We start from the raw sequence: 57,671 nt of genomic DNA, 5'->3' as shown, positions 1-57,671 counted from the left end.
GATCTTGAGTGGCAGCCGTACTTTGAAGCGCTGGCCTACGGCGGTAACTTCCATACGGTGGGCGCGGTGCTGAAACCACTGCCGGTGCCGGCGTTCACGCTGATCGGCGGCGATCGCAGCATTTCCGGCTCCGCCACCGGTACGCCGTACGAACTGCGCAAGCTGATGAAGTTTGCCGGTCGTGCGCAGGTGGCTCCGACCACCGAGCTGTTCCCGATGTCAAAAATCAATGAAGCGTTACAGCATGTGCGTGACGGTAAAGCCCGTTATCGCGTGGTGTTAAAAGCGGATTTTTAAAGGGTAAAACGCCCGGCGGCGCGTAGCTTGCCGGGCCTACGTATTTAGACCTTCTTCAGAGCAGCAAAGACTTCTGCCACCGCGACCGCGCCCGGATCGGTCACGCCTTCCAGATTCTCTCGGTTGACGTAAGACGATCGCCCCGCCCCCGCTTTTTGCATCGACGCAGTGGCTTCTGCGCCCTTTTTCGCCGCACTGATGGCCGCCGACAGATCCCGATCGCGCAGCGCTTCCAGCGCCGGTTGCAGCGCATCAATCAGCGTACGATCGCCCAGATCGGCACCGCCATAATGCTTCATCTGCTTAAGCCCCTTTAACAGCGCCTCCGCCAGCGGCTGACCATCGTTAGTCGCCTGTCCTGCCGCAGTGAAAAAGATCGACATCAGCACGCCGCTGGAGCCGCCCATCACCGTCGCCAGGCGTTCGCCCACCAGTTGCATCAGTTGCCCGGTGTTATCGAGCGGCAGCTTGCCGTTCGCCAGCAGTTGCGCCACGTCACGCGCGCCTTCGGCAAAGGTTGAACCGGTATCGCCGTCGCCGACTTTGGCATCCAGCGCGTTCAGGCGGTTCTCAAGGCCAATCAGCGTGTCGGTGATGGCCTGTACCAGCGCCTTCACCTGCGGGTTCTCGGACGGGTGGATCTCCAGGTTTTCGTGAATAGCGTGGTGGCTGACGGTGCGCATCGGCGCGAAGACAACCGGCTTTTGCCAGCCGACGGTTTCAACATCGGCGCACAGCGCTTTTTCAAAGGTGTCGTTCAGGCGCAGCAGCGACAGCGAGAAGCCTTTCATATCCAGCGAGCTGACCAGCGGCGCAGGGCCAATCAGATAGGCAATCTGATCTTTTAACGCCGAGTGCGCCAGCTCTTTGGTGAGCAGCGCCATTTCCAGCGCGGAGACGCCGCCGAGGTTGTTGATCAGCACCGCCACGCGGTCGTTGCCCGCCTTCTCTTTTAACGGGCCGACCAGGGTGTCGATCAGCGTTTTGCTGTTGTGCGTGTCGACGGTAGTGGCACCGGGTTCGCCGTGAATGCCCAGCCCAAGCTCCACCTGACCGCGCTGAATGCGGTTCTCTTCTTCGCCGTCGCTGCCCGGCAGGTTGCAGGTTTCCATCGCAAGACCAAGGCTCCAGACGTTGTCACTGGCCTGCTGCGCCAGGTCGCGCACTTCGCTGAGAGATTGGCCCTGTTCGGCGGCGAAACCGGCTACTTTATGCACCAGCGCCGTCCCGGCGATGCCGCGCGGCTGTTTGTTGTCCGGCAAAGCGATGTCGTCGGCGACGATCACCATCTCGACTTTCAGGCCGTAGCGCTTGGCTTTTTCTGCCGCAAGGCCGAAGTTCAGGCGGTCGCCGGTGTAGTTTTTGACGATCAGCAGACAGCCGCGATCGCCGGTGACCGCCACGATGGCGTTCAGCACCGCGTCCACGCTTGGCGAGGCAAACACATCGCCGCAGACCGCCGCGGTCAGCATACCTTTGCCGACAAAGCCCGCGTGCGCCGGTTCATGGCCGGATCCGCCGCCGGAGATCACCGCCACGCGGCTTTTGCTCCAGTCGCTGCGGGCGACTACGCGGATAGCGGGATCAATATCAAGGCGGACGAGATTGGCATGCGGGGCGGAAATGACGAGGCCTTCGATGGCGTCGTTGACCAGCTGTTTGCGGTCATTAAAGAAAAATCTGGACATAACTACCTGATATTTTTGTTAACCGTATGCAAAGCATAGTCGGCGTAGCAGAAGACGTCCCAAAGTACAGAATTATCGGGGGGATGCCCCTCTCCGGTACAGAGAGGGGGAAGCGGATCAGGAACGCCGCAGCATCAACCACAGGCTGATGGCGAAGAACGATGCGCTAGGCAGCAGTGCGCCGATAAGCGGCGGTATGCCGTAAACCAGCGTCAGCGGGCCGAAGATCTGATCCAGCACGTAAAACACGAAGCCGAAGCTGATACCCGTCACTACGCGCACGCCCATCGGCACGCTGCGCAGCGGACCGAAGATAAATGACAGCGCCATCAGCATCATGACCGCCACCGACAGCGGCTGGAAGATCTTGCTCCACATGTTCAGCTCATAGCGCCCGGAATCCTGGCCGCTGGACTTGAGGTATTTCACGTAATCGCGCAGACCGCTGATCGACAGTGCATCCGGATCCAGTGCCACCACGCCCAGTTTGTCCGGCGTCAGGTTGGTTTTCCAGGAACTGCTGACGGTCTGCGAGCCGGTCACCTGTTTCGGATTGGTGAGGTTCGATTCGTCCACCTGCGATAAACGCCAGACTTTCGCTTTCGCATCGAAGGTCGCAGAAGCCGCGTAACGTACGGACTGCAAGCGGCGCTGATCGTTAAAGCCGTAGATGCTGACGCCGCGCAGGGAAGCATCGCCGGTCACGCGCTCAATATAAACAAAGTTATTGCCGTCTTTCGCCCACAGTCCCTGCTGCGTGGAAAGCAGGGAGCCGCCATACAGCTGCTGCGCGCGATAGTTACGCGCCATCTGCTCGCCCTGCGGCGCCACCCATTCGCCCATCGCCATGGTCAGCAGCACCAGCGGGATAGCGGTTTTCATCACCGACAGCGCGACCTGCATACGGGTAAAGCCGGACGCCTGCATCACCACCAGTTCGCTGCGCTGCGCCAGCATCCCCAGTCCCAACAGCGCGCCCAGCAGTGCCGCCATCGGGAAGAAGATTTGAATGTCTTTCGGGACGCTCAGCAGGGTATACATCCCAGCGCCCAGCGCATCGTAACTGCCTTGCCCGGCGCGTTTTAGCTGATCGACAAATTTGATGATGGCGGAGAGCGACACCAGCATGAACAGCGTCATCATGATGGTGGTGAAAATGGTTTTACCGATATAGCGGTCAAGTACACGGAATGCCTGCATTATACCGCTCCTTTACCCGTGAAACGGGCGCGCAGACGGCGCATCGGCACCGTGTCCCAAAGATTCAGACCTATCGCCAGCGCCAGATACAGCAGGTTGACGACCCACATCCAGATCAACGGATCGATTTTCCCTTTCGCCGCGTTCGATTTCAGCGAGGTTTGCAGCAGGAAGAACACCAGATACAGCAGCATCGCCGGCAGCATCGAGAGTACGCGACCCTGACGCGGGTTGACTACCGACAGCGGTACGACCATCAGCGCCATCATAAAGCACGCAAAAATGAGCGTTAAGCGCCAGTGCAGTTCGGCGTTGGCTCGATTGTTATCGGTGTTGAGCAGCGTGCTCATGCCCATTTGTTCGGTATCGTCTGGATCAAGCGCCACGGTCTGATGACCGATAATCGCCTGATAGTCCTGGAAATCGGTAATGCGGAAGTCGCGCAGCAGCGCGGTCCCTTCGAAGCGCGTACCTTTGGAGAGCGTGACAACCTGCGAGCCATCCTTTTTCTGCGACAGTTCGCCGGAATCCGCGACCACCACTGACGGGCGAGCGTTGCCTTTCGGACGGATCTGCGCGAGGAAGACGTCGTTAAAACGGCTGCCGTCCACGCTTTCAATAAACAGTACCGAGCTGCCGTCGGTGGCTTGCTGGAACTGGCCCTGTGCCAGCGCTGCCAGCCCAGGATTCGCTTTGGCTTCCGCCAGTACCTCATCCTGGTGACGCGCCGACCACGGCCCGGCCCACATAACGTTCACTGCCGCCACGATGCCGGTAAACAGCGCGAGGATCATGGCGGCTTTCACCAGCACGGCCTTGCTCAGGCCGCAGGCATGCATCACCGTGATTTCGCTGTCGGTGTAGAGTTTACCCAACGTCATTAACAGCCCGAGGAACAGGCTGAGCGGCAGGATCAGCTGCGCCATTTCAGGCACGCCCAATCCCAGTAAAGAGAGCACCAGGTTTGTCGGGATCTCACCGTCCACCGCCGCGCCGAGGATCCTGACCAGCTTCTGACAGAAGAAAATCAGAAGCAGGATGAATAGGATCGCCAACTGGCTTTTGAGCGTCTCCCGCACCAAATATCTTATGATTATCACTTTAAATACGCCCGTAAAAACCCGTTTTTTGCAGGAAAATCGCTTGTTTCATGGCTTAAACGTCATTTATTCTCTTGAGTCGTTGAAATCATCGCTAAGATAACAAAACTAAGCGGATTCGCGGTTTAGAATAAGTTCTGACGTGTTGAGCCGTAATAACGTTAAGATTAACACGAAGTCACCGCAACAGCGGACATGAGTTACTAAAGCTTGCAATTCTATCCGTAGCCATGGCTGTTGTCTTTAAGATTCAGGAGCGTAGTGCATGGAGTTCAGTGTAAAAAGCGGTAGCCCGGAGAAACAGCGGAGTGCCTGCATCGTGGTTGGCGTATTTGAACCTCGCCGACTTTCTCCCATCGCCGAACAACTCGATAAAATTAGCGATGGCTATATCAGCGCGCTGCTGCGTCGCGGCGAACTGGAAGGCAAACCGGGACAAACGTTATTGCTTCACCACGTTCCAAATGTGCTTTCCGAACGTATTTTGCTGATTGGCTGTGGCAAAGAGCGTGAACTGGATGAGCGTCAGTATAAGCAGGTTATTCAGAAAACGATAAATACCCTGAATGATACCGGCTCTATGGAGGCCGTGTGCTTCCTGACTGAACTGCACGTCAAAGGCCGTAACACTTACTGGAAAGTCCGCCAGGCGGTGGAAACCGCCAAAGAGACGCTGTACAGCTTCGATCAGCTGAAAACCACGAAAAGCGAGCCGCGTCGTCCACTGCGTAAAATGGTCTTCAACGTACCGACCCGCCGTGAGCTGACCAGCGGCGAGCGCGCCATTCAGCACGGTCTGGCGATTGCCGCCGGTATTAAAGCGGCGAAAGATCTCGGCAATATGCCGCCCAATATCTGTAATGCGGGCTATCTGGCTTCTCAGGCGCGCCAGCTGGCGGATTCGTTCAGTAAAAACGTCGTCACCCGCGTGATTGGCGAGCAGCAGATGCGCGAGCTGGGCATGCACTCTTATCTGGCGGTCGGCCAGGGGTCGCAGAATGAATCCCTGATGTCGGTTATCGAATACAAAGGCAGCAGCGATGAAGACGCGCGGCCGATTGTGCTGGTGGGTAAAGGCCTGACTTTCGACTCCGGCGGTATCTCCATCAAGCCTGCCGAAGGCATGGACGAGATGAAGTACGACATGTGCGGCGCAGCAGCGGTGTACGGTGTAATGCGGATGGTCGCGGAACTTCAACTGCCGATTAACGTGGTCGGCGTGCTGGCGGGCTGTGAAAACATGCCGGGTGGACGGGCCTATCGTCCGGGGGATGTACTGACCACCATGTCAGGTCAGACGGTGGAAGTGCTGAATACCGACGCCGAAGGCCGTCTGGTGCTGTGCGATGTGCTGACCTACGTGGAACGTTTTGATCCGGAAGCGGTGATCGACGTGGCGACCCTCACCGGTGCCTGCGTGATCGCGCTGGGCCACCACATCACCGGGTTGATGTCGAACCACAATCCGCTGGCGCACGAACTGATCGGCGCGTCCGAACAGGCGGGCGACCGCGCGTGGCGTCTGCCGCTGGCCGATGAGTTCCAGGAACAGCTGGAATCCAATTTTGCCGATATGGCGAACATTGGCGGCCGTCCTGGCGGGGCGATCACCGCGGGCTGCTTCCTGGCGCGCTTTACCCGTAAATATAACTGGGCGCACCTCGACATCGCCGGTACCGCATGGCGTTCCGGGAAAGCCAAAGGCGCAACCGGTCGTCCGGTGGCGCTGCTGTCGCAGTTCCTGCTCAATCGTGCGGGTTTTAACGGCGACGAGTGATGTAAAGTGCCGGGTGGCGGCTTCGCCTTACCCGGCCTACACGCCACTCAACCGTAGGCCGGGTAGGCAAAGCGCCACCCGGCTTTGCATTTAAATCCACGACAAGAAGCCCCATATCATGAAAAACGCGACGTTCTACCTTCTGGACAATGACGACACCGTAGATGGCCTCAGCGCCGTTGAGCAACTGGTGTGTGAAATTGCCGCGGAACGTTGGCGCAACGGCAAGCGCGTGCTGATCGCCTGTGAAGATGAACAACAGGCGATCCGTCTTGACGAGGCCCTGTGGGCGCGTCCGGCGGAAAGCTTTGTGCCGCATAATCTGGCGGGGGAAGGACCACGGGGCGGCGCGCCGGTGGAAATCGCCTGGCCGCAGAAACGCAACAGCAGCCCGCGCGATCTGTTAATCGCTTTACGCGTTAACTTTGCAGATTTTGCCACCGCTTTCACAGAAGTGGTAGACTTCGTCCCCTACGAAGAAACTTTGAAACAACTGGCCCGCGAGCGCTATAAAGCCTATCGCCTGGCTGGTTTTAACCTGAATACGGCAACCTGGAAATAATGGAAAAGACATATAACCCGCAAGATATTGAACAGCCGCTTTACGAGCACTGGGAGCAGCAGGGCTATTTCAAACCAAATGGCGATGAAAGCCAGGAAAGCTTCTGCATCATGATCCCGCCGCCGAACGTCACCGGCAGTTTGCATATGGGTCACGCCTTCCAGCAAACCATCATGGACACCATGATCCGCTACCAGCGTATGCAGGGGAAAAACACCCTGTGGCAGGTCGGTACCGACCACGCCGGTATCGCCACGCAAATGGTGGTGGAGCGCAAAATTGCCGCCGAAGAAGGTAAAACCCGCCACGATTATGGCCGCGATGCCTTTATCGAAAAAATCTGGCAGTGGAAAGCAGAATCCGGCGGCACCATCACCCGCCAGATGCGCCGCCTCGGTAACTCCGTGGACTGGGAGCGCGAGCGCTTCACCATGGACGAAGGCCTTTCCAATGCCGTGAAAGAAGTCTTTGTGCGCCTGTATAAAGAAGATCTGATTTACCGTGGCAAGCGCCTGGTGAACTGGGATCCGAAGCTGCGCACCGCTATCTCCGATCTGGAAGTGGAAAACCGCGAGTCGAAAGGCTCGATGTGGCATATCCGCTATCCGCTGGCTGACGGCGCGAAAACCGCCGACGGTAAAGATTATCTGGTGGTCGCCACTACCCGCCCGGAAACCCTGCTGGGCGATACCGGCGTGGCGGTGAATCCGGAAGATCCGCGTTATAAAGATCTGATCGGCAAATTCGTGATGCTGCCGCTGGTGGATCGTCGTATTCCGATCGTTGGCGATGAGCACGCCGACATGACCAAAGGCACCGGCTGCGTGAAAATCACCCCGGCGCATGACTTTAACGACTACGAAGTGGGTCGTCGTCACCAGCTGCCGATGATCAACATCCTGACCTTTGACGGCGACATTCGTGACGTGGCCGAAGTGTACGACACCAAAGGCAATGAATCCGACGTTTACTCAGGCGCTATCCCGGCGCAGTTCCAGAATCTGGAGCGTTTTGCCGCCCGTAAAGCAGTAGTGGCGGCCATTGATGCCCTCGGCCTGCTGGAAGAGATCAAACCCCACGACCTGACCGTGCCTTACGGCGATCGTGGCGGCGTGGTGATCGAGCCGATGCTGACCGACCAGTGGTATGTCCGTGCAGACGTGCTGGCAAAACCGGCGGTAGAAGCGGTAGAAAACGGCGACATCCAGTTTGTACCGAAGCAGTACGAAAACATGTACTTCTCCTGGATGCGTGACATTCAGGACTGGTGTATCTCCCGTCAGCTGTGGTGGGGTCACCGTATTCCGGCATGGTACGACAACGATGGCAACGTCTACGTTGGCCGCACGGAAGAAGAAGTACGCAGCGAAAACAATCTGTCTGCCGACATCGCCCTGCGCCAGGACGAAGACGTGCTCGACACCTGGTTCTCCTCCGCGCTGTGGACCTTCTCCACCCTCGGCTGGCCGGAAAACACTGACGCGCTGCGCCAGTTCCACCCGACCTCGGTGATGGTGTCCGGCTTTGACATTATCTTCTTCTGGATCGCGCGCATGATCATGATGACCATGCACTTCATCAAAGATGAAAACGGCAAGCCGCAGGTACCGTTTAAAACCGTCTACATGACCGGTCTTATCCGTGATGACGAAGGCCAGAAGATGTCCAAATCCAAGGGCAACGTCATTGACCCGCTGGATATGGTGGACGGCATCTCCCTGCCGGATCTGCTGGAAAAACGCACCGGCAACATGATGCAGCCGCAGCTGGCGGAGAAAATCGCCAAGCGTACCGAGAAACAGTTCCCGGACGGCATCGAACCGCATGGCACCGACGCCCTGCGCTTCACCCTGGCGGCACTGGCCTCTACCGGTCGTGACATCAACTGGGACATGAAGCGTCTGGAAGGTTACCGTAACTTCTGTAACAAACTGTGGAACGCCAGCCGCTTTGTGCTGATGAACACCGAAGATCAGGATTGCGGCTTCAACGGCGGCGAACTGACGCTGTCGCTGGCAGATCGCTGGATCCTGGCCGAGTTCAACCGCACGGTGAAAGCCTACCGTGAAGCGCTGGACAGCTACCGCTTTGATATTGCCGCGGGCATTCTGTACGAGTTCACCTGGAACCAGTTCTGCGACTGGTATCTGGAGCTGACCAAGCCGGTAATGAACGGCGGTTCTGAAGCGGAACTGCGCGGCACCCGTAATACGCTGGTGACGGTGCTGGAAGGTCTGCTGCGTCTGGCGCACCCGATTATTCCGTTCATCACCGAAACCATCTGGCAGCGCGTGAAAGTGCTGAAAGGCATCACCGCTCTTTCTCCTCAAAACGAAAGCATCATGCTGCAACCGTTCCCGCAGTTTGATGCGGCACTGGCAGACGAGGCGGCGCTGGCAGATACCGAGTGGCTGAAACAGGCGATCGTCGCGGTGCGTAATATTCGCGCTGAGATGAACCTCTCCCCTGCCAAACCGCTGGCATTACTGCTGCGTGGTTGCAGCGAGGCGGTGATCCGTCGCGTGACGGAAAACCGTAGCTTCCTGCAAACGCTGGCGCGTCTGGAAAGCATCACCGTGCTGCCTGCCGACGATAAAGGGCCGGTATCGGTTACCAAAATCGTTGACGGTGCCGAGCTGCTGATCCCGATGGCCGGTCTGGTGGACAAAGCCGCGGAGCTTGAGCGTCTGGCGAAAGAAGTGGCGAAGATCGAGCAGGAAATCGCGAAAATCGAAAGCAAACTGGGTAACGAAGGTTTTGTGGCGCGCGCGCCGGAAGCCGTGGTCGCCAAAGAGCGTGAGCGTCTGGACGGATTTGCCCAGGCCAAAGCGAAGCTGATTGAGCAGCAGGGCGTGATTAGCGCGCTGTAAGCTTTTATCGCCAATAAAAAACCGGGCATCTGACAATGCCCGGTTTTTTTATGCGTTTTAATGCGTTTTATTGCGCGGCGTTGCGGATGGTTTCCAGCCGCTCCTGCATCGCCGGATGCGTGCTGAGCCAGTCCGGGAGCGCCCGCTTCTCGTCATCCTTGCCCTGCTCGCCCAGCGCGGTGAAGATTTGCAGCATCGCGCTTAATGGTCGTCCCTGGCGTTGCATCTCCTCCAGCGCGAAACGGTCGGCCTCGCGCTCCATGCGGCGTGAAAAGCGCATCTCGTTCACCAACACCGCCGACTGTAACAGGGTATCGCCGATCCCGCTGACGTCGCCCATCACCCACATCAGGGTGATGGAGATCAGCGATGAGCGCACCACCATCTGCATCGAATGTCGGTAACGGTAATGGCCGATCTCATGCAGCATTACGGCGGCCAGCGCATCGTCGCTTTTCGCCAGTCGCACCAGCTGGTCGCTGAGCATCATGGTGCCGTCCGGCAGCATCAGCGCATTCGCCCCGAGCGGGAAATGCATGATGCGCAGGCGCAGGCCGGTCTGCCCGCGCATATCCGCAGGGATCACCGCCCGGAACAGCGTCTGCAACTGCTGCTGACGCGCCGTACTCAGTTTGCTCTCCGTCAGCCCCTGCTCTTCCAGATAAGTCGCGCTGTAGCGGCCAAGCTGCTGCTCGATACTGACCGGCAACTGGCTGGCAATCACGCCGCTCAGCCACGGCAACAGCACCCAGACGTAAAACACGCCCACCAGCACGGTGGCGAACAGCATCGCCACCACGCCACGTTTGTGCTGCTCTAACCGGTGGACCAGCCCCGGACGCCGGTGACGGAAATACCACTGGCGAAAGGTTTTATCGTCACCGGGCGCAAAGCGGCCACCGTCGGCAAAGGTGAGGGACAACGGAATATGTCCCAGCGCCTCTGACACCGTCAGCGCCGCCAGCGGATACGTTTCGTCGCCGCTGTCCCGATGCAGCGTCACCGCCCCGTCATGCAACGTCAGACGGGCCGCCTCACGGGCAGCCCGACCGGGATACTGATAAAAGCCGCTAAGATCAGAGGCCGACATTGATATCCAGAGCCTGCACCAGTTCTTCCGTCACGGCCGCAGGCGCTTTCTCGCCATGGGCGTGCACGGTCAGCTGATCCAGATCGCCTTCCACTTCCAGCGTTTGCAGCACGTAGCGCGCATGACGCACATGGGCAAATGGCGACGCAATGCCTAAAGAGAAGATGACGATCAGCGCATTGGTGAACAGCAGGCCGAGGTAAGAGGTGAATTTCATGCTGGAGTGCAGACGCAGTGCGCCGCCGTTCAGCGTGGTCTGCTTCGCTACGTAATTACGGTGCGCGACAATCAGCCAGGCCGCCGCCATCATGCCGCCTGCCAGCGCCACCACATAAGCCAGAATAATCAGGCCAATATTGCTGAGCACCATCATGGCGATCGCATCTTCAGTGCCGCCGTATAAGCTTGCCTGCATGATGGAGTAAAACATTTTGGCGAAAATCAGTCCGAGAATAATCAGCACCGGCACCACAAAGAGCGCGGCTTTAAACGCCATTTTGACAAAGGCGTCTTTATTCATGTCGCCTTTGAACGCGGCATCGCCAAAGAACATATTATTCACGTAGAGGTCGTAGGTCAGCGCGGAATTAACGCCCTGGATGAGGATCGCGCCCGGTACAAAAATCACCACCATCAGCAGAATACCCAGCATCGGGTTGGTGAAGAAATTCAACAGCGATACGACAACAATCAGCGCCGCGAAAGCCAGCAACGGAAAGCCGAGGAATACCCAGTAGGCGCGACCGACACGGCAAAGGTAGTTAAAACGCACACCACGGTAGCTGGACATAATGGCATTGAAGCGCCAGCTGCGGATAATAATCCACGGCAGCAGCGCAATGAACGCCAGCATGATCACCATTCCCAGCACTTCACTGGCCAGGAAACAGAGGTAGAAAATAACGATGCCCACGAAGGCAATGATACGGCCAATCAGAATTTGCATCGGGCGGGCATGGTAATCAAAACGATCGCCAGCCAGTTCGGTATTACCGTAGAAATAACGGTAGGTTCTGACTTTTGCCCACGCCGAATATATGCCAAGGGTAATAACAGACAGGAAGATATTCACCAGCCATATTGCAAAATAGTTGCCGCCATCTCCGTGAAACTTGATTTGATGACGCTGAGTTTTTGTTAAGGAATCCATACTTTTTCGTCCTGAAATGAATGATTAAAACCCTTATTAAAAGGGGGAATTAACGTCACGCAGCACAATGTCCTGCGCCGTACTTCATTGCCGTATATCGGCAATAAAATGGAAAAATGTTAAGGCTGGCTTTTATTTTTCATCTCGCAAGGTCTGTTTTATAGTGGGGCCTGTCCACAGACTTTTACTGTCCCACGTTTCCAGGTTATCCCATGCAGAATAATGCACACAGTATGACAGGCGAATTACGGCTTCGCCCTCTCCAGGAAAAAGATAATCCGGCCATTGCCCGCGTGATCCGCGAGGTGTCGGCTGAATTCGGACTGACGGCGGATAAGGGCTACACCGTTGCCGATCCAAATCTGGATGTCTTATTTCAGCTCTACAGCCAGCCCCGCCACGCTTACTGGGTCGTCGAGCAGGACGGCCAGGTGGTAGGCGGCGGTGGCGTCGCGCCGCTGAGCTGTAGCGATCCGGACATTTGCGAACTGCAAAAAATGTATTTCCTGCCGGGCATTCGCGGTAAAGGACTGGCGCGCCAGCTCGCCCTCGCCGCCCTCGATTTCGCCCGTGAGCAGGACTTTACCCGCTGCTATCTCGAAACCACCGCCTTTCTTAAAGACGCCATTGCGCTGTATGAGCGCCTGGGTTTTACGCACATCGACACGCCGCTGGGCTGCACCGGCCACGTGGACTGCGAAGTGCGCATGCTTAAGTCTTTGTAAATGCTGGTCATCTGGCCCTCCCCTGCGGGAGGGCTTATCGACGTGGCGTTACTGCACCGTCATAAAGCGCACAATACCCGCGGCTTTATCGGCCGGTAAGGCCAGCACGTTGCTCCACAATTCTTCTACCATATCGCAGGTCAGTTTCTCTTTGCCGACACCCTTCTGCGGCTCCGACAGGATGGCTACATCAGCGCCATATTTCTGCATCAGCTTTTCGGCAACCGGCTGGAGATCCTGCTGGGCGCGTTTCTGCTCCTGCGGCGTCGGGGTGTGTTTGCCCGCCCCGTAAGCCGAACGCATCATCTCGGCATCCACCGTGGCGCGGTACGTCAGCATCTCTTTCGGCAGGATACGCATCGGGTTGATGCCGCCTTTTACGGTCGGGAACAGGAAACGATAACAGTCATCATCACTGACTTTCTGGATCGCCGCGGTCTGCTCCATATTCACTTTCATATAGCGCACCACCTGATCGTCAGGCGCGGATTGCAGACGCGAGATCTGGATTTGCAAAATTTCTGGCTGGATGACGTCGATGATTTGTTGTTCCGTTTTTCCCGCTTTCTGCATCGTCAGTGCGCGAGTGCGCAGCGTTGACCAGTACGCCGGCTCCTGCTCTTTCAGCACCATAAAGGAGGGGAATTGCGCCATCGCGGCGTCAAATTGCTGCTCATCGGTAAGTCCGCTATGCGTAGGGCGGGCGCCGATAAAAAAACCGACGACAGTGGCAACAACCACAACGACAAGCGGTATGACGATCCGTGACAGTTTCATCCTGACTCTCTGCAAAGGTTGTTAAACGGTTATTGTGAAAAAAAGGAGGCATATGTTACGCAACATCGGATTTCAGCGCACCTGCCAGAAATGGTGCATTAATGGGAGTTTTTGTGGTTGTTTTTTTGGAGTGAGGGGGAATGGCTGTGCGGCAGCGGGCGCCGCCGCACGTCTTACTTAGTGGCGAACACCGTCGTCGTCTTCATCCACCAGATCTTCATCTTCATCGTCGTCGCCCTCTTCGCCGTTTGGATCCTCGTAGTAGGTTCCCCAGCCGTCGTATTCAACGTCGAATTTTTCTGCCAGCGTCATCAGCTGCTCAACCTGCGCATCAATCAGCTCTGACTTGAGCGCGGATTCGCTCAGGATGTCACAGCAGATCACCACTTCGCCTTCTTCCACTTCCAGCTCTTCCGGCTCGGTCACTTCATAACCCAGTTTGAACGCTTCCACCGCCACTTTTTCCAGCGTTTCAAAATCGTCGGCGGAAAGGTGATGCTCAATGGTGTACAGCGCGTCAGGATCGCTGCCATCTTCCAGCAGTTCTTCAATAATCAAACGCGTTTCTTCGCGTTGCTCTTCCAGTTGCTCCGGGTTTGCCATGGCTCGTTCCTCTTAATGTGCGGCAGATACTCTTATTTTCACACACCACTGACAATGCCTCCACTCCTGACCGAAAAGATTTGTTAAACAGGGTTGCAAATGAATATTTACACATATAAAGTGAATTTTAATTCAATAAGTGGCCTGCGCCATGTGAGGGAAACATGTCTGCATTATTCCGGAAGCACTTTCTTAAACTGCTCGATTTTACACCCGCTGAAATCCACGCCCTGCTGAAACTCGCCGCGCAACTAAAAGACGACAAGAAAAAAGGCAAAGAAGTACAGAAGCTTACTGGCAAAAACATCGCGCTCATCTTCGAAAAAGACTCAACCCGCACACGATGCTCTTTCGAAGTTGCCGCATTTGACCAGGGCGCGCGCGTCACTTATCTCGGTCCTGCCGGTAGTCAGATTGGGCATAAAGAATCAATTAAGGATACCGCCCGCGTGCTGGGACGCATGTACGATGGCATTCAGTACCGTGGTTACGGACAGGAAGTCGTTGAAACGCTGGCAGAATATGCCGGGGTGCCGGTATGGAATGGCCTGACTAATGAGTTTCATCCGACGCAGTTGCTGGCGGATCTGCTCACCATGCAGGAGCATCTGCCGGGTAAAGCATTCAATGAGATGACGCTGGTGTATGCCGGTGATGCGCGTAACAACATGGGCAACTCAATGCTGGAAGCCGCCGCGCTGGTTGGTCTGGATCTGCGTCTTGTCGCCCCTAAAGCCTGCTGGCCGGACGCGAGCCTGGTGGCAGAGTGCACGGCGCTGGCGGTGAAGAACGGCGGTAATATCACGCTGACGGAAGAGGTCGCCGCTGGTGTGAAAGGCGCTGACTTTGTTTATACCGACGTCTGGGTGTCGATGGGCGAAGCCAAAGAGAAGTGGGCGGAGCGCATCGCGTTACTGCGTGGCTATCAGGTGAACCGCCAGATGCTGGCGCTGACCGGCAACCCGCAGGTGAAATTCCTGCACTGCCTGCCCGCGTTTCACGACGATCAAACCACGCTCGGCAAGCAGATGGCCGAAACCTATGGCCTGCACGGCGGCATGGAAGTGACCGACGAGGTGTTTGAATCGACCAACAGCGTGGTGTTTGACCAGGCGGAGAACCGCATGCACACCATTAAAGCGGTGATGGTGGCGACGCTGGCGGAGTGATGTGCTCTCCGGTACCGCCCGGCGGCGCAAGCTTGCCGGGCCTACAACGGTGTCCCCATCACAACGATCCGTAGGCCGGGTAAGGCACAGCCACCCGGCAAAACAGTGAACCATCCGAACCGTAGGCCGGGTAAGGCGCAGCCACCACCCGGCAAAACAGTGCACCATCCGATCCGTAGGCCGGGTAAGGCGCAGCCACCACCCGGCAAAACAGTGCACCATCCGAACCGTAGGCCGGGTAAGGCGCAGCCACCACCCGGCAAAACAGTGCACCATCCGATCCGTAGGCCGGGTAAGGCGCAGCCGCCACCCGGCAAAAAAGAGAAATCCACCCGGCAAAATCACGCCACCAGCAGTTTCACCACCACTTTGCGCACCGGCGCGGCCTCACCCACGGCGCACAACGGTTTGTGCACTTCGCCCGGATAAAACACCACAAAATCCCCTTCGCTCAGCACCACCGTTTTTTCCTGCTCGCCTGCCGGTAAAAACGCGATGTCTTTGTCTGCCAGCCAGTCGGTGTCCGGCGTGCCGTGCGCCAGGGTGCTGAACGTCATCCCCTCCTGCCCTTTCAGCACGATCTGAATATCCAGATAACGCGCGTGATACTCGGCACGGCGCTCGGCAAACGGCTGCGTCATATCCTCAGACACCAGGTAAAACAGGCGCGAGCCATCAATGTCATGCTTCCCGATCGAGGTCGCGTCCGTGACGTGTTGTTTAACGTAGTCGATAGCCTGCGCCAGTTCTTCCGGCAGCCAGGACTGAAGATTGTGGATATTGCCAACGATCATGATGAACCTCTCACATAAAACAATGTTTCAATTTTTATGTGTTATACGAAAAATTCTTTTACTGCACCACCTCTAAATGGAAAAGATTTGCGATGACGCATGTTTATCCGACATCCTGTTATCAGCCTGTTAACGCCCCGCCTCAGAGTATGCAAATAAACTGCATAACCTGTTGCACCGCCATTGGGCATCTTCCCGTAATCCACTGAATACTATGAAATTATCAAAAAAACCATTACCCGCTCACACTTTAGCGTACGGCATATTCAGGCAGATTATTTCATAGTTATTTATTAATTTTACTTAACGCCAGGATAATTTATTAGCAGACGTGCATAACCATGCGATAAAATTATTTTTATGCATATTTTTCAATAAGATAAATAAAACCATCATAATTAAAAACCCTACATAATATTAACATCTTAAAATAATGAATCCAATTAATGCGTAGCAATGCACCCCTTAAATAAAAGCAATTAAGTATTCTCTGATGCTCGTCATGCAATAAGAATTAAACCTTCGTACTGCCGGTTTCACGTGAGCACTATCACATTATTAATAGCGACAGCGATTAGTATGACTCCCGAATTCAACTGAACACGAAGGGTTATGAGAATAGTCTTTTCATAACGCTGGCCCCTTTATTTCTAAAAAAGTGCAAGGAATAAATATGGAAAAGCATTATGTCGGTTCTGAAATTGGCCAATTGCGTAGCGTGATGTTACATCGCCCCAATCTTAGCCTGAAAAGACTGACGCCATCGAACTGCCAGGAGTTGTTATTTGACGACGTGTTATCGGTTGAGCGTGCGGGTGAAGAGCACGATATTTTTGCCAGTACGCTGCGCGATCAGGGCGTGGACGTTTTACTGCTTACCGACCTGCTCACCCAGACGCTGGACGTGCCGGATGCCAAGGGCTGGCTGCTGCAAACCCAGGTGTCGGATTACCGCCTCGGACCGGCCTTTGCCGCCGATGTGCGCGGCTGGCTGGCGGATATGCCGCATCGCGAACTGGCGCGTCGTTTAAGCGGCGGTTTGACCTACGGAGAAATTCCGGCGTTTATCAAAAATATGGTAGTGGATACCCATTCGGCGAATGATTTTATTATGAAGCCGCTGCCTAACCATTTATTTACCCGCGATACCTCCTGCTGGATCTATAACGGCGTCTCTATAAACCCGATGGCCAAACCGGCGCGTCAGCGTGAAACCAATAATCTGCGTGCGATATATCGCTGGCATCCCAAATTTGCCGACGGCGATTTTATTAAATATTTCGGCGATGAAAACATTAATTATGACCACGCCACTATCGAAGGCGGCGACGTATTAGTGATTGGTCGCGGCGCGGTATTAATCGGCTTGTCAGAACGCACTACGCCGCAGGGGGTGGAATTCCTCGCCAGCGCCCTGTTTAAACATCGCCAGGCCGAGCGGGTGATCGCCGTCGAGCTGCCGAAGCACCGTTCCTGTATGCACCTTGATACCGTCATGACCCATATCGACGTCGATACCTTCTCCGTCTACCCGGAAGTGGTGCGCAAAGATGCCCAGTGCTGGACGCTGACGCCGGACGGGCGCGGCGGTATCAGCCGCTTGCAGGAGCCAGGCCTGTTAACGGCGCTGGAAAAAGCCCTCGGCGTGTCGCAGATCCGCCTGATCACCACCGGCGGTGACGCCTTTGAAGCGGAACGCGAGCAGTGGAACGACGCCAATAACGTGCTGACCCTGCGCCCCGGCGTGGTGGTGGGCTACGAGCGCAACATCTGGACCAACGAAAAATACGACAAGGCAGGCATCACCGTGCTGCCGATCCCCGGCGACGAACTGGGCCGCGGTCGCGGCGGCGCGCGCTGCATGAGTTGTCCGCTTGAACGCGACGGCATTTAAGGAGACGCCCCATGGAACTGAAACCGACTCTCGTCGTCGCCCTTGGCGGCAATGCGCTGTTAAAACGTGGCGAACCGCTGGAAGCCGATATTCAGCGCAAAAATATTCTGCTCGCGGCGAAAACCATCGCCCGACTGACCCACGACTGGCGGGTGGTGCTGGTGCACGGCAACGGGCCGCAGGTTGGCCTGCTGGCGCTGCAAAACAGCGCTTACGACAAGGTTACGCCCTACCCGCTGGATGTGCTCGGCGCGGAAAGCCAGGGAATGATCGGCTACATGCTGCAACAGGCGCTGAAGAACCAGCTGCCGCAGCGCGAGATCAGCGTGCTGCTCACTCAGGTCGAAGTGGACGCCGCCGATCCGGCCTTCCATCACCCGACCAAATACATCGGCCCGGTGTATGACGAAGCCCAGGCCGCCGCGCTCACCGCCGAAAAAGGCTGGATGTTTAAAGCCGATGGCAACTATTTCCGCCGTGTGGTGCCTTCGCCCCAGCCGCAGCGCATCGTTGAGCGCGATGCCATTAATGCGCTGATCGGCCGTGACCATCTGGTGATCTGCAACGGTGGCGGCGGCGTGCCGGTGGTGGAAAAAGCCGACGGCTACCACGGCATCGAGGCGGTGATCGACAAAGACCTCTCCGCTGCCCTGCTGGCGCGGCAAATCGAAGCCGACGCGCTGCTGATCCTTACCGACGCCGATGCGGTGTATGTCGGATGGGGCACGCCTGAGCAGCGTCCGCTCGCGCAGGTTACGCCAGCGCAGCTCGCCGGGATGACCTTTCATGCCGGATCGATGGGACCGAAAGTGGCCGCCTGTCGCCGTTTTGTTGACGAGTGCCACGGCATCGCCGGGATCGGCGCGCTGGCGGACGGCCCGGCGATCCTCGCCGGCGAGAAAGGTACGTTGATCCGGCATTAAGCCTCCATACCCTTTTGCCGGATGGCGGCTTCGCCTTATCCGGCCTACGGCCTGTAGGCCTGATAAGCGCAGCGCCATCAGGCGCTAATTAACACCAAAAGGAATTAGCTATGTCCCACTCCCTGAAAAACCGCAATTTCCTCAAGCTGCTGGACTACACCCCGGCGGAGATCCAGGCGCTCATCGATCTGGCCATCGAACTGAAAGCCGCCAAAAAAGCGGGTCGTGAAAAGCCCACTCTGACCGGGAAAAACATCGCGCTGATCTTCGAAAAAACCTCCACCCGCACCCGCTGCGCCTTTGAAGTGGCGGCGTTCGATCAGGGGGCGCAGGTGACGTACCTCGGCCCGACCGGCTCGCAGATCGGTCATAAAGAGTCGATGAAGGACACCGCCCGCGTGCTGGGGCGCATGTACGACGGCATTGAATACCGCGGCTACGGCCAGGCGATTGTCGAGGAGCTGGGCGAGTTTGCGGGCGTGCCGGTGTGGAACGGCCTGACCAACGAATTTCACCCCACGCAGATCCTCGCCGACCTGATGACCATGCTGGAACATGCGCCCGGCAAAACCCTGCCAGAACTGAGCTTCGCCTATCTGGGGGATGCGCGTAACAACATGGGCAACGACCTGATGGTAGGCGCCGCGAAAATGGGCATGGACATCCGTCTGGTAGCACCACGCGCCTTCTGGCCGGAAGAGGCGCTGGTGGCGCAGTGCCGTGCCATTGCCCGTGAAACCGGGGCGCGCATCATGTTGACGGAAGACGTCGAAGAAGGCGTGAACGGCGTTGATTTTCTCTACACCGACGTGTGGGTGTCGATGGGCGAGCCGAAAGAAGCCTGGGCCGAGCGCGTCAGCCTGATGACGCCCTATCAGGTTAACCGTGCCGTCGTGACAGCCACCGGCAATCCGAACGTCAAATTTATGCACTGCCTGCCCGCGTTCCATAACGAGCACACCACCATGGGCCGGGAAATCGAAATGGCGTACGGGCTGAAGGGGCTGGAAGTCACCGAAGAGGTGTTTGAATCGGCGAACTCCATCGTTTTCGACGAAGCAGAAAACAGAATGCACACCATTAAAGCGGTCATGGTGGCGACACTCGGCGAGTAATTATCCGGGCGCGCCGGTGAGCTGGCGCGCCCGCACAGGGAGATCACCCCATGGGCAAGTTCAAATTTCCTTCCGCTTACACCATTTTATTTATCCTGATCGCGCTGGTCGCCGCGCTGAGCTGGATCGTCCCCGCCGGTCAGTATCAGATGATGATGAATGAGACGCTCGGCAAAGAAGTGCCGGTGGCCGGTACTTACGCGCAGGTCGCCGCCCACCCGCAGGGGCTGGTTGCCGTGCTGATGGCTCCCATCGGCGGGCTGTACGATCCCGTCACCGGGCAGGCGGGCGCGATTGACGTGGCGCTCTTTATTCTGATCATCGGCGGCTTTCTGGGGATCGTCACAAAAACCGGGGCGATCGATGCCGGGATCGCCCGCGTCACCCTGAAACTACACGGCCATGAAGAGTGGATGATCCCGATCCTGATGGGGCTGTTCGCCGCTGGCGGCACCATTTACGGTATGGCGGAAGAGTCGCTGCCGTTTTACACCCTGCTGGTGCCGGTGATGCTGGCGGCGCGTTTCGATCCGGTGGTGGCTGCCTCGACCATTCTGCTGGGCGCGGGGATCGGCACGCTTGGATCCACCATCAATCCTTTTGCCACGGTGATCGCCGCCAACGCCGCCGGGATCCCCTTTACCAACGGCATCTTACTGCGCGTGCTGTTGCTGGCGGTGGGCTGGCTGATCTGCGTGGCATGGGTGATGCGCTATGCGCGTAAAGTACGCCAGGATCCGTCCTGCTCGATCGTGGCTGATAAGCGTGAAGAAAACCGCGCGCATTTTCTCGGTGATAAGCCGCAGGAACTGCTGGAATTCACCCCGGTACGCAAACTTATCCTGGTGATCTTCGCGCTGGCCTTCGCGGTGATGATCTACGGCGTGGCGGTGCTCGGCTGGTGGATGGCGGAGATCTCGGCGGTGTTTCTGGCGGCGGCGATCGTCGTCGGGCTGATCGCCCGCATGAGCGAGGAAGAACTGACCTCCACCTTTATCAACGGCGCGCGGGATCTGCTCGGCGTGGCGCTGATCATCGGCATCGCGCGTGGCATCGTGGTGATCATGGATAAAGGCATGATCACCCATACTATTCTGCACAGCGCCGAAGGGCTGGTCAGCGGGCTGTCCACCGTCGCCTTTATCAATGTGATGTACTGGCTGGAAGTGGTGCTCTCTTTCCTGGTGCCGTCCTCGTCAGGTCTGGCGGTACTGACCATGCCGATCATGGCGCCACTGGCGGATTTTGCGAACGTCAATCGCGATCTGGTGGTCACGGCTTACCAGTCCGCCTCCGGCATTGTGAATTTGATCACACCAACTTCTGCCGTTGTGATGGGCGGCCTGGCCATTGCGCGCGTACCTTATGTGCGTTACCTGAAATGGGTTGCGCCGTTGCTGTTAATCCTTACGGTAGTGATCACCGTTGTACTGAGTCTCGGCGCCCTGCTCTAGTTTTCGCCGGATGGCGCGCGCCACCGGGCATTTTGGCAACTAACTGGAATAAAACGATGAAGGAATACGCAGAATGCACCGCCAGAGAGCAACTTCAGCTCGCTGTCTGCCAGCGTCTTATTGTGGAGAAAAGCTATTTATCGCAGGAGGCGATCCGCCGCGATTTACAGCTGCACGGTTTTGACAGCATCAGCCAGTCCACCGTTTCGCGGCTGTTAAAGCTGCTGGGCGTGATAAAAATTCGCAATGCGAAGGGGCAAAAGATTTATTCCGTGAATCCACAGTTGCGCCCGGCACCTGATGCGGCGCGCTCCGTGTCGGAAATGGTGGTCAGCGTCGAGCACAACAGTGAGTTTATCCTTATCCATACCGCCGCCGGATATGGCCGCGCCGTCGCCAGAATACTGGATTATCAGGCGATCCCGGACATCCTCGGCGTGGTGGCGAGCAGCAGTATTGTCTGGGTCGCGCCGCGGGATGTGTCACGCACGGCGCTGGTGCACAAACGTGTTAATTATTTATTAAGAATGCATTTGTATGCAAAATAACCGTTTGCTTTATACAAATCGTGCATTGAATCACTTGATCCGCCAATGCAGCTGAGTATAATGCCGGGCAATTTGCCGGGAGGAAAGCATGGTCAACAGCGTACGACATCACGTCTTACCGCGTCTGAAAACAGACGCAGGCCTGCCGTTTTTCTTCCCGTTGCTCACGCTATTCACAGCCCCTCTGTTTGAGGGGCTTTTTTTTGCCCAGGCGTCAGGAGAGAACCATGGCTAATCCGCTCTATCAAAAACATATCATTTCCATAAATGATCTCAGTCGCGAAGAACTGGAACAGGTGCTGGCAACCGCCGCCCGTCTGAAGGCCACGCCGCAACCGGAGCTGCTAAAGCACAAAGTGATCGCCAGCTGCTTTTTTGAAGCCTCCACGCGCACCCGTCTCTCCTTTGAAACCGCCATGCACCGCTTAGGGGCCAGCGTGGTCGGCTTCTCTGACAGCAGCAATACTTCCCTGGGCAAAAAAGGCGAAACGCTGGCAGACACCATTTCGGTGATCAGCACCTATGTTGATGCGATTGTTATGCGCCACCCGCAGGAGGGCGCGGCGCGGCTGGCGACAGAGTTTTCCGGCGGCATTCCGGTGCTAAACGCCGGGGATGGATCTAACCAGCATCCGACGCAAACCCTGCTGGATCTGTTTACCATTCAGGAAACCCAGGGGCGTCTGGAAAACCTGAATATCGCGATGGTCGGCGATCTGAAATATGGCCGCACGGTGCATTCGCTGGCGCAGGCGCTGGCAAAATTCAATGGCAACCGCTTCTTGTTTATCGCCCCCGCTGCGCTGGCGATGCCGCAGTACATTCTCGATATGCTCGATGAAAAGGGCATTGCGTGGAGCGTGCACGACAGCATCGACGCGGTGATGTCGGAAGTGGATATTCTCTATATGACCCGCGTGCAGAAAGAGCGTCTGGATCCGTCGGAATACGCCAACGTCAAGGCGCAGTTTGTACTGCGCGCCAGCGACTTAACCGATGCGCGCAGCAATATGAAAGTGCTGCACCCGCTGCCGCGCGTGGATGAGATCCATACCGATGTCGATAAAACCCCGCACGCCTGGTATTTCCAGCAGGCCGGTAACGGCATCTTCGCCCGCCAGGCGCTGCTGGCACTGGTTCTTAATCGCGATTTGGTTCTGTAAGGAGCACTGAGATGACACACGATAATAAACTCCAGGTCGAAGCTATCAAACGCGGCACCGTGATTGACCATATCCCGGCGCAGATGGGCTTTAAACTGCTGACGCTGTTCAAGCTGACCGAAACCGACCAGCGCATCACCATCGGCCTGAATTTGCCGTCAGGCGAGATGGGTCGCAAAGATCTGATCAAAATCGAGAACACCTTCCTGACCGATGAGCAAGTGGATCAGCTGTCTTTATATGCGCCGGACGCCACGGTAAACCGTATTGATGAGTACGACGTGGTAGGGAAATCGCGCCCGAAACTGCCGGAGCGTATCGACGCCGTGCTGGTGTGTCCGAACAGCAACTGCATCAGTCATGCTGAACCGGTTTTCTCCAGTTTTGCAGTGAAAAAACGCGCCGGCGACATCGCACTCAAATGCAAATACTGCGAAAAAGAGTTTTCGCATTATGTGGTGCTGGCCAGCTAATTGAGGTTGGTAATGGGTACTGCGCTGCCTATAATGGCGCGGAACCCTTATTTTCGCTGTTATTCAGGAGAAATCATGACTAAAACCATCGCGACGGAAAATGCACCAGCAGCTATTGGTCCTTATGTTCAGGGTGTTGATCTGGGCAGTATGATCATCACTTCCGGGCAGATCCCGGTGGATCCGAAAACCGGCACCGTACCGGACGACGTTTCTGCGCAGGCGCGTCAGTCGCTGGAAAACGTGAAAGCTATCGTTGAAGCAGCGGGCCTGAAAGTAGGCGACATCGTGAAAACCACGGTGTTCGTGAAAGATCTCAACGACTTCGCGACCGTTAACGCTACCTACGAAGCGTTCTTTACCGAGCACAATGCGACGTTCCCGGCACGCTCCTGCGTGGAAGTGGCGCGTCTGCCGAAAGATGTGAAGATTGAAATCGAAGCGATTGCGGTACGCCGTTAATTTTGCGTGATGGTTTGCCGGGTGGCGGCCCTGGCCTTACCCGGCCTACCGATTAGACGTGGAATCGTAGGCCCGGCAAGCGCAGCGCCGCCGGGCAAACCATCAAGTGATACGTCCGGAACGCAGGCCGGGTAAGCGTAGCGCCACCCGGCACAATCCCCCCCCTCTTACTGCCATCCATACCGGCGGCTATAAAATCCTTTCACCAGCTGCGTAAACGCCATATACCCCAGCAAAATCCCTGCCAGCCACGGGAAGTACGCCAGCGGCAGCGCCTGGAGTTGCAGATAGCTTGCCAGCGGCGAGAACGGCAGCCCGATGCCCAACACCATCACTACCGCCGTCATCACCAGCAACGGCCAGGCGGCGCGACTCTGGAAGAACGGCACGCGACGGGTGCGGATCATATGCACAATCAGCGTCTGGGACAGCAGCCCCACCACAAACCAGCCGGACTGGAACAGCGTCTGCGCTTCCGGCACGTTGGCGTGGAATACCCACCACATCACACAGAACGTCAGGATGTCGAAGATTGAACTGATCGGCCCAAAGAACAGCATAAAACGCCCCAGATCGGCGGGGTTCCAGCGCTGTGGCTTCTGGATCTGCTCCTCATCGACGTTATCAAAGGGGATCGCCACCTGTGACACATCGTACAGCAGGTTCTGGATCAGCAAGTGCAGCGGCAGCATCGGTAAGAACGGCAGGAACGCGCTCGCCACCAGCACGCTGAACACGTTACCGAAGTTAGAACTGGCGGTCATTTTGATGTACTTGAGCATATTGGCAAAAGTACGACGCCCTTCGATCACCCCGGCTTCCAGCACCATCAGGCTCTTTTCCAGCAGAATAATATCGGCGGCTTCCCGCGCAATATCTACCGCACCGTCCACAGAAATACCGATGTCCGCCGCCCGTAGCGCGGGCGCATCGTTAATACCGTCGCCCATAAAACCCACTACATGCCCTTCGCGTTTTAACAGCGTGACGATGCGCTCTTTGTGCATCGGCGTCAGGCGGGCGAACAGCGTGGTGCGTTGCGCCAGCGCGGCCAGCGCGTCATCGCTTAAACCTTCAATAGCGCTGCCGGTCACCACGTCGCCCGCGTCCAGCCCGACGTCGTGGCACACTTTCGCCGCCACCAGCTCGCTGTCGCCGGTGAGAATTTTCACCGTAACGCCGCTGGCGTGCAGCGCTTTCAGCGCCGGGGCGGTGCTCTCCTTCGGCGGATCGAGAAACGCGATATAGCCTTCGAGGATCAGGTCTGACTCATCGGCACGCTGATAATCCCCCTGTCGCGCCGCAAGGTATTTGCTTGCCACCGCCACCACGCGCAGGCCCTGACGATTGAGGGTCTGAGTGACACGCTCGATGCGGCGCAGCATAGCCTGATCAAGCACCGTCACCTCGCCGTTGTGCCGTACGTGGCTACAGACGCTGAGCATCTCCTGCAACGCCCCTTTGCAAATCAGCAGCGGCGCATCCGGCGTTTCCGCTACCACCACTGACATGCGGCGGCGCTCGAAATCAAAGGGGATCTCGTCGATTTTTTGCCAGCGGGCCGACAGTTCCCGGGCGCGGTCTTCATCGACGCCTTCCAGCACCGCCACGTCCAGCAGGTTTTTCAGCCCGGTCTGGTAGTGGCTGTTCAGCCATGCGGTATGAAGTACGTGCTCACTAACCTTTCCGGCGATGTCGGTGTGGTTCTCCAGCACGATCTTGTCCTGCGTCAGGGTGCCGGTTTTATCGGTGCAGAGGATGTCCATCGCTCCGAAGTTCTGGATAGCGTCCAGATGTTTCACGATCACTTTCTGTTTAGAGAGTTTTACCGCGCCGCGCGCCAGCGTCGAGGTGACGATCATCGGCAGCATTTCCGGGGTCAGGCCCACCGCCACCGACAGCGCAAACAGCGCCGCTTCCCACCAGTCGCCTTTGGTGTAGCCGTTAATCAACAGTACCAGCGGGGCCATGATGAGCATAAAACGGATCAGCAGCATACTGACGCGGCTGATGCCTTTCTGGAACGCATTCGGCTCGGTTGATTGTTCACTGACGCGCCCGGCCAGCTGACCAAACCAGGTGTTGCCGCCGGTGGCGATGACCATCGCCTGCGCCGTGCCGCTCACCACGTTCGTGCCCATAAAGCACAGGGTGTCGCACTCGAGCGCATTGGTTTGCGCAGCATGACGGGTGGTGGCGACCTTTTCCACCGGCAGCGATTCACCGGTCAGCGACGCCTGCGCCACGAACAGATCCCGCGCCTGTAATACGCGTAAATCGGCAGGGATCATATCGCCCGCCGCCAGCCGGACAATATCTCCCGGCACCAGCTCATCAAGGGGCAGTTCGCACCAGGCGCTTTCACCTTTATCGTTGATCACCCGCAGCACGGTGGCGGTGTTGCTGACCATCGCTTTCAGCGCGTCGGCGGCGCGGGTCGATCGCGCTTCCTGGACGAAATTGAGCAGCGTGGCGATGGCCACCATCAGGCCGATGACGCCTGCGGCAAACAGATCTTCCGTCGCATAGGAGATCACGCCGAGCAGCGTCAGCAATAAATTGAACGGGTTGCGATAGCATAACCACAGATGCACCCACCACGGCGACGGCGCCTGCGCCGGAATGCGGTTGTCACCGTGCTTCTCGCGGATGGTGCTCACTTCCTGCGGGTTTAACCCCTCAGGATGGCTGCCGAAGCTGTGCCACAGTTGCGATTCGTCCATCGCCGCGACGCGCAGGCAGTGCGCGCTGAGCGAGGCTGGGATCGGCGTAACCCCTGCGGTGGTGGCATCCGGCAGTGGGCTGCGGTCAACCAGACGGCGTGGTAAATGGCGGCTGAGCGCAAAGACGCGCTGCCGGATAAAATTTTTCAGCATAGAAAGTCCCTCTGCACCCGCAGGCGCAAATATGATTTTGCAGGGACGTGAAACGTCGCTGCCTTACGTGTCCGGCAAGGCAGCGAGAACTGGCTTACCGGGACGTGGAAAAACTCCCGTCGGGGAGAGGGGTGGGATCAGGATCCATGTTGCCTCCGGTAAAAGTGATAAGGTTGAGTCGCGGCGCATGATAACGTCCCGCAACTAAACCGAACGTAAACCAGTCTTTGCGCATTGTGATTTGCTTCAGTAGCATTAGGCTGATACCGACTCTGACAGGAAAGGACGCATGCAAAACCGACTGACAATCAAAGACATCGCCCGCTTAAGCGGCGTGGGTAAATCCACCGTCTCGCGCGTGCTCAATAATGAGAGCGGCGTTAGCGTCCAGACGCGCGAGCGCGTGGAAGCCGTTATGCAACAGCATGGCTTCTCCCCGTCCCGCTCGGCGCGGGCGATGCGCGGGCAGAGCGATAAAATCGTAGCGATCATCGTCACGCGCCTGGATTCGCTGTCGGAGAACCTCGCGGTGCAGACCATGCTGCCGGCGTTTTACGCCGAGGGTTACGATCCGATCATGATGGAAAGTCAGTTTTCCCCGGCGCTGGTGGAAGAACATCTTGGCATGTTGAGCCGCCGCAATATCGACGGCGTGGTGCTGTTTGGTTTTACCGGCCTGACGGAAACGCTGCTTGCGCCCTGGCAGTCTTCGCTGGTGCTGATGGCGCGGGATGCCAGCGGTTTTGCCTCCGTCTGTTATGACGATGAACGGGCGATCCAGATGCTGCTGGAAAAGCTCTACGCGCAGGGGCACCGGCATATCAGCTATCTCGGCGTACCCACCAGCGACACCACCACCGGCCAGCGCCGCCACGACGCCTATCTGCGCTTTTGCGAACAACATCAGATGCAGCCGGTCGCCGTGCTGCCCGGCCTTGCCATGAAACAGGGCTACGAACAGGTCGCCCGCGTCCTCACTCCCGATACCACCGCACTGGTCTGCGCCACGGATACCCTGGCGCTTGGGGCGAGTAAGTACTTACAAGAGCAGAACATTACTGCCCTGCAGCTCGCCAGCGTCGGCAATACGCCGCTCATGAAATTCCTGCATCCAGAGATCGTCACCGTCGATCCGGGCTACGGTGAAGCAGGCCGCATGGCCGCCACGCAGCTTATCGATCAGATCACCGGCCGCGCCGAACCCCGCACCATTATCGTCCCCGCCCGCCTCGGTTAATCTGGGCTAGTATGATTTAGTGTGATCCTTAACCGGTTTCGGGAACGTTCCCTTTCCGCTTTTGCCGATCCACAGATACTCTTTCCGCTGTCCCTACGCACAATTCAAAATCCTCTGTGAGGCTTCACGATGAGCAAAAAAGTAGATCAAGCTGACATCGATAAATTAATCGAGCTGGTGGGCGGGCGGGATAACATCGCCACCGTCAGCCACTGTATTACCCGACTGCGTTTTGTCCTGGATAACCCGGCGAAAGCCGATCCGAAAGCCATTGAAAAACTCAAAATGGTGAAAGGCTGCTTTACCAACGCCGGGCAGTTCCAGGTGGTGATCGGCACCGAGGTCGGCGACTACTACAAAGTCCTGCTCGCCACCACCGGCCAGGCGCATGCGGATAAAGAGCATGCCAAACGGGTGGCGCGGCAGAATATGAAATGGCACGAACAGCTGATCTCGCACTTTGCCGAGATCTTCTTCCCGCTGCTGCCGGCGCTGATCAGCGGCGGTTTGATCTTAGGTTTCCGCAACGTTATCGGCGATCTGCCGATGAGCAACGGCCAGACGCTGGCACAGATGTCGCCAGCGCTGAAAACCATCTATGACTTCCTGTGGCTGATTGGCGAGGCGATCTTCTTCTACTTACCGGTGGGCATCTGCTGGTCGGCGGTGAAGAAAATGGGCGGCACGCCGATCCTCGGCATCGTGCTCGGCATTACGCTGGTTTCGCCGCAGTTAATGAACGCTTACTTACTGGGTCAACAGGTGCCGGAAGCGTGGAACTTTGGCCTGTTCAGCATCGATAAAGTCGGCTACCAGGCGCAGGTGATCCCGGCGCTGCTGGCGGGTCTGGCGCTTGGCTATATTGAGTTGCAGTTAAAACGCATCGTCCCCTCTTACCTCTATCTGGTGGTGGTGCCGGTCTGCTCGCTGATCCTCGCGGTGTTCCTCGCCCATGCGTTTATCGGGCCGTTTGGTCGTATGATCGGTGACGGGGTGGCTTTCGCCATGCGCCATCTGATGACCGGCAGTTTCGCCCCGATAGGCGCGGCGCTGTTTGGCTTCCTCTATGCGCCGCTGGTGATCACCGGTGTGCACCAGACCACGCTCGCCATTGATATGCAGATGATCCAGAGCATGGGCGGCACGCCGATGTGGCCGCTGATTGCGCTGTCGAACATTGCTCAGGCGTCCGCCGTGGTGGGTATTATTATCGTCAGCCGTAAAGAGAATGAACGTGAGATTTCAGTGCCTGCTGCGATCTCCGCCTTCCTCGGCGTGACCGAACCGGCGATGTACGGTATCAACCTGAAATACCGCTTCCCGATGCTGTGCGCGATGATTGGCTCCTGCCTCGCCGCGCTGCTGTGCGGCCTGTATGGCGTGATGGCGAACGGTATCGGCGTCGGTGGTCTGCCGGGTATTCTGTCCATCCAGACCGGTTACTGGCAGGTCTACGGCATCGCCATGGTTATCGCGATTGTCGTGCCGCTCGTGCTCACCACCTTTATGTACCAGCGCAAAGCCCGCCAGGGTGCGCTACAGATTGTTTGATGCTTCAGGGGCGCGATGGCGCCCCTTTTTTACAATCGGGACGATACGATGAATACACTTCCCCACTGGTGGCAGACCGGCGCGATCTACCAGATTTACCCCAAGAGCTTCCAGGACACGACCGGCACCGGACGCGGCGACTTACGCGGCGTAACACACCGCCTCGACTATCTGAAAATCCTCGGCGTTGACGCCATCTGGCTGACGCCGTTTTATATCTCGCCGCAGGTGGATAACGGCTACGACGTGGCGAACTATACCGCTATCGATCCGGGCTATGGCACGCTGGACGACTTCGACGAGCTGGTGGCGCAAGCGCATGCCCGCGGCATCCGTATCGTGCTGGATATGGTGTTAAACCACACCTCCACCCAGCACGCCTGGTTCCGGCACGCGCAGGATCCCGCCAGTCCGTACCGCGAATTTTATATCTGGCGTGACGGCTCGCCGCAGACGCCGCCGAACAACTGGCGCTCGAAGTTTGGCGGCAGCGCCTGGCGCTGGCATGCGGAGAGCGGGCAGTATTATCTGCATCTGTTCGCCCCGGAGCAGGCGGATCTGAACTGGGAAAGCCCGCAGGTGCGCGCCGAACTCAAAAAAGTATGTGAATTCTGGGCCGATCGCGGCGTTGACGGGCTGCGTCTTGATGTGGTGAATCTGATTTCCAAAGATCAGGATTTCCCGTCGGATGAACTGGGCGACGGGCGTCGTTTTTACACCGACGGGCCGCGCGCCCACGAGTATTTGCAGGAGATGAGCCGCGACGTTTTCCGCCCGCGCGGGCTGATGACGGTGGGCGAAATGTCCTCTACCACGCTGGAACACTGCCAGCAGTATGCCGCCCAGGATGGCCGCGAGCTGTCAATGACCTTTAACTTTCATCACCTGAAAGTGGACTACCCCGGCGGCGAGAAATGGACGCTGGCGGCCCCGGATTTTGTGGCGCTGAAAACGCTGTTCCGCTACTGGCAACAGGGTATGCATCAGGTGGCGTGGAACGCGCTGTTCTGGTGTAACCACGATCAGCCGCGCATCGTCTCGCGCTTTGGTGATGAGGGCGAATACCGTGTCACCTCGGCGAAAATGCTCGCCATGGTGCTGCACGGTATGCAGGGCACGCCCTATATCTATCAGGGCGAAGAGATTGGCATGACCAACCCGCACTTTACGCGCATTACCGATTACCGCGACGTGGAGAGCCACAATATGTTTGCCGAACGCCGTGCCGCCGGTCAGGACGCCGACCAGCTGCTGGCGATCCTCGCCGCCAAATCCCGCGACAACAGCCGCACGCCGATGCAGTGGGATGCCTCACCGCATGGCGGATTTACCCGTGGCGAACCCTGGATCGCGCTGTGTGAGAACTATCCGCAGGTGAACGTGGAAGCGGCGCTGCGCGATGCCGGATCGGTGTTTTATACCTATCAGGCGCTGATTGCGCTGCGCAAAAGCGAGCCGGTGCTGACGTGGGGGGATTATGAGGATCTGCTGCCCGCGCATCCGTTCGTGTGGTGTTATCGCCGCCAGTGGCAGGGACAGACGCTGCTGGTGGTGGCGAATCTGAGCGGGGAGAATCAGGCGTGGGAGCCGGAGGCGATGGCTGGCGACTGGCGGGTGGTGATGAGTAATTATGCGGAGGTGGCGCAGGCCCCAGCGGCGGCGGTGTTAAGGCCGTATGAGGCGGTGTGGTGGATCGGTTAGCGTCAGGGTGATGTTCCGTTTGGGTCAGGGGAAGGTTCCGTTCACTTTTAGACTGGAGTCAAACGGGACGCCGCTGACGGTGAACGTGACAAGGGGGCCACCGCGGCCCCCTTGTCAATCCCCGCGGCCCCGCACCGAAACCGGTGCTGCGCACTGCGCTCCCCTCCCGCCCGTCTGCCCGCGGTCGGCTCGATTCGGCCTCCTGCCTCATGTCGCCTCTGGCCGCCATCCCTGGCGTCCAGTCCTCGTCATCCGGCCTCCGGCTCGCCGGTTTCAGCGGGGACTCAACCCCTCGCGTTATTATCTTTATTCTTTATAAGGCAACGGAGTGGCTTTGTGTTTGTCTGAACTTACAGGAAGCTGTGAGTGGTGTTTTTTAGAAATCTGGAAGTGTGTGGGGGTCGGCTGAAAATCGCTGAGGCGTTCACTTACGGCCGGGGCAGCCCGCATGGATGCGGGCTGAGGGCGCGAGTTGCAGGGACGCTGCATCGCGCCCGACCCGAAGCCGGAAGGGATAAGCCGAGGGCACCGCGCAGCGGCGATTTTCTTGCCGGAAGCCCGGGGGTGCAGGGGGCGGCGGCGACTGGCCGCCCCCTGCGCGCTCTGTGCGCCCACAGTGAAAGCCGTTCGCCAGAGCAAATAAGAGCGCAATAAACCACGAAACACCCGCGCATAATTTACATTCCCCACAACGCCCATGCTCTGTACCGTCTCCGGCTTACCTTGTCCTGCATCAATAAAATCGCAAACATGTTTGATGCAAATCACTATATACAGGGCTTAGAATCCGTCGCTGGCCCTACATGTTGTATTTATCGACTATTATTGCACCACGCTTAATCGTAAATACTGTGGATAAAAAAGGCCAGCGGAGCGGGAAAGGCTGATGACACAAACGAATACAGCCCGTGAATAAATTCCCGCCTCTGTGGATAACCTGTTTTTTACTAATGGAGAGATCATGACACCGCATGTGATGAAACGAGATGGCTGTAAAGTGCCTTTCAACTCAGAGCGCATTCAGGAAGCAATTTTGCGTGCAGCTAAAGCAGCGGGAGTCGATGACGCAGACTATTGCGCCACCGTCGCAGAGGTCGTGGGCCAGCAGATGCAGGACCGCAGTCAGGTCGATATTAACGACATTCAGACCGCGGTAGAAAACCAGTTAATGTCCGGCCCGTACAAGCAACTGGCGCGCGCCTACATTGAATATCGCCATGACCGCGATATTGCCCGTGAAAAACGTGGCCGTCTGAATCAGGAAATTCGCGGTCTGGTGGAGCAAACCAACTCCGCGCTGCTGAACGAAAACGCCAACAAAGACAGCAAAGTGATCCCGACCCAGCGCGACCTGCTGGCGGGTATTGTGGCCAAACATTACGCCCGTCAGCATCTGCTGCCGCGCGACGTGGTGCTGGCGCACGAGCGCGGGGATATTCACTACCACGATCTCGACTACTCGCCGTTCTTCCCGATGTTTAACTGTATGCTGATCGATCTGAAAGGCATGCTGACCCAGGGCTTTAAAATGGGTAACGCCGAGATTGAACCGCCCAAATCCATCTCCACCGCCACGGCGGTCACCGCGCAGATCATCGCCCAGGTTGCCAGCCATATTTACGGCGGCACCACCATCAACCGCATCGACGAAGTGCTGGCACCTTTTGTCACCGCCAGCTTCAAAAAACACCGTAAAACTGCCGAAGCGTGGCAGATCGCCGATGCAGACGGTTACGCGCGGTCGTGCACCGAAAAAGAGTGCTACGACGCCTTCCAGTCGCTGGAATACGAAGTCAACACGCTGCACACCGCCAACGGCCAGACGCCGTTCGTCACCTTTGGTTTTGGTCTGGGAACCAGCTGGGAATCACGCCTGATCCAGCAGTCGATCCTGCGTAACCGTATTGCCGGTCTGGGCAAAAATCGTAAAACCGCCGTGTTCCCGAAACTGGTGTTCGCCATCCGCGACGGTCTGAACCATAAACCCGGTGATGCCAATTACGACATCAAACAGCTGGCGCTGGAATGCGCGAGCAAGCGCATGTACCCGGACATTCTCAATTACGATCAGGTGGTGAAAGTTACCGGCTCGTTCAAAACCCCGATGGGCTGCCGCAGCTTCCTCGGCGTATGGGAAGATGAAAATGGCGAGCAGATCCACGACGGGCGTAACAACCTCGGCGTGATCAGCCTGAACCTGCCGCGTATCGCGCTGGAAGCCAAAGGCGACGAAGCCACGTTCTGGAAACTGCTGGACGCCCGCCTGCAACTGGCGCGGAAAGCGCTGATGACGCGCATCGCTCGTCTGGAAGGGGTGAAAGCCCGCGTTGCCCCGATCCTTTACATGGAAGGGGCCTGCGGCGTGCGTCTGAAAGCCGACGATGAAGTGTCGGAGATTTTCAAAAACGGACGCGCTTCTATTTCGCTGGGTTATATCGGGATTCATGAAACCATTAACGCTCTGGCGGGCGGCACGCATATGTACGACAGCGAGACGCTGCGCGCCAAAGGCATTGCCATCGTCGAACGTCTGCGTCAGGCGGTGGATCAGTGGAAAGAAGAGACCGGCTACGGCTTTAGCCTCTACAGTACGCCGAGCGAAAACCTGTGCGATCGTTTCTGCCGTCTGGATACCGCCGAGTTCGGCGTGGTGCCGGGCGTCACCGACAAAGGTTATTACACCAACAGCTTCCACCTCGACGTGGAGAAGAAGGTGAACCCGTACGACAAAATCGATTTCGAAGCCCCCTACCCGCCGCTGGCGAATGGCGGTTTCATCTGTTACGGCGAATACCCGAACATTCAGCACAACCTGAAAGCGCTGGAAGACGTATGGGATTACAGCTATCAGCATGTGCCCTATTACGGCACCAACACGCCAATTGATGAGTGCTACGAGTGCGGCTTTACCGGCGAGTTCGAGTGCACCAGCAAAGGCTTCACCTGTCCGAAATGCGGCAACCACGACGCCACACGGGTGTCGGTGACCCGCCGCGTGTGCGGATATTTAGGCAGCCCGGATGCGCGACCGTTTAACGCCGGTAAGCAGGAAGAAGTGAAGCGCCGCGTGAAGCATTTAGGGAACGGGCAGATCGGTTAACGTTTTTTCCCCTCACCCTAACCCTCTCCCTGAGGGAGAGGGAACAGTCCGGCGTTCTCCCTCTCCCTCAGGGAGAGGGCCGGGGTGAGGGTGGGAAGCTCTCTATACTGAGTATTTGTAGGCCGGGTAAGCGAAGCGCCACCCGGCAAGGTTATACAGTATGAATTTTCATCAATATTACCCCGCCGATATCGTGAACGGCCCCGGAACACGTTGCACGCTGTTTGTTTCCGGGTGCGTGCACGAGTGCCCCGGCTGCTACAACAAAAGCACCTGGCGGCTCAATTCCGGGCAGCCGTTTACCCGCGAGATGGCCGATCAAATTATCGGTGATTTGAACGACACGCGGATCAAACGCCAGGGGATCTCCCTGTCGGGTGGCGATCCGCTGCATCCGCAAAACGTGCCGGAGATCCTGGCGCTGATGCAACGCATTCGTGCCGAATGTCCCGGCAAAGATATTTGGGTGTGGACAGGTTATAAGCTTGATGAGCTGAATGCCGCACAACGGGCGGTGGTGGATCTGATTAACGTGCTGGTAGACGGGAAGTTTGTGCAGGATCTGAAAGATCCGTCGCTGATCTGGCGCGGCAGCAGCAACCAGGTCGTACATTATTTGCGGTAGTTGGCCTGATTTGTCGGGTGGCGCTGCGCTTACCCGACCTACATTAATAAAAATGCCGCCTTCTGGCGGCATTTTTAATTAACGGGCGATGACAAAACGTTTGTCGTCATCCATAAAGGCTTTGTCGCCTGCGGGTGCCAGGATCGCACCGAAGTTCATCTGTGCACGCAGTTTCCAGCTGGCCGGGATATTCCAGGTCTGCTGCACGTCTACGTCAACCAGCGGGTTGTAGTGTTGCAGGTTCGCGCCAATGCCCTTCTCTGCCAGTGCCAGCCATACCGCATACTGGGCGATACCGGTGCTGTGTTCTGACCAGACCGGGAAGTTATCAGCATAAGCGGCAAACTGCTCCTGCAGACGGGTAACCACGTCCTGATCTTCGAAGAACAGTACCGAACCCGCGGCGGCGGCGAAACCGTCCAGCTTGTCGGAGGTGGCGTGGAAGCTCTCTGCCGGAACAATTTTTCTCAACTGTTCACGCACCAGCTCCCAGAATTTATTGTGTTCGTTGCCGAGCAGGATCAGCGCGCGAGAACTCTGCGAGTTGAATGCCGATGGCGCCTGACGAATGGCTTCCTGAATGGTGGCAATCACTTCATCTTCCGATACCGGCAATTCCTTGCCCAGTGCATAGATGGTTCGGCGTTGTGTCGCGAGCGAAATAAAGTTGTCTGACATAGGTTCTCCTGAATGTTTTTCACTTCAAATTCTGTCGGCTGTTGTTACAGAGTAAGCCTGACGGCGCAATAGTGAAAGTAGAACAATTTGTACTTATCCTTCAAAAAAACAGAACGACCGGGCGTTGATTATTTTGTATTAAATTATTTCGCTACGCCGCCGATAACCTTTTAGTCACGTTTATCCCTTGCAGATGCCTTGCGCGCTCAAAAAAGCACGCGCCGCGTCCTGTCCCCTATTGCATTTTCGACCCGGAGATGATGATGAACGGTATTGAAAAAATCACCGCGACAAATACGCACGGTGAATCGCTTTTATCTAATCACGATAATAACCCGACTGTCTGGAATAACAGTAAATCCACAGACGTTAATACTGACAAGTCGGCGCTGGACGCCGAAGAGAGCGGAACGAAGATCACCTTGTCTTCGCAGACGCTGGAAGAAATCAAGAAGCAGCAAGAACTTAAGAAGCAGGAAATTAAGAAAACGGATTACACGCTGGAGATGTCCGGTATCCCGCTGTATGGCGGCCGGCTGGTATCTGTGACCAAACATCCTGATGGCTCAGAGCAAATTGTCGATGCCGTTACCGGGCAGGAAATACTGCCGCAGGATCTTCCACCAAACACATAAATAACGTCGTGGGAAAACTTGTAAAATTAAAAATACCCGCTAGCGCAGACAGAAATATAAAAACGTTACCTTAATTAAAATCGGCTCACGCATTCCATGGCGACGGTTTTAAATTCGGTAAAGTCTTTGCAGGCGCATAAGCGGGTCACTGCGCGTTCACGCAAAAACGTCACAAAAATATCGTAGATCGCCATCGCTTCTTCATATTCGCTTTTGCTTATCGCCAGCAGGAAAACAATATGTGCGACGTCATCCCCCCACTGGATCCCCTCCGGTGCCAGCACGGTATAGACCACGGTTTTTTTCGCCAGCAGGCCCAGCGCGTGGGGCAGCGCGATCCCGTCGCCGAGCAGGGTGCTGACAATGGCCTCACGCTCCACCACCGACTCGACGAACTCTGCATCGACAAAGCCCTCTTCGTGCAGCTGGCTGCACAGCATCGCAAATAGCGTCTGCTGGTCCACCGTGCGATCGATAATGCGGAAATGGCTGGCATCAAAATACTTCTCCAGCATCCAGGGTCGCGTGCGATCCACCAGCACCAGTTTGCCGATCTGCTCTAACTGGTAATCCGTGGGGAACGGCGCGATGGTGACCACCGGTTTGTCTTTGTCGCTGATGCGCGCGGTGGCAATAACAAAATCTTCGCTGATGCTCTCGCGTTGTTCGTAATCCCGCAGCGTCACCGTGCTGGTGACGTCAATCTGCGGGTATTTGCGTTGCAGCACCGCTTCGATCATCCGCGCCATGGCGTTACCGGCATCGCACACCAGCAGCACGCGCGGCTGCCGCTGATAGCCGATGTTGTAGTGCCGCTCAAGACCAACGCCGATATGCAGCACCAGGAAGCCAATTTCGTTTTCACTGATCGTCCAGGGCGTGTATTTGCCCCAGCCCGACACCGCCGCAAGGGTCATGTCCCACGCCATCGGATAGTGCTGTTTGATGTTATCCAGCAGCGGATTAGGGATCATGATCTGGTAGCGCACGCGGGTGATCATGGTCTTAATGTGCGTCAGCAGATCCGCATGCAGCTGGGCATCGTTTTGCAGGTTGTAGTTGTAGTGGGTATTGATAAAGCCAAGGATATAGTTAACCAGCGCTTCGTCGTCATCGGCATTGATCGCGCTGGGGGCGATCTCCTGTACCTGCCGCCCGGCTATGTGCACCCGCAGCCACGCCTCTTCCGACGGGGCGAGCGGTTTTTGCGCCAGCTGTTGCAGGGTGGCGGCGATCTCCCGCGCGGCGAGATGGACGTTTTCATCACCGTCGTCTGCTGTGAATTCCGACAGCGGATAGCCTTCGCTGATGCGTCGCACCGCGACCGCGCAGTACAGACGGATAAACAGCTCGCCTTCGTCGGTCAGGCGAATGTGATGGCGGGTAAAGCACTGATGCAGCAGCGTTTCCAGCTGTTCCGGCACGCCGCGGTTCAGCGTTTCTTCGGTTAACAACGGGCTGTGAGGGTCCTGCTGCGCCAGTTCCCACAGCAGATCCGTCAGACAGGCACGGATCGCCATTTCGCTGCCGAACAGTTTCATGCCGTGACGCGGGCGCGTTTCCAGCGTCAGATGGTAGCGTTGCAGCCAGTCGCGCACTTCTGTCATGTCGCTTTGCAGCGTCGCCCGGCTGACAAACCATTCATCGGCTAAATCTTCCAGCTTGAGGGAGAACGCCGACGTCAAAAAGCGCACCACCAGATAGTGCACCCGCTCCTGCCCGCTGCGCGGAATACGCAGCGCGCGCGGTGACGCCGTTTGCAGGGCGTTAAAGCGCGTGGCGTCGGCGATTTTTAGCTGGTAACCGTTGCCGCGGCTGAGGATAAACTGCGCGCCGTGGCCGGCGAGCAGGGCATTCAGCGCGGTAATATCGGCCCGCACGGTCCGCGTGGATACCGACAGCCGCTGCGCCAGTTCGTCCTGGGGCAGCGTCTCGTTTTGCAGCATGTCGAACAGCTGCGCTAAACGTTGGTTCGGAAATCGCACGTCGGTGTCCTCTGGTTACGGCAGCAGCGCCCTGGTCATCGCCAGCAATTGGCGCACGTCTGCCGGGCGGGTGTGACCGGTTACTTTATCAATAATCGAACTATAAATATGAGGAATGATTTTCGGTACCCCGGCGTCCAGCGCAATACGCAGGATCTCACTGTAATTCTCCAGATCGATACCGCCGGTCGGCTCCAGCCAGAAGTCGTGGCGGGCGCAGGCTTCCGCCACCGCCTGATACTCTTCACGGCACGCCAGCCCGCCCATCGGGAAGTATTTGATCGAGCTGCCGCCCATGTCTTTTAACAGCGCAATGGCAGTCTCTACCGGCACGATGCCCGCCGGTGCGCCCGCACTGAGCGGCCCGGTGGAGATTTTCACCTGCCCCGGCGTGCCAGTGGGCGAAACCAGACCGTTGACCACGGTGTCCGTCTGGCCGAGCAGCGCGCGGCTGGCCCCGACGCCGGTAAACACCTGGTTGACGTGCTGCGGCTGCACCTCGCGGGAAATAGCGCTGACCATCGCCGACTGGTTGGGATCCCCGGCCCCCAGGCCGACGGAGAGCGCATTATTAATCAGCGCGGCATACTCGCGCATATCCGCCACGGCGCTCGCCACGTCCGGATAGTTCTTCGACAGCACGCCCACCAGCACATGGCCTTCGGCGGCGTCGTAGATTTCACGGGCATTCTCTTTCGAGCCTGCCAGCACGTTCAGGCAGACGCGATCGCGGTAGAAATTGGGCGTCAGGGTCATGCGGTTTGCTCCTTGTTCAGCACGTCGGCAATGCGGCGAATAATAATGTCCAGCTGGTCGGCGCTGACGCTGCGCACGTCGGCTTCGATAATGCCTTCATTGGCTTTATAGCCACGGAAATAGATGGCGTACTCGCCCTCTTTCAGCGCGTTAACCAGCTCGCCGGTGGCAATACCGGTGACGGCTTCATCAAATTTGATCTCTGTGCGGGCGATGTCACGTCCGGCGCTGTCCCACACGATGCGGGCCGTCACGCCGTCCAGCGTATTCAGTCCATCAATGAATGGCGTCATTTTTGCCACCATTTCCGCGCCGCTCTCTTTCTGCGCCGTGAGGTAGTGTTCGATGGCGCAGGTCAGGCCAAGAATGCCCTCTTTACCCACTTTCATGGCACGCCCGATGCCCGCCGTCTGGCGTTTCACCCACTCGACATACTGCTGTTTGCCGATCACCAGCCCGCTGGTTGGCCCTTCGATAGCTTTCGCGCCGCTGTAGATCACCAGATCCGCCCCGGCGCGGTAGTAGCACTGCAAATCTTCTTCGGCGGCGGCATCAACGATCAGCGGCAGATTGTGCTTACGCGCCACCACGACAGCCTGTTCGACGTTGAGCATGCTTTTCTGTACGCAGTGGTGCGATTTGATGTACATGATCGCCGCCGTACGCGGGGTGATAGCTGCCGCCAGCTGCGCTGCTGAGCACTCGTTCGCGTAACCGGCTTCCACGACTTTACCGCCGCCCAGCGCCACCATGGTGCCAACCGGCGCGCCAAAGTTGACGTTATGGCCGCGCGGCAGCACGATTTCGTTGTTCTCAATTACCGTGCTGTGCAGGTTTTCCAGTAGCCAGTCGCTGTCTTTCACCAGCACCGCCGCTACCGACTGTGCAATGCCTGCCGAGGCACAGGAGACGACCGTCGCGCCCTCGACCTCTAACAAGTTTGCGATGTAGTCCCCGGTTTTATTCACCAGGTCTTTCATCTCAAAATAGTGATTCATGCCGGTCAGCACCGCCTCGACCACTTCCGGGCGCGGGGTGGAGACGCCGAGTGCGGTCATGCGGCCGGAGGCGTTAATCACTTGTTTCAGCGCGTATTTTTCATAAATCGAAGACATGTTCTTCACTCCCTTGTGGGGTCATATAACCTTTGCCTGCGCGGATCACCGCCAGCGGTACCAGCACGCTGTCGGCATGCAGGCTGTCGTTTTCTGCATCGGTGAACAGCACCGGCTGGTGCCGCCAGTCGAAAATCGTCAGATCGGCGTCAAAGCCTGGCGCCAGGCGGCCTTTGCGTTTCAGCCGCAGGCCGTCGGCGGCGCTGGCGGTGACGCATTCGATCACCTGCGGCAGCGACATGCCGATAGCGAGGAATTTCGACATCACCCGCGCCAGCGAAAACACCGGGCCGTTAATACGATTGCGGCAATAAATATCCGAGCTGATGGTGTGCGGCAAAATGCCCAGACGGATCGCCTGCTTCGCCACCTCAAAACTGAAGCTGGCGCTGCCGTGGCCGACGTCAAGGCGCACGCCGCGCCGCAGGGCGTCGATCATTGAGGCGCGTAGTTCACCGGCGGGCGTCAGAATACGGTTCGGTTTGCCGTTATAGCAGTGGGTGACGATGTCCCCGGCGTTCAGCCGCGCGGCGATGTCGTCGAGGTTCGGCGGATTGTTGCCGATGTGCACCATCAGCGGCAGATCGCCGTTCTCTTTCTGGAAGGTGCGGGCGCGCTCCAGCGGCGCGATGCCGTTGTCACCCACCACGCTGCTGCTCATGCGCGCTTTCAGCCCGACGATAAAGTCCGGGTGGCGTTTGACCGCCGCCCGCACCGCCGCACCGTCGATATTCGCCATGTCCGCCAGTTCGTTCTGGGCGATCAGCCCGACGCGGGAGATATTGAGCAGCGCGAACACCTCCGTCACCGCGCTGCGCGTCAGGGTGTAAAAATCGTCCACATCATTGGCACCGGTGCTGCCCGCGTCCACCACGGTGGTGACGCCAGTGGCGATGCCGATGCTGTCCGGCTCGTCGCGGTAGATCGGCGAGCGGCTGTAGCAGTGAACGTGAGAGTCGATCCAGCCCGCGCTCACATAGTGCTCGCCGTTCAGATCGAGGGTTTTCGCGGCCCCGGCGTCGATCTCGCCGATCGCCGCGATCTGCCCGTCCTGCACGGCAATATCGACGATCGTATCGTCCACCAGCCGCGCACGGCGCAGGAGTAAATCATACATGCGCATCTCCTTGAGATTGATTACAGCGCGACCGGGAAGATGGAGCCGAGGATCATTGCGCCCAGGATCGCCCCGCCGGTGATCGGCTTCTGCCAGATGTAAAACAGCAGCGCGCCGATCAGCGATCCGATCCCGATGGGGATCGACGCCGCCATTGCGCTGAGAATGATCAGCGGCCCAAGGAAGCGCCCGGAGGCGTTACCCGCGCCCATCATCACGTCGGCCCCGTAGGTGGAGTCGCTCTGATTGATGGTGAATTTACGCGCCAGAATAATCAGGTAACCGATCGCCAGGCCAATCAGCAGGCCAGTAACCAGCGACGCGCCAAAGTTCGCCACCGGGAAGACAAAGCCCGCGCCTAACAGCAGCGCCGGGACGCCTAAGCCGACGCCGGTCTGGATCGCGCCGCCGATGTCGAGGATACCCACCAGCGAGCCTTCGATGATGCGCGCAAACAGGAAGCTCGCGCCGAATGCTGCCACGGCACCGTAGACGCCGGTGTCCATGCCTGCCCGCAGCATCGACACAAAAGCCACTTCGTTAAACGCACCGATGCCGTAGAGGTAGTACATGTGTGTCCCGGCAAAGACGCCGGACGAGAGCAGGCCAACGAAGATCGGGAATGACCAGTCGGCGTACCAAAAACCTTTGTTCTGTTCCATGTCAGGCTCCTGTTATTTGCCGCTTACCGCGTTGTGGATCAGATCCAGCCAGTTCGGCACGGTGAGGTGGAAAGATTCGATCATTTTCATGTCGAAGCCACGGAAGAAGGCGCTCAGCACAAACAGCGCAACGATAGCGGCCATCATCACTTTGGTGACGCGGTTCCAGCCGCTCTCTTCCACGCCCTTGCCGATCAGAATGCCGAGCACCAGACCCGGTACGGCGTTGCCCATGATCAGCTGTGCAGCGCCGCCGAAAATGGTCGCCCAGAAGCCAGACTTTTTACCGGCATCAATCGCCGCCAGCCAGAAGATCACCGGCATCACGGTGTTAACCAGCAGGTTAGCCGCCGGCACCAGCACTTTTACCGCCGTCACCTGTAAGGCCGCCGGTACTGCCGAGGCGGTGGAGTTGAGGAAGGCGACGACGATCATGCCGATCACGCCGCAGGCAATGGCCATCTTTTTCGGATCGTGCAGCGTCTCGCCGACGTTGCGGTTTTTGAGCATCAGTGCCGCTGCGCCCCAGTTCGGGATGATGCGATGATCAACATCCTGGGTGAAGGATCCCGCCGCCACCGACGAGGCCCAGGCGTTGAAGAAAAAGCCCAGTCCAAAGGAGAAGTGCGATGCCGGATCCCCTTCACAGGAGTTCAGCTCGCCTAAGGTACGAAACGCCCCCATCCCCTGGGTGGTTGGCGCGTGAAACATGCGTGCAGCCCCGGCCCCCACACCCACGCCGACCAGGCCGCCGATGATGAGAGATTTTATTAAAATTATCAGGAACATAGTTAAACCCTATGGTGAAAATCAGGTGTGCGTGACAACGTCCACTTTATCGAGATTAATGGCGGTCACGTTGACGGTAACGTCCAGCTCCACGCTGAACGTGCGTCGCTCCCGGCGCAGAAAGAAAAACAGAAATGCTTCTTTGCGCACCGCTTCACGCGCATGAACAACCTGCACATCCTGTGGCTCTATACGCAGTAAAATATGCGGCGATGCTTTCATCACCGCGCCCTGAACCTGGTTCAGGGCATCCGCAAAGGCGCGCGATTTCGACTCGCCTTTGCCGTTAACGCGCACCGTGGTGGTGAAGTGCTCTTTTATGCTCATACGCCGTGCTTTTTCTGCCACGCCAGCACCAGGCGCTCGCCTAACTCTTCTTTATCCATAAAGCCGAAGCCGAGCACGTTACAGCCTTCGTTGATGGCGGTGACGCCCTCATCCACGGAACGCATGCCGTATTTGGCCTTGTAGCCATATTTGGTCTGTGCGGTGATCGCCCCTGCGCCGCCGCTGCCGCAGAAGGAGATGCCAAAGGTGGCGTTTTCTGCTTGCATGACGTCACCCAGTTTCATATCCGCCGCCACGCCCGGTACGACCACGGCGCGTCCACCCGCTTTTTCCACACCGGCCGCCACTTTCTGACCTTTGCCCAGGCGATCGCCAATCACTACGGTAATCTGTTCCATCTTTTGCTCCTTACAGGTTGTCTTTCGCCACTTCGAAGTGCACCGACAGCAGCCAGGCCTCTTCTTTGGGAAGGTTGCCAAACGCCGCCACGATTTCATGGGCAAGTGACATTGAATCTTCTGAGATCTCGTCAAACAGGCTGGCATCGACCTCCGGCAGTGGTTCGCCGGTTATCGAACGGTGCGCCATGGCACGGACGTGCGAGGTCAGCATCTGTTCCTGTACCGCGTTGGGGATGATGTTGTGGCGGGCCAGCAGGCTGTAGACCTGCGCTAACATGTTGTCCGCCAGACGTCCCGCGTCGTTGTTTACCGCTCCATTATTCACTCGTCTTACCCCGTTAATGTCTCCGGGTTAAAACTAACGGCGAAGGTTAATAGTTTGTAGCGAGTTGTTTTCCACTTCGAAGTGGAAAGGTCAGTGGCAACAGTGATCTGTTCCACAGAAATAGCGGCATGAGGGATTTTTGGCGGGGATAGTGTGAGTTTAATCACGGTATGGCGGCGTGTTCCGCGCGTCATCCGACATAAAAGAAAATGCCGTTCTGTGAGATAAACGCGCTTTTACGGGAAATATTGGAAAGGCTTATGCCTCTCTGCGCGGGTGGCAGAGAGGCCGCAGCGATCAGGCATTCAGTGCTGGCAGGCGCGCGATCAGCGTCGTGAGATCGTCCGGGTGATAACCAGGTGTTATTTCCAGATAAGCGATCCCGGCTTTACGACACGCTTCTTTTTTAACGGCGTCACGCTCAATAGCATTGCCCTGATAATGCGCCGCGCCCTGATATTCAATAACGGCAACGGGATCGCCATAGCAGGAGATGATGACAAAATCGGCGCGTTTACTGTTTATACACAGATAGGCGACTTTATTATCTGAACCGATGATTTCGCCAAAACTTACCTGCGGAAAAACCATCAGATCTGGCCGCCCTGCTTTCAACGTTTTTTCCAGCTGTTTAAAAAGCGCGTATTCCTGTTTGTTCATGAGCTTGCGTTTGTGAAAGTCACTTTTCGCTACAATATCGAGCTGACCTGCGGCTTTCTTTTGCGGGGCGGCTTTGCGTTTAGCGGATTTACTGGTTTGCAGCAGCACCACAATGATAATTGCCGCAGCAATGGCGATATATTCCATTTTATACAAATTCCTTATTAATATTTAAAATCTATAATGACAATGAATATTCAGGCGGGGGAGGAAAAACGCAGAAATAATAGCGGAAAATAGACGCTAAAGCATTACAGGGAGAATAACGAGAAACAATAAATGACGTTTTGCCGGGTGGCGGCTTGCGCCTGACCCGGCCAACGTTTCTCAAGGTATCTCAAACATAAGGGTCGCCGATGCCTGATAATCTCCGGCACCCGTCGGGTTTGTACTGGTGGCGGGAGTAGGGTAAGCATAAAATACCGCCGTGGCGATATTATTATCGACCGAGGGTTTCACATGCTGGCTTCCATCTACTTTAATCAGATTACCGTTAACATCGGTGATCTTAACGCCCAGGCTGCTAATTCCTGTTCCCTGCACCAGCAGAATGCCATTCGACGCTGCACTCGGTGATAGACTATTGCCGACCCCGGTCATTGACCAGAGCACACCATTAGCAAAGGTGGAATCCATATCGCCAGTGCACTTAAATTCTATCTTTGTCTCTACAGGAGTATATCCATCGGGTTTTCCCCCTTGCCCCTTGCCCGCCAGTTTTGTCACTGACAAAGATCCGAGATCAATGGTCTTTGTCGTTTCTCCCGCTTTACAGGTTGTTGTGGGTGTTAGTGTGACCTGGAGATAGTAATCGATAAGATCGGTAGGATTGGCATTCTTTGTACACTCATTGGCAGCAGCATAGGCGTCCGGACCGTCCCCTGGACTAATACACAGATTACGTACCTCTGATCGACCAATCATTATTCGGGGAATAATGATTGGGGAAGACGGTGTTTTAGGCATAAAAAAAGACACATTAACATCGCGGTTATTGTACTCATTACTTAAGGAAAAAATAAAATTGCCATTTTGACAAATAACAGTCGGCGTGTAGGTTCCATTACCGCCAGCACATTCAATAACATTGTTTCCTTTAGCAGCATTGATCCAAATCTCATACCATCCCTGACCAGGCCCAGATAATCCCTTATTTTGTAAGTCTATAAGGTCTACATATTGACTCACCCCGTTCCCGTTAGTAGGAAAAAAGAGTTTCTGCTCTATACGTATATAAATGGGTAAAGTTGTTCCCGTGACCTCATTACGCAATCTGTAATGGACCTTACCATTCTGACCAGGCATCGTATCGTAGATATTAACAACGTTGCCCTCATATTTACCTATAATCAGCGGGGAAGCACTCGACCAGCGTTTGTTAGTATTCTGGAAGGCGGGGGTACGCTCTCTGAAGCTAATCGGACTAGCGCCCAGAGACATTGAGAAGGACGCACTAAGGGGCCCTCCAATATTCCTTACAGCTTCATTAATAATAATTTCAGCGTTGCTCGCCGCGTCATATCTATTAAGTGTAACTGTCGATTCCGCAAAAGATGTACCAACAAACATAAAAAGTAGAGTAAGGAGAAAAAATTTTGCTTTCATCTCACATCCTTATTGTTAATGAAAAAATAGCAGGCTTTTAACATTCCTGTTAACCCCATTACGCCTGGCAATCGAACTATTCATAATTTGCACTCACGGTTAATATCGCCTCAACCGGGCCGGACGTCACCGGGGTACTGGTTTGCATATACTTCACATAAAACTCCCGCGACTGGTTCATAGGATGACGCGCATCGACGGCGTAGCTTATTTCCCGACTAATCCCCGCACTCGTTAGCACATTTTTGTTATCACGAATGTCATAAACCGCAAAGCCGACGCCATTGTTTATTCGTGTGTTGTTCTGGTCAACGGCCTGATTAGTAAATGCGCCAGGACTAACTGTCCCGTCGGGATTGAATGCACCGAAAGTTAATTTTAAAGTATCATTGGTCTGCGCTGAATTCTCGCAATTATCCACGAATAACAGCAACGGCCATTTATCCGCAGATTCGCTACCTGGCCCGGTAAAAATACTCAGGCGAACGGAATCGATGATTAAAATGTCCGATTGAAAATGAATATCGCAGGTAGATTTCATCACATTTCCACTGAAGGACAGCGCCACCCCCGCATCTCCGGCATTCCCTGTGGGGACATTTTCATCTCCCTTTGCCTGCGCCAGTAGGCCGTAGCCACTCAGGAGCCAGAACGCGATAGCAGGAAATATTTTCTTCATCCTTTATCATCCCTAATAAAGCGATTTATGTTACTCAGTAAATACTTCGCCAGGTTTCCCTGGCAAAGTGTTTTTATAAATAGGTTATTGTAGCGGTACCGGTTGCGGTTAAGTTACCGATCAGTGATGAAACATCGGTTCCAGTACCCGCCTCAGTTACTGATAATACTTTGAAGAACAAAGGCCATTTATTATTAGTTAAAGTACTTAGCGTTATTTCGGTGCCAGCGTTATTGGCATCACTTCTTAAATCCAATGCCTGACTAACGCCAGTGTCGCCGGTTGCCTTAAATATGGCATAGCCCACCGGTGTTTTCGTAGCACCTTTATAAAAGTAGGCTGACTTATAATTCCAGGGACCATAGCCTACGGCACCTTCAGACGATGCAAATTTTACCGTCGCTTTAGTCGTACCCGATGAACAATTTGAAAATTGTATTGCGCGCTCTTGTACCAGAGGTGAACCCGCATTGGTAATTAACGTTCCCACGCTTTTATTAAGTATTTCATTTGCCTTAACCGAGCCAAAATCAACACTATTACCACCCACAAAGGTTGCGGTGCAGGTTGCAGCAATCAGTTTCCCGGTAAACGTCAAATTGACGGTTGCATCATTTGCTGCCATGGCTGGGAGCGATGCACAGACCAGTAAACCTAACATTGTCTTTTTCATCAGAAGTATCCTTTCTTTACTGATATTCAATATTTAACGTTGCGCTGGCATCCAGCGAACCACCCTCTAATAATGCAAGGGTAGCCACCGTAGGGATTATCTTAGCCTTCATATATATGCTGTATTTTGGCTCAAAAAGACTACTGTCGGCGCTCGGCGTATTGGTCGCCTCCAGGTCCGTATAAGTATCAGTCAGGCCATTTTTAACCTGGGTTAAAAAAGCAACATTTTTAGCGTTAGCTGCGACGGAGGCATCAGGTGCGATCCATGTTTTACCGCTCACAACCTTAGTGTGAGGAGCCGAGAGCGAAACTTTTAAAGTCTTGACGACATACTGGCAGTTTATGTCAAATTTAATACTCTGCTCAGGAATTTCATATCCGGCAAATGCCTGGGCGACAGTAACATTACCAAACGCAAACGTCATCGCGCCAACAGCATCTGTGTCATTTTCAAAAGTACAGGTTCCTGGTGTAACATTCAGTTTTGCATCATAATTCAGTACTGTTGGAGGGGTCACCTCTGCATGTGCTAATGACCCAAAACCCGCCATGCAGAACATCGCCGTAATGGGTACTAATTTTCTGTATGCTATTTTTTTCACAATCAAACTCCTTTTTAATAAAAACACGGCGCATAATCGCCCTTGTGTTATTTGCATATCACATTATCTATCGACAATGTCTGTTGCGTCACATCATCCACCGCCACGGGAATTTCATAGCTGAACCGGCATTGTTCTTCAGGTTTATTTCCCCATATCACAGATAATACGCCAGACTGTTCCACGCCACGGGTGAACGCCCTGCTACTTTGCCCGACATAACCGACGGCATTATCCTTGCTGTAAATCTCAGCACCCATCGGAATATTTTTTCCGCTGGCCATTTTCAGGCGGAAAAGTACAGAGCGTCGATCGTCAGTTTCGAACGGCACATAAATAATCGCGCCTGCTCTTGGTACCACTTTGGTTGAGGTTTGCTTCAATTCCGTATCGGCTTCCATTTTGGCCGGGTCGATGCCCACTTCATTAAAATGGTAAGCTGATAAATTTGAAATATAAGCATACCCCGCATTATTAATTCGCACGCTGGGATCGTTTTGTGCCTGGGCGCCTTTTGCGCCTTTGGCCTCAATTAACGCCACTGGACTGTCGCCGCTGATGGTTTTCCCGAAGGTAATACCCCCGCTGTGCACCAGGATGCCGCCACTGGCGGTCAACGATAATTGACTGCTATCGTCAGTGCTGGAAGATACATTCGCCCCGAGTGTGCCATAGCGGTTATCCCACGAGATGTTGCCGCCAATATTTTCAACTTCACTATCACTGCTGCCATTGCTTTTACGGTAATTCGCATTCACCCCGTAGTTCAGGTTCGCATTCTGGTTATAACCCGATGCCGAGGTGTTAAGACTGCTGTTGTGATCGTTATCAGTGGTGTAGCTGGTGTTGAGGTAGTTAAACAGCGGTGTCTCATCCGCGCTAGCCGCATTACCCAGCGGTATAGATAGTGAGAGATAAAGCTGATCGTCTTTCTCGTTATCCTCGGTGTAATAACGGTTCACCGAAATACTGTACCCCACCCGACCAATATTATTGCTGTAGCCCAGTTGATAACTCTTTTCCTTTCTGCTGCTCTGCCAGTATTCAGCGAGCGTGGCGGTGGTGTAAAACGAGCCCCATCCTTCTTCCAGCGCCTGGCTGACACTGAGCTGAAAACGGGATTTCAGGCGGTCTTCTCTGTCGTACCACTCCGTTTCATTGAGGCTATCGACCGCTTCACTCAGGGTGTAATAGTCCTTCGTGGAATAGCGATAGGCGGTGATGTTAAAGCTGGTATTCGTCGGGTTAATAAAGCTGTTATAGGTGATGCCGTAGCTTTGCCCCTGCTTTTTACCGTCGCGCCCGTCCATGCTGGAGTGGGTAGCATCCAGCGACACCGCACCGACGGGCGTATTCAGCGCCACCCCGAAAATCGCCGCGTAATAGTCCGTCATGTATTCAGCGCCTGAATACACCGAGAAAAAGTTGTTCACGCCGTACTGCCAGGTGCCCTGTGCCACCAACGGCTTGTCGCCTGTTGTATAGCCGTCATACTCACCGTAAGCCAGCGAGTACACACTCACGCCGGGGTATAAAAGCTGCCCGCCACCGTTATAGGGGATAGCCAGTTGGCGGGTACGTCCATCAGCTTCCTCGATGGTGACGTCAAGCTGCTCGGAGGTACTGATCGGGTTGTAGTTATCAATGGCAAACGCACCGGGCGGCACCGTTGTTTCCAGAATTTTTTGCCCGGCCTGCTTGATGGTTACCTTCGCATTCGACTCGGCCACGCCACGGATCACCGGGCGAAAAGCGTTCATGGAATCCGGCAACATGCGTGTGTCGCTGGAGAGCGTCACGCCGCGCAACGGAAAAGCATCAAAAAAGGTACTGCTGCTGTAGATTTCGCCCACGCGCAGTTGCGATTTCAGGCGGGCGACATCGTGCTCGACGTACAGGTTCGAGCTGTCAAACGTTGTGCCCTCTTCCTCGCTGTAGTTGGCGTCGCCGCGCACTCGCGCGCGCCAGCCGAGCACGTTAAGCCCGCCGTCAATCCCCACCCAGCCGCTGTCGGATTTAATGCCGCTGTAGCTGGAGTGGTAGTAGTTGGCGTTGTAGCTGGCAAAGGCCGCCGTCATCCCGTCTTCCCACAGGGTTTCCGGTACGACATCGTCGCGCTGCTCGCTCACCAGCACCTGGGGGACCTTCACATTCAGTCGCTGCTCGTTAATATCCATCTTCCAGGAGGCCTGGGGGATCAATTCCGGCAAGGGTTTACAGGCGCTCTCATCCTCAGACTCCGCGGAGTAATCGATCGCCTTAAGATCGATACCCAGCGCAATTAAGGTTTTGACATTAAGACAAGGGATCGCCCGTAATGGCTCTTTAGGGTTTTCTTTGAACTCAATATCAAATTTACCCCGTTCTTTGTCATTTAACGTTACCGTCGCCGAGTATTTCCCTGCAATTACGGGGTTACCTTTCGAAAAACGGCTGACATCAATAGGTTGTTTAGACAGGAAAACATTATTGAATTCGACTTCTTCATCTTCCGTCGCTTCGGTATTTTCCTGGCTTTCTGTTGCATACGCGCTGCAAGACATACCCATTACTAACATGGCATGCATGATCAGCGAGAGCTGAAAGCTTTTTTTCATTCCTTTGATTTCCATTTAATAAATCCCACGCAATCCGTTTACTGCCGGGCCTTATTTAATGACAGCGGTGCCCTCTACATCATTGCCGAAATCTGAGATAAAGCTGTACTTCAACTGTGCGCCCGCAGAAGGTTTATAAGATTTATTTTGAAAGGTGAACTTTTCACTGGAAAACGGCGCAACCATGTTTGAATTAGCGGCATTGTTATTGACGTTGACCGTGCTGAACGTCACGTAATAGGGACTATTATTTTTTGCCACTAATTCACCATTCTCAACCTGCCAGTCCACTTTGGCGGCGGCATTTTCTGGTTTAATCGGCAAATTATCTGGCCGGTAAAACATTTTGATGCGGGTACGAAAAGCGAGTTGTAATTTATTGGTATTTTCTTCCGCTTTTTTCGATTTAGGAGGGACTTCCAGGACGTTAAGGTAATAAATGGTTTCGCGATCTTTTGCCAGATTTGCGTCCATTTGTGCAATACGCAGCGTTTGGCCTTTTTTACTGTCGATACGCGAAACGGGCGGCGTCAGAATAAAGGGCAGATCAATATTTTCCGGGGATTCTGACGCGCGACCATCATCAAGCCAGGACTGTACCAGCAACGGGCGCTTACCTTCATTGGTCAGACGAACGTTGACTTCTTTGTCACTCGCTTTATAAATAACGCGGGTTGAATTAATAACCACATCAGCAAAAGCTGATGAACTCAATGCCAGCGCCGCGAAAGCAACGCCAGAAAGTAATTTGCGGGACATATTTTCATTCCTTGAAAATAAACGGCAGGCTGGCTGCCGTTTAGACATGACTTAAATATAAGCTACAGTAAAGGTTGCCACGGTTTCGAGCTGGCCAGGAGTAACATCGGCCACATTCCCTGCAGTTAAAACATAGCGCGTTTCAAAGTTATATTTTACGCCGGTGGCTGAAGCATCTTTATAATCTTCAGCGGGAATAACGTCAGCGCCCTTACCCATCAGAAGCCGGGTGCCGCCTACCTTTGTAAAACCAATCTGAACACCTTTGGTCGCCGTTGCCATTTGATCGGCTGAATCCAGCATGGTATTACGATACGTTGCAGATGCTGGCACTGCGGCATAGCCCGCCTGGTCGAAGCTGACCGCGACTTTTTTACCTGCCGGACAGCCTTTCAGCGTAATTTCAATATCGCGTTTATTCACGGATGCCTTGAAATCACCGTTAGGCCCGGTCACGGTTTCCGTCAGTTCAGTTTTGCGGATGTGAGGAATAATATACATCGCTGAAGAACTGCCACCATTGATGCTGACGTCTGCACAGGTTGTGTCGTCAACGCCGCCAACCAGGTGGATTTGACCATCGCTCGCCAGTGCATTCCCTGCAACCAGGCCAGCAGACGCAAGCACAACGACCTGCGAAATTTTTGATAATGAATTGCGCATAATTCCCTCTAACCTCCAATAATCATTCCATTTATTTGTCCACTCATATCAATTGCATAATAAATAAATCGAAAAATTGCAGAAAACCTACAGGTTTTACCGCTAATCGATAAGTTTCAACACAATTGATAGAGGGGTATTATTGGGAGGGGATATGAGTTATGCAAATTACTTTAACTTAAAGTTAAGATTAGTAAATTTAAATTAATCTTAGATGATTACGCTAACAATTAAATTAGAAAGGCGAAAAGATATAAACATAATACTTATTAAAAAGCAACAGGAAGTTTGTCCTGAAATTGAAATTATTTGAAGCTCGTTTTATTTATATTCATTAATTCGTTAAGCAGAAGTATTTCCGGAGGGGGAGATGCAATCAGGCCCAACCGCCAGGCGGCAGTCGGGCCGGTAGATCATTTAGCGGAATTTTTTGTGATAGTTATTGCGGGTGGTTTTAATCTCTTCGGCAGCGGCCTGTGCTTCTTTTACCTTGCCTTCGTTTGCCAGTTTCATCGCGCCGTCAATCTGACCGACGAGAATATCAAAACCGTGGCGGTACTCTTTCATTTCCGGGCTGTCAGCCGCTTTATCTTCCATTTTTGGCGGTGTTGCTTTTTGCGCGTCCAGCGCAGCGGTGCGCATTTTGGTTAACGCAGCTTTCATATCTGCGGCGTTATCGGTGGTTTGTACGACTTTCAGATTCTCACCAAGCGTCTCCATATCCTCTTCAAGATCCGCTGCAAAAACAGCAGAAGAGGCCATCACCAGGGACGAAACGGCTAACATTGCTAAGAGTGTTTTACGCATCAGTTTGCTTCCATTTTTGTTTTTAGATCGGGCGCAGCAGGTCGCGCCCTTTTGTTTACTGACCGGCGATTTTCATTTCCGGCAACAGCACTGAACCACACTGAATGTTGCTGCGTGTTTCAATATCGTCACCAATAGTAACAATATTGCGCCACATGTCTTTGAGGTTGCCCGCAATAGTGATTTCGCTTACCGGATACTGGATTTCACCGTTCTCGACCCAGAAGCCCGCCGCACCACGGGAGTAATCCCCGGTAATGCCGCTTACGCCCTGCCCCATCAGCTCGGTGACCACCAGCCCGGTGCCCATCTCTTTAAGCAGTTGCTCAAAGCTGAGGCCGCGACCAGCAATGCGCCAGTTGTGGATGCCGCCCGCGTGCCCGGTGCTTTTCAGCCCCAGTTTGCGCGCGGAATAGCTGGTCAGCAGCCACTGGGTCAGAATGCCGTCTTTAATGATTTCACGGCGTTCCGTGCGCACGCCTTCGCTGTCGAACGGCGTCGAGGCAAGGCCTTTCAGCAGATGCGGATGCTCATCAATGGTCAGCCATTCCGGCAGAATTTGCTTGCCGAGGTAATCCAGCAGGAAGGTGGATTTGCGGTACACCGCGCCACCGGCAATGGCTCCCACCAGGTGACCAAACAACCCGGTCGCCACTTCATTGGCGAAAATAACCGGCGCTTTCATGGTGGAGAGTTTGCGCGGGGAGAGGCGGGAGAGCGTGCGTTTTGCGCATTCCGCGCCGACCCATTCCGGGGATTGCAGATCGCCTAACGCGCGCCCGATGGTGTAGGCGTAGTCACGCTCCATATCGCCATTCTCTTCAGCAATTACGCTGCTGGAGAGCGAGTGACGGCTGGAGCAGTAGCTTTGCAGCATGCCGTGACTGTTACCAAACACGCGAATACCGTAGTGACTGTTGAAGCTGCCGCCTTCGGTGTTGGTGATGCGCTTGTCAACGGCGAGAGAGGCCTGTTCTGCGCGCGCGGCAAAGGCAATCGCCTCATCCGGGGTGATCTCGGCCGGATGGAACAGATCTAAATCCGGCGCATCAAAGGCCAGCAGCTCTTTATCAGCCACGCCGGCATAGGGATCCGGCGAGGTGTAACGCGCGATGTCCAGCGCCGCCTGCACGGTGCGCGCGATGGCGTCCGGGCTTAAGTCGGTGGACGAGGCGCTGCCTTTGCGATTCTGATGATAAACGGTGATGCCCAGCGCACCATCGCTGTTAAATTCAACGTTCTCCACCTCACCGTAACGGGTGCTCACGCCAATGCCGGTTGTCTTCGATACCGACACTTCCGCGCCATCCGATTTGCCAGCGGCTAAACCCAGTGCGGTGGAGACGGCTTCTTCCAGAGCTTTGCGTTGCTCTGCAACTTGTGTGATTACTTTCATCGCCAATGCCATAATGTAAGGGGAGTTTCAAAGAAGTCTAACAGAGAACCCATTCTCAGTGTGCTCCCAGGGTGTTAGTATTAGCCTCTTTTTTAAGGAACCTGAGATGACCAAGCAGCCCGAAGACTGGCTCGACGACGTGCCCGGTGATGATGTAGACGATGAAGATGATGAGATCATCTGGGTCAGTAAAAGTGAAATTAAGCGTGATGCCGAAGAATTAAAACGCCTCGGCGCGGAAATGGTTGATCTGGGCAAAAACGCCCTCGACAAAATCCCGCTGGATGACGATCTGCGCGCCGCCATTGAACTGGCGCAGCGTATCAAGAAGGAAGGCCGTCGCCGCCAGATGCAGCTGATCGGCAAAATGTTGCGTCAGCGCGATGTGGATCCGATCCGCCAGGCGCTGGATAAGCTGAAAAACCGCCACAACCAGCAGGTCGCGTTTTTCCACAAGCTGGAACATATCCGCGATCGTCTGATTGAAGAAGGTGATGATGCCGTACCGGACGTGCTGAACCTGTGGCCGCATGCCGACCGCCAGCAGTTGCGTTCGCTGATCCGCAATGCCCAGAAAGAGAAAGAAGGGAATAAAGCGCCGAAGTCTGCGCGTCTGATTTTCCAGTACCTGCGCGAGCTGGCGGAAGCCGACGCGGAGTAAGAGTAAGGCCGGATGGCGGTGAACGTTTTGCCGGGCGGTGGTAATCGTTTTGCCGGGTGGCGTTGAACGTTTTGCCGGGTGGCGGCTTACGCCTTACCCGGCCTACGGTTCCCGGTTTTACGGTTTTGTAGGCCCGGTAAGCGAAGCGCCACCGGGCGCTGTTTTACACCGGCTCTGCAGCCGCCGCCGCTTTCTTCGCTAATCCGTCCAGCAGTTTCTGATGAATACCCCCAAACCCGCCGTTACTCATCACCAGAATATGATCCCCCGGCTGCGCGGTTTTCACCACCATCTCTGCCAGCGTATCTACATCTGCATGCCAGTGCGCAGGCTGAACGCAAGCTTCCGCGACTTCGGCAACCTGCCACGGAATATGCTGCGGCTGAAGCAGGAACACTTCATCGGCACGTCCCAGCGACGGCGCTAAATCATCTTTGCAGATGCCCATTTTCATCGTGTTAGAGCGCGGCTCCAGCACGGCGAGAATGCGCGCGGTGCCGCCCACTTTTCCGCGCAGCGCGGCAAGCGTGGCAAGGATCGCCGTCGGATGATGAGCGAAATCGTCATATACCGTCACGCCGTTGGCTTCGCCGCGCAGCTCCAGACGGCGGCGGGCGTTAATGAACGATCCCAGCGCATTGGCTGCATCCGCGGGGGCAACCCCCACATGACGCGCCGCAGCAATCGCCATCAGGCCGTTATGCATGTTGTGTTCGCCAACCAGTTCCCACTTCACGCGGCCCACGCTTTCGCCGTCGAGCCACACTTCCCATTCGGAGGCATCCGTGGTCAGCTTTTTCGCCTGCCAGTGGCCCTGCTCGCCCACCAGTTCCTGCTCGCTCCAGCAGCCCATCGCCATCGTCTGTTTCAGATTGATGTCATTTTCCGGCCAGATGATTTTGCCCTGCCCCGGCACGATCCGCACCAGGTGGTGGAACTGCTTCTGGATCGCTTTCAGATCGTCGAAGATGTCCGCATGATCAAACTCAAGGTTGTTGAGGATCAGTGTACGCGGGCAGTAGTGCACGAATTTGGAACGCTTGTCGAAGAAGGCGCAGTCATATTCGTCGGCTTCGATGACGAAAAACGGGCTTTCACCCAGACGCGCGGAAACGTCGAAGTTGCCCGGTACACCGCCGATTACAAAGCCCGGCTTGTAGCCGCAGACCTCAAGGATCCAGGTCGCCATACCCGCCGTAGTGGTTTTGCCGTGCGTACCGGCCACCGCCAGCACCCAACGGTCGCGCAGCACGAAATCGTGCAGCCATTGCGGGCCAGACAGGTACGGAATGTTCTTTTCCAGCACCGCTTCCACACACGGATTGCCGCGCGTCATGGCGTTGCCAATGATCACCAGATCCGGGGCGTTATCGAGCTGGGAAGGGTCATAGCCCTGAATTAACGCAATCCCTTGATCGGCTAAAAGCGTGCTCATTGGCGGATACACATTGGCGTCCGAACCCGTTACCTCGTGACCCAGAGATCGGGCCAGCATCGCCAGTCCGCCCATGAAGGTGCCACAAATCCCCAATATATGAATGCGCATACGTCGTTATCCCTCTTTAATCTGGCGCACATTTTACCCACATGTCAGGGATCAGATAAATGCATTTCAGGATATTCCGTACCCTGCTGGCGCGATTCACCTGTGCGCAATCTTTTGAAACTTTGTTAAGATTGTTGCAGTCGCTTTACTCCACATTGAATGTAGGGAAGTGTTATGAAAACGTTAGGTGAATTTATCGTTGAAAAGCAGCATGAGTTTTCCCATGCTACGGGTGAGCTCACGTCTCTGTTGTCGGCGATAAAACTGGGTGCCAAGATCATCCACCGGGATATTAACAAAGCCGGTCTGGTTGACATTCTGGGTGCCAGTGGTGCCGAAAACGTGCAGGGTGAGGTGCAGCAAAAACTCGACCTGTTCGCCAATGAAAAACTGAAAGCCGCACTTAAAGCACGCGATATCGTGGCGGGCATTGCCTCTGAAGAAGAAGACGAAATCGTGGTTTTCGAAGGGTGCGAACATGCGAAGTATGTGGTGCTGATGGATCCGCTCGACGGCTCTTCCAACATCGACGTCAACGTATCTGTCGGGACCATCTTCTCTATCTACCGCCGCGTCACACCCGTAGGCACACCGGTCACTGAAGAAGACTTCCTGCAACCGGGCAACAAACAAGTTGCCGCCGGTTATGTGGTTTACGGCTCCTCTACCATGCTGGTGTACACCACCGGTTGCGGCGTACATGCCTTTACCTACGATCCGTCACTGGGCGTCTTCTGCCTCTCCCAGGAGCGTATGCGCTTCCCGGAAAAGGGCAACACCTACTCCATTAACGAAGGTAACTACATTAAATTCCCGCAGGGCGTGAAGAAGTATCTGAAGTTCTGCCAGGAAGAAGATCAGGCGACTAACCGCCCGTATACCTCGCGCTATATCGGTTCTCTGGTGGCCGATTTCCACCGTAACCTGCTGAAAGGCGGCATCTACCTGTACCCGAGCACCGCGAGCCACCCGCAAGGGAAACTGCGTCTGCTGTATGAGGGTAACCCGATGGCGTTCCTGGCGGAACAGGCTGGCGGCAAGGCGAGTGACGGTAAAGAACGAATTCTGGACATCGTGCCGGAAAGCCTGCACCAGCGTCGCCCGTTCTTTGTCGGCAACGAGCATATGGTGGATGACGTTGAGCGCTTCCTGCGCGAGTTCCCGGACGCGTAATTTTCCCCTCACCCTAACCCTCTCCCACAGGGCTGAGGGATCCCCGGTAATCTGGTCATTTATTCAGGACCAGATTACTGTACTCTTTTCCCAGCACTTTCAGCGCATTAACTATACTCATCCGTCTTACCTTTCCCGGTTCGTGCCTGAGTATCGCCGCTGCCAGACTCAGA

Annotated in this window: 54 protein-coding genes and 1 pseudogene (1 of these 55 running past the window's edge); 24 read left to right on the top strand and 31 right to left on the bottom strand. The window is 55.8% G+C overall.

The features are described 5' to 3' along the window. Positions 1-297 carry the 3' portion of an NAD(P)-dependent alcohol dehydrogenase gene (locus KW828_RS17820; protein ID WP_218337639.1) on the top strand. The gene continues 723 nt to the left of window position 1, outside the view, so 297 of the gene's 1,020 nt are visible here — the last part of the coding sequence; its start codon lies beyond the left edge, outside the window; its stop codon occupies positions 295-297. Positions 298-341: 44 nt separating this feature from the next. On the opposite strand, the gene KW828_RS17815 is transcribed toward KW828_RS17820, so the two are convergent. The 3 genes from KW828_RS17815 to lptF form a co-directional block, all read right to left on the bottom strand. Further along, on the bottom strand, positions 342-1,985 hold the full coding sequence (locus tag KW828_RS17815; RefSeq protein WP_218337638.1) for a dihydroxyacetone kinase subunit DhaK: 1,644 nt from the start codon (positions 1,983-1,985) through the stop codon (positions 342-344). 117 nt (positions 1,986-2,102) lie between these two features. Further along, on the bottom strand, positions 2,103-3,185 hold the full coding sequence (lptG, locus tag KW828_RS17810) for an LPS export ABC transporter permease LptG (protein WP_218337637.1): 1,083 nt from the start codon (positions 3,183-3,185) through the stop codon (positions 2,103-2,105). Continuing rightward, entirely contained in the window at positions 3,185-4,285 is a 1,101-nt protein-coding gene (lptF, locus tag KW828_RS17805) for an LPS export ABC transporter permease LptF (protein ID WP_218337636.1), read from the bottom strand. The genes lptG and lptF overlap by 1 nt, the downstream gene beginning before the upstream one ends. A gap of 265 nt (positions 4,286-4,550) precedes the next feature. Here lptF and pepA point away from each other — a divergent pair, with 265 nt between their 5' ends. From pepA to KW828_RS17790, 3 genes are all read left to right on the top strand, one after another. Beyond that, positions 4,551-6,062 carry a leucyl aminopeptidase gene (gene pepA, locus KW828_RS17800; RefSeq protein ID WP_088220630.1) on the top strand — a complete coding sequence of 504 codons (1,512 nt, stop codon included), beginning with the start codon at positions 4,551-4,553 and terminating at the stop codon, positions 6,060-6,062. A 118-nt stretch (positions 6,063-6,180) separates the two neighbouring features. Beyond that, on the top strand, positions 6,181-6,624 hold the full coding sequence (holC, locus tag KW828_RS17795) for a DNA polymerase III subunit chi (protein WP_129361681.1): 444 nt from the start codon (positions 6,181-6,183) through the stop codon (positions 6,622-6,624). Beyond that, positions 6,624-9,494, top strand: a complete 2,871-nt coding sequence (locus KW828_RS17790; protein ID WP_218337635.1) for a valine--tRNA ligase — start codon at positions 6,624-6,626, stop codon at positions 9,492-9,494. Before holC ends, KW828_RS17790 begins: the two co-directional genes overlap by 1 nt. 67 nt (positions 9,495-9,561) lie before the next feature. Here KW828_RS17790 and KW828_RS17785 read toward each other — a convergent pair whose 3' ends face one another. After that, entirely contained in the window at positions 9,562-10,584 is a 1,023-nt protein-coding gene (locus tag KW828_RS17785) for a M48 family metallopeptidase (protein ID WP_218337634.1), read from the bottom strand. Next, positions 10,571-11,734 (bottom strand): YjgN family protein, encoded by a 1,164-nt coding sequence (locus KW828_RS17780; RefSeq protein ID WP_218337633.1) that lies wholly within the window; start codon positions 11,732-11,734, stop codon positions 10,571-10,573. The genes KW828_RS17785 and KW828_RS17780 overlap by 14 nt, the downstream gene beginning before the upstream one ends. A 212-nt stretch (positions 11,735-11,946) precedes the next feature. Between KW828_RS17780 and KW828_RS17775 the strand changes: the two genes are divergently transcribed. Further along, positions 11,947-12,459 carry a GNAT family N-acetyltransferase gene (locus KW828_RS17775; RefSeq protein ID WP_256350252.1) on the top strand — a complete coding sequence of 171 codons (513 nt, stop codon included), beginning with the start codon at positions 11,947-11,949 and terminating at the stop codon, positions 12,457-12,459. 48 nt (positions 12,460-12,507) lie between these two features. On the opposite strand, the gene KW828_RS17770 is transcribed toward KW828_RS17775, so the two are convergent. After that, the gene (locus tag KW828_RS17770) at positions 12,508-13,236 is read right to left on the bottom strand and encodes a topoisomerase II (RefSeq protein ID WP_218337632.1); all 729 of its coding nucleotides are present in this window, start codon (positions 13,234-13,236) and stop codon (positions 12,508-12,510) included. Positions 13,237-13,413: 177 nt separating this feature from the next. Continuing rightward, positions 13,414-13,839 carry a ribonuclease E inhibitor RraB gene (gene rraB, locus KW828_RS17765; RefSeq protein WP_218337631.1) on the bottom strand — a complete coding sequence of 142 codons (426 nt, stop codon included), beginning with the start codon at positions 13,837-13,839 and terminating at the stop codon, positions 13,414-13,416. A gap of 99 nt (positions 13,840-13,938) precedes the next feature. On the opposite strand from rraB, the gene KW828_RS22155 reads away from it, so the two are divergent. Beyond that, entirely contained in the window at positions 13,939-14,076 is a 138-nt protein-coding gene (locus KW828_RS22155; protein WP_371316136.1) for a hypothetical protein, read from the top strand. Further along, positions 14,037-15,008, top strand: coding sequence for an ornithine carbamoyltransferase (gene argF, locus KW828_RS17760; protein WP_371316137.1), 972 nt, complete (start codon positions 14,037-14,039; stop codon positions 15,006-15,008). The genes KW828_RS22155 and argF (KW828_RS17760) overlap by 40 nt, the downstream gene beginning before the upstream one ends. 58 nt (positions 15,009-15,066) lie before the next feature. Here the strand turns inward: argF (KW828_RS17760) and KW828_RS17755 are convergent, their stop codons facing one another. Both KW828_RS17755 and KW828_RS17750 read right to left on the bottom strand, forming a co-directional pair. Continuing rightward, a complete protein-coding gene (locus KW828_RS17755) occupies positions 15,067-15,261 on the bottom strand; it encodes a hypothetical protein (RefSeq protein ID WP_218337629.1) in 195 nt (64 codons plus the stop codon). A gap of 88 nt (positions 15,262-15,349) precedes the next feature. Further along, positions 15,350-15,802, bottom strand: a complete 453-nt coding sequence (locus KW828_RS17750; protein WP_218337628.1) for a YhcH/YjgK/YiaL family protein — start codon at positions 15,800-15,802, stop codon at positions 15,350-15,352. 673 nt (positions 15,803-16,475) lie between these two features. On the opposite strand from KW828_RS17750, the gene arcA reads away from it, so the two are divergent. From arcA to ridA, 9 genes and pseudogenes are all read left to right on the top strand, one after another. Then, a complete protein-coding gene (gene arcA / locus KW828_RS17745) occupies positions 16,476-17,696 on the top strand; it encodes an arginine deiminase (RefSeq protein WP_218337627.1) in 1,221 nt (406 codons plus the stop codon). 11 nt (positions 17,697-17,707) lie between these two features. Continuing rightward, positions 17,708-18,619: a carbamate kinase gene (locus tag KW828_RS17740; protein WP_218337626.1), complete on the top strand. Its 912-nt coding sequence runs from the start codon at positions 17,708-17,710 to the stop codon at positions 18,617-18,619. 110 nt (positions 18,620-18,729) lie between these two features. Further along, positions 18,730-19,734, top strand: a complete 1,005-nt coding sequence (gene argF, locus KW828_RS17735) for an ornithine carbamoyltransferase (protein ID WP_218337625.1) — start codon at positions 18,730-18,732, stop codon at positions 19,732-19,734. A 50-nt stretch (positions 19,735-19,784) separates the two neighbouring features. Beyond that, a complete protein-coding gene (locus KW828_RS17730; protein ID WP_218337624.1) occupies positions 19,785-21,188 on the top strand; it encodes a YfcC family protein in 1,404 nt (467 codons plus the stop codon). 56 nt (positions 21,189-21,244) lie between these two features. Next, the gene (locus KW828_RS17725; protein ID WP_218337623.1) at positions 21,245-21,736 is read left to right on the top strand and encodes an arginine repressor; all 492 of its coding nucleotides are present in this window, start codon (positions 21,245-21,247) and stop codon (positions 21,734-21,736) included. A gap of 88 nt (positions 21,737-21,824) precedes the next feature. Next, positions 21,825-21,958, top strand: a pseudogene (gene pyrL, locus KW828_RS17720) (pyr operon leader peptide); the annotation flags it as partial. Between the two features lie 5 nt (positions 21,959-21,963). Continuing rightward, positions 21,964-22,899 carry an aspartate carbamoyltransferase gene (gene pyrB, locus KW828_RS17715; RefSeq protein WP_218337622.1) on the top strand — a complete coding sequence of 312 codons (936 nt, stop codon included), beginning with the start codon at positions 21,964-21,966 and terminating at the stop codon, positions 22,897-22,899. Positions 22,900-22,910: 11 nt separating this feature from the next. Further along, positions 22,911-23,372, top strand: a complete 462-nt coding sequence (gene pyrI / locus KW828_RS17710) for an aspartate carbamoyltransferase regulatory subunit (RefSeq protein WP_218337621.1) — start codon at positions 22,911-22,913, stop codon at positions 23,370-23,372. A 75-nt stretch (positions 23,373-23,447) separates the two neighbouring features. Then, complete coding sequence (gene ridA / locus KW828_RS17705; RefSeq protein WP_072570356.1) at positions 23,448-23,834, top strand: 2-iminobutanoate/2-iminopropanoate deaminase; 387 nt, start codon at positions 23,448-23,450, stop codon at positions 23,832-23,834. A gap of 167 nt (positions 23,835-24,001) precedes the next feature. Here the strand turns inward: ridA and mgtA are convergent, their stop codons facing one another. Further along, positions 24,002-26,710 carry a magnesium-translocating P-type ATPase gene (gene mgtA / locus KW828_RS17700; protein WP_218337620.1) on the bottom strand — a complete coding sequence of 903 codons (2,709 nt, stop codon included), beginning with the start codon at positions 26,708-26,710 and terminating at the stop codon, positions 24,002-24,004. A gap of 289 nt (positions 26,711-26,999) precedes the next feature. Between mgtA and treR the strand changes: the two genes are divergently transcribed. From treR to nrdG, 5 genes are all read left to right on the top strand, one after another. Continuing rightward, complete coding sequence (gene treR, locus KW828_RS17695; protein WP_218337619.1) at positions 27,000-27,947, top strand: trehalose operon repressor TreR; 948 nt, start codon at positions 27,000-27,002, stop codon at positions 27,945-27,947. Positions 27,948-28,076: 129 nt separating this feature from the next. Then, entirely contained in the window at positions 28,077-29,498 is a 1,422-nt protein-coding gene (gene treB, locus KW828_RS17690; RefSeq protein WP_218337618.1) for a PTS trehalose transporter subunit IIBC, read from the top strand. Between the two features lie 48 nt (positions 29,499-29,546). Further along, positions 29,547-31,199, top strand: coding sequence for an alpha,alpha-phosphotrehalase (treC, locus tag KW828_RS17685; protein ID WP_218337617.1), 1,653 nt, complete (start codon positions 29,547-29,549; stop codon positions 31,197-31,199). Positions 31,200-32,160: 961 nt separating this feature from the next. Continuing rightward, a complete protein-coding gene (gene nrdD / locus KW828_RS17680) occupies positions 32,161-34,299 on the top strand; it encodes an anaerobic ribonucleoside-triphosphate reductase (protein ID WP_218337616.1) in 2,139 nt (712 codons plus the stop codon). A gap of 160 nt (positions 34,300-34,459) precedes the next feature. Then, positions 34,460-34,924 (top strand): anaerobic ribonucleoside-triphosphate reductase-activating protein, encoded by a 465-nt coding sequence (gene nrdG / locus KW828_RS17675; protein WP_218337615.1) that lies wholly within the window; start codon positions 34,460-34,462, stop codon positions 34,922-34,924. 78 nt (positions 34,925-35,002) lie between these two features. Here the strand turns inward: nrdG and KW828_RS17670 are convergent, their stop codons facing one another. After that, positions 35,003-35,602 carry a nitroreductase family protein gene (locus KW828_RS17670; protein ID WP_218337614.1) on the bottom strand — a complete coding sequence of 200 codons (600 nt, stop codon included), beginning with the start codon at positions 35,600-35,602 and terminating at the stop codon, positions 35,003-35,005. 263 nt (positions 35,603-35,865) lie between these two features. Here KW828_RS17670 and KW828_RS17665 point away from each other — a divergent pair, with 263 nt between their 5' ends. Then, entirely contained in the window at positions 35,866-36,237 is a 372-nt protein-coding gene (locus KW828_RS17665) for a hypothetical protein (RefSeq protein ID WP_218337613.1), read from the top strand. A gap of 74 nt (positions 36,238-36,311) precedes the next feature. On the opposite strand, the gene KW828_RS17660 is transcribed toward KW828_RS17665, so the two are convergent. The 19 genes from KW828_RS17660 to pmbA all read right to left on the bottom strand — a co-directional run bounded on the left by KW828_RS17660 (position 36,312) and on the right by pmbA (position 54,130). After that, positions 36,312-38,222, bottom strand: coding sequence for a BglG family transcription antiterminator (locus KW828_RS17660; RefSeq protein WP_218337612.1), 1,911 nt, complete (start codon positions 38,220-38,222; stop codon positions 36,312-36,314). A 15-nt stretch (positions 38,223-38,237) separates the two neighbouring features. Then, positions 38,238-38,978 (bottom strand): KDGP aldolase family protein, encoded by a 741-nt coding sequence (locus KW828_RS17655; RefSeq protein WP_218337611.1) that lies wholly within the window; start codon positions 38,976-38,978, stop codon positions 38,238-38,240. Next, positions 38,975-40,093: a DgaE family pyridoxal phosphate-dependent ammonia lyase gene (locus tag KW828_RS17650; RefSeq protein ID WP_218337610.1), complete on the bottom strand. Its 1,119-nt coding sequence runs from the start codon at positions 40,091-40,093 to the stop codon at positions 38,975-38,977. Before KW828_RS17650 ends, KW828_RS17655 begins: the two co-directional genes overlap by 4 nt. Beyond that, positions 40,077-41,210 carry an amidohydrolase/deacetylase family metallohydrolase gene (locus KW828_RS17645; RefSeq protein ID WP_218337609.1) on the bottom strand — a complete coding sequence of 378 codons (1,134 nt, stop codon included), beginning with the start codon at positions 41,208-41,210 and terminating at the stop codon, positions 40,077-40,079. The genes KW828_RS17650 and KW828_RS17645 overlap by 17 nt, the downstream gene beginning before the upstream one ends. A 20-nt stretch (positions 41,211-41,230) precedes the next feature. Beyond that, positions 41,231-41,872, bottom strand: a complete 642-nt coding sequence (locus KW828_RS17640; RefSeq protein ID WP_088220601.1) for a DUF4310 family protein — start codon at positions 41,870-41,872, stop codon at positions 41,231-41,233. Between the two features lie 12 nt (positions 41,873-41,884). After that, complete coding sequence (locus KW828_RS17635; protein WP_218337608.1) at positions 41,885-42,661, bottom strand: DUF4311 domain-containing protein; 777 nt, start codon at positions 42,659-42,661, stop codon at positions 41,885-41,887. A gap of 21 nt (positions 42,662-42,682) precedes the next feature. After that, positions 42,683-42,982 (bottom strand): DUF4312 family protein, encoded by a 300-nt coding sequence (locus KW828_RS17630; RefSeq protein WP_218337652.1) that lies wholly within the window; start codon positions 42,980-42,982, stop codon positions 42,683-42,685. 2 nt (positions 42,983-42,984) lie between these two features. Next, on the bottom strand, positions 42,985-43,347 hold the full coding sequence (locus tag KW828_RS17625; protein ID WP_218337607.1) for an SFCGS family glycine-rich protein: 363 nt from the start codon (positions 43,345-43,347) through the stop codon (positions 42,985-42,987). A gap of 10 nt (positions 43,348-43,357) precedes the next feature. Next, positions 43,358-43,675 carry a glycine dehydrogenase gene (locus KW828_RS17620; protein WP_088220598.1) on the bottom strand — a complete coding sequence of 106 codons (318 nt, stop codon included), beginning with the start codon at positions 43,673-43,675 and terminating at the stop codon, positions 43,358-43,360. Between the two features lie 297 nt (positions 43,676-43,972). Next, complete coding sequence (locus tag KW828_RS17615) at positions 43,973-44,482, bottom strand: DUF2726 domain-containing protein (protein ID WP_218337606.1); 510 nt, start codon at positions 44,480-44,482, stop codon at positions 43,973-43,975. A 180-nt stretch (positions 44,483-44,662) separates the two neighbouring features. After that, the gene (locus tag KW828_RS17610) at positions 44,663-45,940 is read right to left on the bottom strand and encodes a fimbrial protein (RefSeq protein WP_218337605.1); all 1,278 of its coding nucleotides are present in this window, start codon (positions 45,938-45,940) and stop codon (positions 44,663-44,665) included. 76 nt (positions 45,941-46,016) lie between these two features. Continuing rightward, positions 46,017-46,619, bottom strand: coding sequence for a fimbrial protein (locus KW828_RS17605; RefSeq protein WP_218337604.1), 603 nt, complete (start codon positions 46,617-46,619; stop codon positions 46,017-46,019). 73 nt (positions 46,620-46,692) lie between these two features. Continuing rightward, positions 46,693-47,292 carry a fimbrial protein gene (locus tag KW828_RS17600; protein ID WP_218337603.1) on the bottom strand — a complete coding sequence of 200 codons (600 nt, stop codon included), beginning with the start codon at positions 47,290-47,292 and terminating at the stop codon, positions 46,693-46,695. A gap of 16 nt (positions 47,293-47,308) precedes the next feature. After that, entirely contained in the window at positions 47,309-47,896 is a 588-nt protein-coding gene (locus KW828_RS17595; protein WP_218337602.1) for a fimbrial protein, read from the bottom strand. A 47-nt stretch (positions 47,897-47,943) separates the two neighbouring features. Beyond that, positions 47,944-50,493 carry a fimbria/pilus outer membrane usher protein gene (locus tag KW828_RS17590; protein WP_218337601.1) on the bottom strand — a complete coding sequence of 850 codons (2,550 nt, stop codon included), beginning with the start codon at positions 50,491-50,493 and terminating at the stop codon, positions 47,944-47,946. Positions 50,494-50,544: 51 nt separating this feature from the next. Next, positions 50,545-51,300 (bottom strand): fimbria/pilus periplasmic chaperone, encoded by a 756-nt coding sequence (locus tag KW828_RS17585; RefSeq protein WP_218337600.1) that lies wholly within the window; start codon positions 51,298-51,300, stop codon positions 50,545-50,547. A gap of 3 nt (positions 51,301-51,303) precedes the next feature. Beyond that, positions 51,304-51,915: a fimbrial protein gene (locus KW828_RS17580; protein ID WP_218337599.1), complete on the bottom strand. Its 612-nt coding sequence runs from the start codon at positions 51,913-51,915 to the stop codon at positions 51,304-51,306. Between the two features lie 417 nt (positions 51,916-52,332). Continuing rightward, positions 52,333-52,722 (bottom strand): cytochrome b562, encoded by a 390-nt coding sequence (gene cybC, locus KW828_RS17575; RefSeq protein WP_218337598.1) that lies wholly within the window; start codon positions 52,720-52,722, stop codon positions 52,333-52,335. 55 nt (positions 52,723-52,777) lie between these two features. Further along, the gene (gene pmbA / locus KW828_RS17570; protein ID WP_218337597.1) at positions 52,778-54,130 is read right to left on the bottom strand and encodes a metalloprotease PmbA; all 1,353 of its coding nucleotides are present in this window, start codon (positions 54,128-54,130) and stop codon (positions 52,778-52,780) included. A 94-nt stretch (positions 54,131-54,224) separates the two neighbouring features. Between pmbA and yjgA the strand changes: the two genes are divergently transcribed. Further along, positions 54,225-54,779 carry a ribosome biogenesis factor YjgA gene (gene yjgA, locus KW828_RS17565; RefSeq protein ID WP_218337596.1) on the top strand — a complete coding sequence of 185 codons (555 nt, stop codon included), beginning with the start codon at positions 54,225-54,227 and terminating at the stop codon, positions 54,777-54,779. A gap of 163 nt (positions 54,780-54,942) precedes the next feature. On the opposite strand, the gene mpl is transcribed toward yjgA, so the two are convergent. Further along, on the bottom strand, positions 54,943-56,325 hold the full coding sequence (mpl, locus tag KW828_RS17560) for a UDP-N-acetylmuramate:L-alanyl-gamma-D-glutamyl-meso-diaminopimelate ligase (RefSeq protein WP_218337595.1): 1,383 nt from the start codon (positions 56,323-56,325) through the stop codon (positions 54,943-54,945). Positions 56,326-56,499: 174 nt separating this feature from the next. On the opposite strand from mpl, the gene fbp reads away from it, so the two are divergent. Continuing rightward, on the top strand, positions 56,500-57,498 hold the full coding sequence (gene fbp, locus KW828_RS17555) for a class 1 fructose-bisphosphatase (RefSeq protein WP_218337594.1): 999 nt from the start codon (positions 56,500-56,502) through the stop codon (positions 57,496-57,498). Positions 57,499-57,671: the final 173 nt, after the last annotated feature.

Origin of the sequence: Enterobacter sp. ENT03 (genome assembly GCF_019218745.1) — a bacterium.
GTDB lineage: Bacteria > Pseudomonadota > Gammaproteobacteria > Enterobacterales > Enterobacteriaceae > Enterobacter_D.
The sequence above is the reverse complement of the archived record's forward strand: the minus strand, read 5'-3'. Positions and strand labels throughout refer to the sequence as shown.

What these genes read in the sequence shown, in the direction of transcription:
- KW828_RS17750 (WP_218337628.1), bottom strand. Translation starts at nt 15,802, where the DNA reads ATGATCGTTGGCAATATCCACAATCTTCAGTCCTGGCTGCCGGAAGAA.
- KW828_RS17670 (WP_218337614.1), bottom strand. Translation starts at nt 35,602, where the DNA reads ATGTCAGACAACTTTATTTCGCTCGCGACACAACGCCGAACCATCTAT.
- KW828_RS17655 (WP_218337611.1), bottom strand. Translation starts at nt 38,978, where the DNA reads ATGACCCTGACGCCCAATTTCTACCGCGATCGCGTCTGCCTGAACGTG.
- KW828_RS17790 (WP_218337635.1), top strand. Translation starts at nt 6,624, where the DNA reads ATGGAAAAGACATATAACCCGCAAGATATTGAACAGCCGCTTTACGAG.
- pyrI (WP_218337621.1), top strand. Translation starts at nt 22,911, where the DNA reads ATGACACACGATAATAAACTCCAGGTCGAAGCTATCAAACGCGGCACC.
- nrdD (WP_218337616.1), top strand. Translation starts at nt 32,161, where the DNA reads ATGACACCGCATGTGATGAAACGAGATGGCTGTAAAGTGCCTTTCAAC.
- ridA (WP_072570356.1), top strand. Translation starts at nt 23,448, where the DNA reads ATGACTAAAACCATCGCGACGGAAAATGCACCAGCAGCTATTGGTCCT.
- KW828_RS17730 (WP_218337624.1), top strand. Translation starts at nt 19,785, where the DNA reads ATGGGCAAGTTCAAATTTCCTTCCGCTTACACCATTTTATTTATCCTG.
- argF (WP_218337625.1), top strand. Translation starts at nt 18,730, where the DNA reads ATGTCCCACTCCCTGAAAAACCGCAATTTCCTCAAGCTGCTGGACTAC.
- KW828_RS17650 (WP_218337610.1), bottom strand. Translation starts at nt 40,093, where the DNA reads ATGTCTTCGATTTATGAAAAATACGCGCTGAAACAAGTGATTAACGCC.
- nrdG (WP_218337615.1), top strand. Translation starts at nt 34,460, where the DNA reads ATGAATTTTCATCAATATTACCCCGCCGATATCGTGAACGGCCCCGGA.
- KW828_RS17640 (WP_088220601.1), bottom strand. Translation starts at nt 41,872, where the DNA reads ATGGAACAGAACAAAGGTTTTTGGTACGCCGACTGGTCATTCCCGATC.
- pyrB (WP_218337622.1), top strand. Translation starts at nt 21,964, where the DNA reads ATGGCTAATCCGCTCTATCAAAAACATATCATTTCCATAAATGATCTC.
- KW828_RS17605 (WP_218337604.1), bottom strand. Translation starts at nt 46,619, where the DNA reads ATGAAGAAAATATTTCCTGCTATCGCGTTCTGGCTCCTGAGTGGCTAC.
- mgtA (WP_218337620.1), bottom strand. Translation starts at nt 26,710, where the DNA reads ATGCTGAAAAATTTTATCCGGCAGCGCGTCTTTGCGCTCAGCCGCCAT.
- lptG (WP_218337637.1), bottom strand. Translation starts at nt 3,185, where the DNA reads ATGCAGGCATTCCGTGTACTTGACCGCTATATCGGTAAAACCATTTTC.
- fbp (WP_218337594.1), top strand. Translation starts at nt 56,500, where the DNA reads ATGAAAACGTTAGGTGAATTTATCGTTGAAAAGCAGCATGAGTTTTCC.
- KW828_RS17815 (WP_218337638.1), bottom strand. Translation starts at nt 1,985, where the DNA reads ATGTCCAGATTTTTCTTTAATGACCGCAAACAGCTGGTCAACGACGCC.
- KW828_RS22155 (WP_371316136.1), top strand. Translation starts at nt 13,939, where the DNA reads ATGAATATTTACACATATAAAGTGAATTTTAATTCAATAAGTGGCCTG.
- KW828_RS17635 (WP_218337608.1), bottom strand. Translation starts at nt 42,661, where the DNA reads ATGTTCCTGATAATTTTAATAAAATCTCTCATCATCGGCGGCCTGGTC.
- mpl (WP_218337595.1), bottom strand. Translation starts at nt 56,325, where the DNA reads ATGCGCATTCATATATTGGGGATTTGTGGCACCTTCATGGGCGGACTG.
- KW828_RS17645 (WP_218337609.1), bottom strand. Translation starts at nt 41,210, where the DNA reads ATGTATGATTTACTCCTGCGCCGTGCGCGGCTGGTGGACGATACGATC.
- KW828_RS17780 (WP_218337633.1), bottom strand. Translation starts at nt 11,734, where the DNA reads ATGGATTCCTTAACAAAAACTCAGCGTCATCAAATCAAGTTTCACGGA.
- yjgA (WP_218337596.1), top strand. Translation starts at nt 54,225, where the DNA reads ATGACCAAGCAGCCCGAAGACTGGCTCGACGACGTGCCCGGTGATGAT.
- treB (WP_218337618.1), top strand. Translation starts at nt 28,077, where the DNA reads ATGAGCAAAAAAGTAGATCAAGCTGACATCGATAAATTAATCGAGCTG.
- rraB (WP_218337631.1), bottom strand. Translation starts at nt 13,839, where the DNA reads ATGGCAAACCCGGAGCAACTGGAAGAGCAACGCGAAGAAACGCGTTTG.
- KW828_RS17770 (WP_218337632.1), bottom strand. Translation starts at nt 13,236, where the DNA reads ATGAAACTGTCACGGATCGTCATACCGCTTGTCGTTGTGGTTGTTGCC.
- KW828_RS17615 (WP_218337606.1), bottom strand. Translation starts at nt 44,482, where the DNA reads ATGGAATATATCGCCATTGCTGCGGCAATTATCATTGTGGTGCTGCTG.
- cybC (WP_218337598.1), bottom strand. Translation starts at nt 52,722, where the DNA reads ATGCGTAAAACACTCTTAGCAATGTTAGCCGTTTCGTCCCTGGTGATG.
- holC (WP_129361681.1), top strand. Translation starts at nt 6,181, where the DNA reads ATGAAAAACGCGACGTTCTACCTTCTGGACAATGACGACACCGTAGAT.
- treC (WP_218337617.1), top strand. Translation starts at nt 29,547, where the DNA reads ATGAATACACTTCCCCACTGGTGGCAGACCGGCGCGATCTACCAGATT.
- KW828_RS17590 (WP_218337601.1), bottom strand. Translation starts at nt 50,493, where the DNA reads ATGAAAAAAAGCTTTCAGCTCTCGCTGATCATGCATGCCATGTTAGTA.
- KW828_RS17775 (WP_256350252.1), top strand. Translation starts at nt 11,947, where the DNA reads ATGCAGAATAATGCACACAGTATGACAGGCGAATTACGGCTTCGCCCT.
- KW828_RS17785 (WP_218337634.1), bottom strand. Translation starts at nt 10,584, where the DNA reads ATGTCGGCCTCTGATCTTAGCGGCTTTTATCAGTATCCCGGTCGGGCT.
- treR (WP_218337619.1), top strand. Translation starts at nt 27,000, where the DNA reads ATGCAAAACCGACTGACAATCAAAGACATCGCCCGCTTAAGCGGCGTG.
- KW828_RS17585 (WP_218337600.1), bottom strand. Translation starts at nt 51,300, where the DNA reads ATGTCTAAACGGCAGCCAGCCTGCCGTTTATTTTCAAGGAATGAAAAT.
- pepA (WP_088220630.1), top strand. Translation starts at nt 4,551, where the DNA reads ATGGAGTTCAGTGTAAAAAGCGGTAGCCCGGAGAAACAGCGGAGTGCC.
- pmbA (WP_218337597.1), bottom strand. Translation starts at nt 54,130, where the DNA reads ATGGCATTGGCGATGAAAGTAATCACACAAGTTGCAGAGCAACGCAAA.
- KW828_RS17740 (WP_218337626.1), top strand. Translation starts at nt 17,708, where the DNA reads ATGGAACTGAAACCGACTCTCGTCGTCGCCCTTGGCGGCAATGCGCTG.
- arcA (WP_218337627.1), top strand. Translation starts at nt 16,476, where the DNA reads ATGGAAAAGCATTATGTCGGTTCTGAAATTGGCCAATTGCGTAGCGTG.
- KW828_RS17665 (WP_218337613.1), top strand. Translation starts at nt 35,866, where the DNA reads ATGAACGGTATTGAAAAAATCACCGCGACAAATACGCACGGTGAATCG.
- KW828_RS17725 (WP_218337623.1), top strand. Translation starts at nt 21,245, where the DNA reads ATGAAGGAATACGCAGAATGCACCGCCAGAGAGCAACTTCAGCTCGCT.
- KW828_RS17580 (WP_218337599.1), bottom strand. Translation starts at nt 51,915, where the DNA reads ATGCGCAATTCATTATCAAAAATTTCGCAGGTCGTTGTGCTTGCGTCT.
- KW828_RS17600 (WP_218337603.1), bottom strand. Translation starts at nt 47,292, where the DNA reads ATGAAAAAGACAATGTTAGGTTTACTGGTCTGTGCATCGCTCCCAGCC.
- KW828_RS17610 (WP_218337605.1), bottom strand. Translation starts at nt 45,940, where the DNA reads ATGAAAGCAAAATTTTTTCTCCTTACTCTACTTTTTATGTTTGTTGGT.
- KW828_RS17625 (WP_218337607.1), bottom strand. Translation starts at nt 43,347, where the DNA reads ATGGAACAGATTACCGTAGTGATTGGCGATCGCCTGGGCAAAGGTCAG.